General features: G+C 70.1%; 50 protein-coding genes (1 of these 50 only partly in view). 15 read left to right on the forward strand and 35 right to left on the reverse strand.

Features of this window, described 5'->3' with window-relative positions:
* The first annotated feature begins 38 nt into the window (after window positions 1-38).
* From KF708C_RS24810 to KF708C_RS24825, 5 genes are all read left to right on the forward strand, one after another.
* Window positions 39-734: an HAD-IA family hydrolase gene (locus KF708C_RS24810; protein ID WP_059413601.1), complete on the forward strand. Its 696-nt coding sequence runs from the start codon at window positions 39-41 to the stop codon at window positions 732-734.
* 94 nt (window positions 735-828) lie between these two features.
* Entirely contained in the window at window positions 829-1,125 is a 297-nt protein-coding gene (locus tag KF708C_RS35900; RefSeq protein WP_156173938.1) for a hypothetical protein, read from the forward strand.
* Entirely contained in the window at window positions 1,080-2,162 is a 1,083-nt protein-coding gene (locus KF708C_RS24815) for an enolase C-terminal domain-like protein (protein ID WP_059413602.1), read from the forward strand. Before KF708C_RS35900 ends, KF708C_RS24815 begins: the two co-directional genes overlap by 46 nt.
* 85 nt (window positions 2,163-2,247) lie before the next feature.
* Entirely contained in the window at window positions 2,248-3,318 is a 1,071-nt protein-coding gene (locus KF708C_RS24820) for a carbon-nitrogen hydrolase family protein (RefSeq protein WP_059413603.1), read from the forward strand.
* A 145-nt stretch (window positions 3,319-3,463) separates the two neighbouring features.
* The gene (locus KF708C_RS24825; RefSeq protein WP_059413604.1) at window positions 3,464-5,146 is read left to right on the forward strand and encodes an L-lactate permease; all 1,683 of its coding nucleotides are present in this window, start codon (window positions 3,464-3,466) and stop codon (window positions 5,144-5,146) included.
* Between the two features lie 43 nt (window positions 5,147-5,189).
* Here KF708C_RS24825 and KF708C_RS24830 read toward each other — a convergent pair whose 3' ends face one another.
* The 3 genes from KF708C_RS24830 to KF708C_RS24840 all read right to left on the reverse strand — a co-directional run bounded on the left by KF708C_RS24830 (window position 5,190) and on the right by KF708C_RS24840 (window position 10,649).
* Window positions 5,190-6,080 carry a LysR substrate-binding domain-containing protein gene (locus KF708C_RS24830; protein WP_043367777.1) on the reverse strand — a complete coding sequence of 297 codons (891 nt, stop codon included), beginning with the start codon at window positions 6,078-6,080 and terminating at the stop codon, window positions 5,190-5,192.
* 112 nt (window positions 6,081-6,192) lie between these two features.
* Window positions 6,193-9,240 (reverse strand): FAD-binding and (Fe-S)-binding domain-containing protein, encoded by a 3,048-nt coding sequence (locus tag KF708C_RS24835; protein ID WP_059413605.1) that lies wholly within the window; start codon window positions 9,238-9,240, stop codon window positions 6,193-6,195.
* Window positions 9,241-9,434: 194 nt separating this feature from the next.
* Window positions 9,435-10,649: a pyridoxal-phosphate-dependent aminotransferase family protein gene (locus KF708C_RS24840; protein WP_059413606.1), complete on the reverse strand. Its 1,215-nt coding sequence runs from the start codon at window positions 10,647-10,649 to the stop codon at window positions 9,435-9,437.
* 225 nt (window positions 10,650-10,874) lie between these two features.
* Here KF708C_RS24840 and KF708C_RS24845 point away from each other — a divergent pair, with 225 nt between their 5' ends.
* The 4 genes from KF708C_RS24845 to KF708C_RS24860 all read left to right on the forward strand — a co-directional run bounded on the left by KF708C_RS24845 (window position 10,875) and on the right by KF708C_RS24860 (window position 16,263).
* Entirely contained in the window at window positions 10,875-11,594 is a 720-nt protein-coding gene (locus tag KF708C_RS24845) for a GntR family transcriptional regulator (RefSeq protein ID WP_059413607.1), read from the forward strand.
* A 75-nt stretch (window positions 11,595-11,669) separates the two neighbouring features.
* The gene (locus tag KF708C_RS24850; RefSeq protein ID WP_059413608.1) at window positions 11,670-12,869 is read left to right on the forward strand and encodes an efflux RND transporter periplasmic adaptor subunit; all 1,200 of its coding nucleotides are present in this window, start codon (window positions 11,670-11,672) and stop codon (window positions 12,867-12,869) included.
* Window positions 12,863-14,956, forward strand: a complete 2,094-nt coding sequence (locus tag KF708C_RS24855) for a MacB family efflux pump subunit (protein ID WP_156173939.1) — start codon at window positions 12,863-12,865, stop codon at window positions 14,954-14,956. The genes KF708C_RS24850 and KF708C_RS24855 overlap by 7 nt, the downstream gene beginning before the upstream one ends.
* A gap of 20 nt (window positions 14,957-14,976) precedes the next feature.
* A complete protein-coding gene (locus tag KF708C_RS24860; protein WP_059413609.1) occupies window positions 14,977-16,263 on the forward strand; it encodes a TolC family protein in 1,287 nt (428 codons plus the stop codon).
* 44 nt (window positions 16,264-16,307) lie between these two features.
* Here the strand turns inward: KF708C_RS24860 and KF708C_RS24865 are convergent, their stop codons facing one another.
* Window positions 16,308-17,303, reverse strand: coding sequence for a 2-dehydropantoate 2-reductase (locus tag KF708C_RS24865; RefSeq protein WP_020200585.1), 996 nt, complete (start codon window positions 17,301-17,303; stop codon window positions 16,308-16,310).
* Between the two features lie 89 nt (window positions 17,304-17,392).
* A complete protein-coding gene (locus tag KF708C_RS24870; protein WP_059413610.1) occupies window positions 17,393-17,932 on the reverse strand; it encodes a hypothetical protein in 540 nt (179 codons plus the stop codon).
* 415 nt (window positions 17,933-18,347) lie between these two features.
* On the opposite strand from KF708C_RS24870, the gene KF708C_RS24875 reads away from it, so the two are divergent.
* Complete coding sequence (locus KF708C_RS24875) at window positions 18,348-19,415, forward strand: porin (RefSeq protein ID WP_059413611.1); 1,068 nt, start codon at window positions 18,348-18,350, stop codon at window positions 19,413-19,415.
* A gap of 494 nt (window positions 19,416-19,909) precedes the next feature.
* Here KF708C_RS24875 and KF708C_RS24880 read toward each other — a convergent pair whose 3' ends face one another.
* From KF708C_RS24880 to KF708C_RS24955, 16 genes are all read right to left on the reverse strand, one after another.
* The gene (locus tag KF708C_RS24880) at window positions 19,910-21,337 is read right to left on the reverse strand and encodes an FAD-binding oxidoreductase (protein ID WP_059413612.1); all 1,428 of its coding nucleotides are present in this window, start codon (window positions 21,335-21,337) and stop codon (window positions 19,910-19,912) included.
* Window positions 21,338-21,350: 13 nt separating this feature from the next.
* Window positions 21,351-22,301: a 2-hydroxyacid dehydrogenase gene (locus tag KF708C_RS24885; protein WP_059413613.1), complete on the reverse strand. Its 951-nt coding sequence runs from the start codon at window positions 22,299-22,301 to the stop codon at window positions 21,351-21,353.
* Window positions 22,298-22,960 (reverse strand): RraA family protein, encoded by a 663-nt coding sequence (locus KF708C_RS24890; RefSeq protein WP_020200591.1) that lies wholly within the window; start codon window positions 22,958-22,960, stop codon window positions 22,298-22,300. Before KF708C_RS24890 ends, KF708C_RS24885 begins: the two co-directional genes overlap by 4 nt.
* Window positions 22,961-23,003: 43 nt before the next feature.
* Complete coding sequence (locus tag KF708C_RS24895; RefSeq protein ID WP_029043095.1) at window positions 23,004-23,972, reverse strand: Bug family tripartite tricarboxylate transporter substrate binding protein; 969 nt, start codon at window positions 23,970-23,972, stop codon at window positions 23,004-23,006.
* 34 nt (window positions 23,973-24,006) lie between these two features.
* Complete coding sequence (locus KF708C_RS24900; protein WP_020200593.1) at window positions 24,007-25,125, reverse strand: Ldh family oxidoreductase; 1,119 nt, start codon at window positions 25,123-25,125, stop codon at window positions 24,007-24,009.
* Window positions 25,126-25,170: 45 nt separating this feature from the next.
* Window positions 25,171-26,127 (reverse strand): tripartite tricarboxylate transporter substrate binding protein, encoded by a 957-nt coding sequence (locus tag KF708C_RS24905; protein WP_029043096.1) that lies wholly within the window; start codon window positions 26,125-26,127, stop codon window positions 25,171-25,173.
* Window positions 26,128-26,230: 103 nt separating this feature from the next.
* Window positions 26,231-27,271 carry an NAD-dependent epimerase/dehydratase family protein gene (locus KF708C_RS24910; RefSeq protein ID WP_020200595.1) on the reverse strand — a complete coding sequence of 347 codons (1,041 nt, stop codon included), beginning with the start codon at window positions 27,269-27,271 and terminating at the stop codon, window positions 26,231-26,233.
* Window positions 27,272-27,277: 6 nt separating this feature from the next.
* Window positions 27,278-28,756, reverse strand: a complete 1,479-nt coding sequence (locus tag KF708C_RS24915) for an aldehyde dehydrogenase (RefSeq protein WP_020200596.1) — start codon at window positions 28,754-28,756, stop codon at window positions 27,278-27,280.
* Window positions 28,757-28,906: 150 nt separating this feature from the next.
* Window positions 28,907-29,716: an N-acyl homoserine lactonase family protein gene (locus tag KF708C_RS24920; RefSeq protein WP_043365013.1), complete on the reverse strand. Its 810-nt coding sequence runs from the start codon at window positions 29,714-29,716 to the stop codon at window positions 28,907-28,909.
* A 58-nt stretch (window positions 29,717-29,774) separates the two neighbouring features.
* Window positions 29,775-30,488: an ABC transporter ATP-binding protein gene (locus KF708C_RS24925; RefSeq protein ID WP_020200599.1), complete on the reverse strand. Its 714-nt coding sequence runs from the start codon at window positions 30,486-30,488 to the stop codon at window positions 29,775-29,777.
* Entirely contained in the window at window positions 30,475-31,254 is a 780-nt protein-coding gene (locus KF708C_RS24930; protein ID WP_059413614.1) for an ABC transporter ATP-binding protein, read from the reverse strand. The genes KF708C_RS24925 and KF708C_RS24930 overlap by 14 nt, the downstream gene beginning before the upstream one ends.
* Window positions 31,251-32,252 (reverse strand): branched-chain amino acid ABC transporter permease, encoded by a 1,002-nt coding sequence (locus KF708C_RS24935; protein ID WP_020200601.1) that lies wholly within the window; start codon window positions 32,250-32,252, stop codon window positions 31,251-31,253. Before KF708C_RS24935 ends, KF708C_RS24930 begins: the two co-directional genes overlap by 4 nt.
* A 1-nt stretch (window position 32,253) precedes the next feature.
* Window positions 32,254-33,123, reverse strand: coding sequence for a branched-chain amino acid ABC transporter permease (locus tag KF708C_RS24940; RefSeq protein ID WP_059413615.1), 870 nt, complete (start codon window positions 33,121-33,123; stop codon window positions 32,254-32,256).
* Window positions 33,124-33,145: 22 nt separating this feature from the next.
* The gene (locus KF708C_RS24945) at window positions 33,146-34,297 is read right to left on the reverse strand and encodes an ABC transporter substrate-binding protein (RefSeq protein ID WP_059413616.1); all 1,152 of its coding nucleotides are present in this window, start codon (window positions 34,295-34,297) and stop codon (window positions 33,146-33,148) included.
* Window positions 34,298-34,369: 72 nt separating this feature from the next.
* Window positions 34,370-35,227 carry an alpha/beta fold hydrolase gene (locus KF708C_RS24950; RefSeq protein ID WP_059413617.1) on the reverse strand — a complete coding sequence of 286 codons (858 nt, stop codon included), beginning with the start codon at window positions 35,225-35,227 and terminating at the stop codon, window positions 34,370-34,372.
* Window positions 35,224-35,649 carry a hypothetical protein gene (locus KF708C_RS24955; protein WP_231586573.1) on the reverse strand — a complete coding sequence of 142 codons (426 nt, stop codon included), beginning with the start codon at window positions 35,647-35,649 and terminating at the stop codon, window positions 35,224-35,226. The genes KF708C_RS24950 and KF708C_RS24955 overlap by 4 nt, the downstream gene beginning before the upstream one ends.
* A 146-nt stretch (window positions 35,650-35,795) precedes the next feature.
* Here KF708C_RS24955 and KF708C_RS24960 point away from each other — a divergent pair, with 146 nt between their 5' ends.
* Complete coding sequence (locus KF708C_RS24960; protein WP_059413619.1) at window positions 35,796-36,737, forward strand: LysR family transcriptional regulator; 942 nt, start codon at window positions 35,796-35,798, stop codon at window positions 36,735-36,737.
* 93 nt (window positions 36,738-36,830) lie between these two features.
* Window positions 36,831-37,655 carry an IclR family transcriptional regulator gene (locus KF708C_RS24965; protein WP_059413620.1) on the forward strand — a complete coding sequence of 275 codons (825 nt, stop codon included), beginning with the start codon at window positions 36,831-36,833 and terminating at the stop codon, window positions 37,653-37,655.
* Window positions 37,656-37,666: 11 nt separating this feature from the next.
* Here the strand turns inward: KF708C_RS24965 and KF708C_RS24970 are convergent, their stop codons facing one another.
* The 5 genes from KF708C_RS24970 to KF708C_RS24990 form a co-directional block, all read right to left on the reverse strand.
* On the reverse strand, window positions 37,667-38,386 hold the full coding sequence (locus KF708C_RS24970; RefSeq protein ID WP_059413621.1) for an SDR family NAD(P)-dependent oxidoreductase: 720 nt from the start codon (window positions 38,384-38,386) through the stop codon (window positions 37,667-37,669).
* A 98-nt stretch (window positions 38,387-38,484) separates the two neighbouring features.
* Window positions 38,485-39,486, reverse strand: coding sequence for a tripartite tricarboxylate transporter substrate binding protein (locus KF708C_RS24975; RefSeq protein ID WP_370552852.1), 1,002 nt, complete (start codon window positions 39,484-39,486; stop codon window positions 38,485-38,487).
* Between the two features lie 142 nt (window positions 39,487-39,628).
* On the reverse strand, window positions 39,629-40,156 hold the full coding sequence (locus tag KF708C_RS24980; RefSeq protein ID WP_059413623.1) for a 2,4'-dihydroxyacetophenone dioxygenase family protein: 528 nt from the start codon (window positions 40,154-40,156) through the stop codon (window positions 39,629-39,631).
* 200 nt (window positions 40,157-40,356) lie between these two features.
* Window positions 40,357-42,021: a DUF262 domain-containing protein gene (locus tag KF708C_RS24985; RefSeq protein ID WP_020200611.1), complete on the reverse strand. Its 1,665-nt coding sequence runs from the start codon at window positions 42,019-42,021 to the stop codon at window positions 40,357-40,359.
* A gap of 147 nt (window positions 42,022-42,168) precedes the next feature.
* The gene (locus KF708C_RS24990; protein WP_059413624.1) at window positions 42,169-43,071 is read right to left on the reverse strand and encodes a LysR family transcriptional regulator; all 903 of its coding nucleotides are present in this window, start codon (window positions 43,069-43,071) and stop codon (window positions 42,169-42,171) included.
* A gap of 165 nt (window positions 43,072-43,236) precedes the next feature.
* Between KF708C_RS24990 and KF708C_RS24995 the strand changes: the two genes are divergently transcribed.
* The 3 genes from KF708C_RS24995 (at window position 43,237) to KF708C_RS25005 (ending at window position 47,123) form a co-directional block, all read left to right on the forward strand.
* The gene (locus tag KF708C_RS24995) at window positions 43,237-44,466 is read left to right on the forward strand and encodes a CaiB/BaiF CoA transferase family protein (protein ID WP_059413880.1); all 1,230 of its coding nucleotides are present in this window, start codon (window positions 43,237-43,239) and stop codon (window positions 44,464-44,466) included.
* Window positions 44,459-45,598: an acyl-CoA dehydrogenase family protein gene (locus tag KF708C_RS25000; RefSeq protein ID WP_020200614.1), complete on the forward strand. Its 1,140-nt coding sequence runs from the start codon at window positions 44,459-44,461 to the stop codon at window positions 45,596-45,598. The genes KF708C_RS24995 and KF708C_RS25000 overlap by 8 nt, the downstream gene beginning before the upstream one ends.
* A gap of 70 nt (window positions 45,599-45,668) precedes the next feature.
* On the forward strand, window positions 45,669-47,123 hold the full coding sequence (locus tag KF708C_RS25005) for a purine-cytosine permease family protein (protein ID WP_059413625.1): 1,455 nt from the start codon (window positions 45,669-45,671) through the stop codon (window positions 47,121-47,123).
* Between the two features lie 9 nt (window positions 47,124-47,132).
* On the opposite strand, the gene KF708C_RS25010 is transcribed toward KF708C_RS25005, so the two are convergent.
* The 9 genes from KF708C_RS25010 to KF708C_RS25050 all read right to left on the reverse strand — a co-directional run.
* On the reverse strand, window positions 47,133-47,906 hold the full coding sequence (locus tag KF708C_RS25010; RefSeq protein WP_059413626.1) for a TetR/AcrR family transcriptional regulator: 774 nt from the start codon (window positions 47,904-47,906) through the stop codon (window positions 47,133-47,135).
* Between the two features lie 204 nt (window positions 47,907-48,110).
* On the reverse strand, window positions 48,111-49,367 hold the full coding sequence (locus tag KF708C_RS25015; protein ID WP_059413627.1) for an MFS transporter: 1,257 nt from the start codon (window positions 49,365-49,367) through the stop codon (window positions 48,111-48,113).
* 76 nt (window positions 49,368-49,443) lie between these two features.
* Complete coding sequence (locus KF708C_RS25020) at window positions 49,444-50,199, reverse strand: maleate cis-trans isomerase family protein (RefSeq protein WP_020200618.1); 756 nt, start codon at window positions 50,197-50,199, stop codon at window positions 49,444-49,446.
* A 41-nt stretch (window positions 50,200-50,240) separates the two neighbouring features.
* A complete protein-coding gene (locus KF708C_RS25025; protein ID WP_059413628.1) occupies window positions 50,241-50,708 on the reverse strand; it encodes an acyl-CoA thioesterase in 468 nt (155 codons plus the stop codon).
* Entirely contained in the window at window positions 50,705-51,880 is a 1,176-nt protein-coding gene (locus KF708C_RS25030) for an FAD-dependent monooxygenase (protein ID WP_059413882.1), read from the reverse strand. The genes KF708C_RS25025 and KF708C_RS25030 overlap by 4 nt, the downstream gene beginning before the upstream one ends.
* Window positions 51,881-51,891: 11 nt before the next feature.
* Window positions 51,892-52,752: a VOC family protein gene (locus tag KF708C_RS25035; RefSeq protein WP_059413629.1), complete on the reverse strand. Its 861-nt coding sequence runs from the start codon at window positions 52,750-52,752 to the stop codon at window positions 51,892-51,894.
* Between the two features lies 1 nt (window position 52,753).
* A complete protein-coding gene (locus tag KF708C_RS25040; protein ID WP_059413630.1) occupies window positions 52,754-54,475 on the reverse strand; it encodes an AMP-binding protein in 1,722 nt (573 codons plus the stop codon).
* Window positions 54,476-54,547: 72 nt separating this feature from the next.
* Window positions 54,548-55,735, reverse strand: a complete 1,188-nt coding sequence (locus KF708C_RS25045; RefSeq protein ID WP_059413884.1) for a hypothetical protein — start codon at window positions 55,733-55,735, stop codon at window positions 54,548-54,550.
* Window positions 55,736-55,910: 175 nt separating this feature from the next.
* A protein-coding gene (locus KF708C_RS25050; RefSeq protein ID WP_059413631.1) for a porin crosses the window boundary here: on the reverse strand, window positions 55,911-56,202 show its final stretch. Its footprint extends 869 nt past the window's final position; 292 of the gene's 1,161 nt are visible here — the last part of the coding sequence; its start codon lies off the right edge, out of view; its stop codon occupies window positions 55,911-55,913.

Here is a 56,202-nt window from a genome sequence, read left to right on the forward strand (position 1 = left end):
GGATGCCGCGGCCCACTAGGCCACCGCGGCCACACACGATGCAGGCACAGGCAACCACCGGCGCCGCGCCGCAGGGCGCCGCCGTCTTCGACCTCGACGGCACGCTGATCGACGCCGCGGCGGACATCGCCGCGGCGCTCGCGCCCGCGCTGGCGGCGCGCGGCCTCGCGCCGCTGACGCTGGCCGAGGCCACGTCGCTGCTCGGCGACGGCCTGCGCGTGTTCGCGCGCCGCGCCTTCGTGCTGCGCGCGGCGGAAATCACGCGCACGGAAGAGAACCGCTTCGTCGAGCGCTACCTGCGCACGCCGATCGACCAGACCCGCCTCTACCCGGGCGTGGAAGCCACGCTGCACCGGCTGCGCGGGGAGGGATGGAAGCTGGCCGTGTGCACCAACAAGGTCGAGGCCGCGGCGGTGGACATCCTCGCGCAGCTCGGCATCCTGCCGCTGTTCGAGGCGGTCTGCGGCGGCGACACCGTGCCGGCCTGCAAGCCGGCCCCGGTCCACCTGGCGGAAACCATCCGGCGCGCCGGCCTGCGCGCCGTGCCCGCCGTGATGATCGGCGACAACCCGGCCGACGTGCTGGCGGCCGCGGCCTGCGGCATTCCGGCGGTCTTCGCGCAATGGGGATATGGGCGCCTCGGCGCGCTGCAGGGCACGTGCGCGGTTGCCGCCCGCTTCGAAGACCTGCCCGCGCTGCTCCGCGCCGCCCGGGCGCCGCGTCCGGCTGCTTGAGCCCGTTTGCGCCTGCCTGCACCTACCTGCGCGCACTGCACGCACCGCACGGAAAGTTGACGCCCATTTTTGTTGGCCGTTAATTGCGATTTAAATGACGATCGGCGACCACCGATCCGCCATCAATCAGCCATCAATCGACCGCCGATCAGCCCTGCATCAGTCATTAAAAAAAGCCATTGAAAGGCCATTAAAAAACCATCGAAAGACCCATCAATTTTTCGTGAAATACTTTCACGGCATCACCCGGCTCGAAACTCGTTTGCCCGAAGCATACTTTCATGGCTTCGAACAAAAGGCGCGCTCCATCAGCGCCACCGAGTCCATCAACGAGCAGAGTGAGACATGTCAGATTCCCCGCAAATCAGCGGCTTCCAGGTCCGCCCGGTAGTCGTGCCGCTCAACCCGCCGCTGCGCACCGCCAGCGGCGTCATGGCCAAGGCCCCGCTGGTGCTGGTCGATATCTCGACCAATGCCGGCGTGACCGGCAGCGCCTACATCTTCACGTACACGCCGGTGGTCCTGCAGGGCGTGGTCGAGGTGCTCAAGAACCTGCTGCCGCAGCTTGAATCCGCCGCGCTGGCGCCGCGCGAGAACCTGGCGGAGCTGCGCCGCAAGCTGGTGCTGATCGGCACGCCGGGCCTGCTCGACATGGCGCTGGCGGCCATCGACATGGCGCTGTGGGACGCGCATGCGCGCTTCCTGAACGCGCCGCTGTCGCGCGTGCTTGGCGGCACGCCGTCGCGCACGCTGGCCTACGCCAGCTTCGGCATGGAGCGCGCCGAGGATGCGCGGCCGCTGATCGCGCAGGCGCTCGACGCGGGTTTTCGCGCGATCAAGATCAAGATCGGCTACCCGACGCTGGCGGAAGACCTGGCGGCGGTGCGCGCGGCCCGCGCGCTGACCGGCGAGCGCGCCAGCCTGATGATCGACTACAACCAGTCGCTTTCCGTGCCCGAGGCGATCCGCCGCTGCCAGGCGCTCGACGACGAAGGCCTGGCGTGGATCGAGGAACCCACGCGCTGCGACGATTTCGCCGGCCACGCGCGCATCGCCGAGGCGGTCAGGACGCCGCTGCAGCTCGGCGAAAACCTCTACGGGCCGCGCGAGGTCCGTCGCAGCATCGGCGAGCGCTGCTCCGACCTGATGATGCTCGACCTGATGAAGGTCGGCGGCATCTCGGGCTGGATGGACGCGGCCGGCATCTGCGCCGCGGCCGGCGTGCCGGTGTCGAACCACTTCTTCCAGGAAGCCAGCGCGCACCTGCTCGGCGTCACCCCGACCGCCCACTACCTCGAATACTTCGGCATCGCCGACGCCGTGCTCGCCGACACCCTCGAGGTAGTCGACGGCCATGCCGTGCCGAGCCAGCGCCCGGGCATCGGCATCACCTGGAACGAAGCGGCCGTGCGGCGCTTCGCCGCCTGATCCCGCGCGGCTTGGCCCCATACCTTCGCCTGCCAGTCAGGCGGCTCTTTGCCGGAAACGGCTTTCCTACCGGAGACAACCTCAAATGAAAACCTACCCGAAATTCAAGGCCGCGGCCTGCCATGCCGCGCCCGTCTACTTCGACACGCCGGCCACGGTGGAAAAGGCCTGCGCCTGGATCGCCGAGGCCGCGCGCAACGGCGCCGAGCTGATCGCCTTCCCGGAAGCGTTCATTTCCTCGTTCCCGGTCTGGTCCGGCGTCTGGGCGCCGGTCGACGTGCATGAGTTCTTCGTCAAGCTGGCGTCGTCGGCGGTCGAGGTGAACGGCCCCGAGATCCGCCAGATCCGCGACTGCGCCCGGCGCCACGGCGTGTTCGTGTCGCTCGGCATCAACGAAGGCACGCCGACCAGCCCGGCCTGCATCTGGGACACCAACATCCTGATCGGCGACGACGGCGCGATCCTCAACGCGCACCGCAAGCTGGTCCCGACCTACTGGGAAAAGCTGACCTGGACCCCGGGCGACGGCAACGGCCTGCGCGTGTCGGACACCCGCATCGGCCGCATCGGCGCGCTGGTGTGCGGCGAGAACACCAACGCGCTGGCGCGCTTCACGCTGCTGGCGCAGGGCGAGAACGTGCACGTGTCGTCGTTCTCGCCGCGCTGGCCGACCAACCCGCCGGGCGAAGCCGGCTACGACCTGGAGGCGGCGATCCGCCTGCGCGCCGGCGCCCATGCCTTCGAGGGCAAGCTGTTCAACATCGTGGCCTCGGGCTTCCTGCCGCCGGAGGCCATCGACATGATCAGCCGCGACAACCTGCGCGCGCGCCAGCTGCTGGAGGAATCGCCCAAGAGCGTGTCGATGATCCTCGGCCCGGACGGCCAGCCCATCAGCGAAGTGATCCGCGACGAGGAAGGCATCGTCTACGCGGACATCGACCTCGCCAAGTGCGTGGTGCCCAAGCAGTTCCAGGACGTGGTCGGCTACTACAACCGCTTCGACGTGTTCCAGCTGAAGGTCAACCGCCGCGCGCTCGCCCCGGTCGAGTTCTCGTCCCATGCCGAGGAGCGCACGCTGGGCGCAGACGAGGACGACCTCGACGACGTCATCAACAACGCCTCGCTGCGCGCCGCGCCGGCGCGCCACAACGCCTGATTTTCCGATCCCCTGATCCGCGCCGGCCGGTCCGTTCATGAGCCGGCCGGCGCCACGGCGCAGCACCCGCTGCGCCACCCCCCGGCAAAGTATCGAAGCCATATCGATTCAGCCACACACATAAAAAATCCGAAGGAGACAAAACATGCCTTGGAGTCAAATCTATGACCCCTTGGGGAATCCCCTATTCTCGACGCTGGTGGCCGCCATCCCCGTCGTGGTCCTGCTGGCGGCGCTGGCGTTCTTCCACATCCAGGCGCACCTGGCCGCGGGCCTGGCGCTGATCGCGGGCGGCATCGTCGCCTGCACGGTGTTCGGCATGCCAGCCAGCGTGGCCGGCAAGGCGGCCGCCTACGGCATCGCCTCGGGGCTGTTCCCGATCGGCTGGATCGTGCTCAACATCATCTTCCTGCACCGGCTCACCACGCAGAACGGCTATTTCAAGGCGCTCCAGCAGTCCATCTCGGGCGTCACCGAGGACAAGCGCATCCAGTTGCTGCTGGTGGCCTTCTGCTTCGGCGCGTTCTTCGAAGGCGCCGCCGGCTTCGGCACGCCGGTCGCGGTGACGGGCGCGATCCTGATCGGCTTCGGCTTCTCGCCGCTGGCCGCGTCGGGTCTCGCGCTGATCGCCAACACCGCGCCGGTCGCGTTCGGCGCGCTCGGCTCGCCGGTGCTGGCGCTGGCCTCCGTGACCGGACTGGACCTGCTGCAGCTCTCGGCCATGATCGGGCGCCAGTTGCCGTTCTTCTCGGTGCTGGTGCCGTTCTGGCTGATCTGGGCCTTCGCCGGCTACCGCGGCATGAAGGAGATCTGGCCCGCCATCCTGGTGGCCGGCGTCAGCTTCGCGGTGCCGCAGTACGTGGTGTCGAACTTCCACGGCCCGTGGCTGGTCGACGTCATCTCGTCGCTGGTGTCGATGGGCAGCCTCACGCTGTTCATGCGGGTATGGCGGCCGCGCACGATCTGGACCTCGACCAAGCTCAAGAAGCACCATGACGACTCGCACGTGGAGAACCACGACGCGCCGGCCACGGCGGCGGCCACGGCCGGCACGGCGGCGGGCACCGTCTCCGCGGCCAGGGCGTGGATGCCGTGGATCATCCTCACGGTGTCGGTCTTCCTGTGGGGCGTGCCGCAGGTCAAGAAGGCGCTCGATGCGCTGTGGGCGTGGAAGTACAGCATTCCCGGCCTCGACAAGATGGTGCTGAAGATGCCGCCGGTGGTGGCCGCCCCGGTCGCGGAATCGGCCACGTTCGCGTTCAACATCCTGTCGATGGCCGGCACCGGCATTCTCATCGCGTCGCTTGTCGGCGGCCTGCTGATGGGCTACTCGCTGCCGCGGCTGTTCCGGGAATACCTGCGCACCATCCACCTGGTGCGCTATTCGCTGCTGACCATCTGCGCGATGTTCGGCGTGGGCTACCTGACCAAGTATTCCGGGCTCGATGCCACGCTGGGCCTGGCGTTCGCGCACACCGGCGTGCTCTACCCGCTGTTCGGCACCATGCTCGGCTGGCTCGGCGTGGCGCTGACCGGCTCCGACACCGCGGCCAACGTGCTGTTCGGCGGCTTGCAGAAGACCACCGCCGAGCAGCTTGGCCTGTCGCCGTATCTGATGGCGGCGGCCAACAGCTCGGGCGGCGTGATGGGCAAGATGATCGACGCGCAGTCAATCGTGGTGGCGTCCACGGCGACCAAGTGGTACGGGCACGAAGGCGACATCCTGCGCTACGTGTTCTTCCATTCGCTGGCGCTGGCGGTGCTGGTCGGCCTGTTCATCACGCTGCAGGCCTACGTTCCGCCGTTCGTCCACATGGTGATCCACTGACGCGGCAAAGCCGCCCCGCCGCAGCGATGCGGCGGGGCTTCGTCTATTCCAGCGGCTTGCCGAGGATCTCCGTCATCCAGCGCACGAAGGTCATGACGTCGCCGTCGTCCTCGCAGTCCGGCGGATAGATGATGTAGTAGGCGTAGATCGAGCGCACCTCGATCTCGAACAGCGGCACCAGCACGCCGGAACTGAGCCAGCTCTGCGCCATGCGCCGGCGCGCCAGCGCCACGCCCTGGCCGTTCACGGCGGCTTCCAGCATCAGCCCCAGGTCGACGAACTGCACGCCGGTGGCGGGCTCCGGCCAGTCCAGCCCGGCCGCCACCAGCCACGGGCGCCACGGTTCCAGCGGGCAGCGCAGCAGGCGCGCGGCGGACAGCGCGGCCGGCGACGCGAACGGCCCGACCTCGCGCAGATAGGCCGGGCTGCACACCGGGAAGACCGGCTCGTCCAGGATCTTGACCGCTTCCAGCCCGGGGTAGTTGCCGTTGCCGAAGCGGATCTCGACGTCCGCGTTCTCGGACTTCAGGCCCACCAGCGGCACGGAGAGCTGCAGGATCAGTTCGATGTCGGGATGGTCGGCCTGGAAGGTGGCCAGATGCGGCACCAGCACCTGCCGCGCGAAGGTCGGCGGCGCGGCCACGCGCAGTTGCCGGACCTCGCCGGCGAAGCGGGGCCGCGCGCCATAGTGGCTGAGCGCGGACAGCGCTTCCTTGACGACTTCGAGATATTCCGATCCCCTGGCCGTCAGGGTGAAGCCGCCTTGCGCGGAGTTGAACAGCTCGATGCCCATGATGTCTTCGAGCTGGCGGATGCGGTGGCTGATCGCGCTCGGCGTCACGCACAGCTCCTGCGCGGCCAGGGTCCCGCTGCGCAGCCGCGCCACCGCCTCGAACGCCATCAGGCACTGCAATGGGGGAACTCTGTAAGCCATGCGCGATACTCTTTTTCGACGGCCCGATGCCTCGGCCGGGTCTCCGGCATCGATGATACAGGATCGCTATCGGGCGCAAGGCGGCGCAAACCCGCGCCGCCTTGCCGCGCGCTCAGCCGCCGCCGAGCATGGCCTCGGCGCCGAAATCGAGCGCCGCCGCCAGCACGCAGGCCACATGCACTGCGTCGGCGCCGGCGCCGTCGTGGATCTGGTGGCGGCAGCTCGTGCCGTCGGCCACCACGATGGTGCCGGCCCCGGCCTGGCGCACCGCCGGCAGCAGCGACAGCTCCGCCATCGCCCGGGAGGCCTCGTAGTGCTCGGCTTCATAGCCGAAGCTGCCGGCCATGCCGCAGCAGGACGACTCGACCACGTCGAGCTGCAGCCCCGGGATCCACTTGAGCACGGCCTGCACCGGCCGGAACGCATCGAACGCCTTCTGGTGGCAGTGGCCGTGCACGAGCGCCTTGCCGCCGGGCAGCGCCTTGAGCTTGAGCTCGCAGCGCCCGGCCTGCTGCTCGCGCACGAGGAATTCCTCGAACAGCAGGGCCGAGTCCGCCAGCTTGCGCGCCTCGTCGCCAAACCCGTAGTTCAGGAACTCGTCGCGCAGCGACAGCAGGCACGACGGCTCCAGCCCGACCACCGGCACGCCGGCGTCGACGTAGGGCTTGAGCGCGTCGAGCGCGCGCCTGGCCTCGGCGCGGGCTTCGTCGACGAGGCCAGCCGCGAGGAAGGTGCGGCCGCAGCACAGCGGCTTGCCGCCGGGCTGCGCGCTGTAGTGCACGTCGTAGCCGGCGGCGCGCAGCACCATCTCCGCCGCGCGCGCGTTGCCCGGCTCCATGTAGTTGTTGAAGGTGTCCACGAACAGCAGCACCGAGCGGGGCCCGAGCGGCCCGCCGGCGGCCTTGCGGCTGCCGTCGAGGAAGGCGCTGCCGAAGCGCGGCAGCGAGCGCTCGCCGGCAAAGCCGAGCCAGCGCTTGACCAGCGGCGACAGCAGCGGCACGCGGTCCAGCGCGTTGACCAGCGGCGCCAGCAGGCTGGCCGCCGGCGCGTAGCGCGGCATGTACGCCACCATGCGCTCGCGCAGGCCGATGCCGTGGCGCCGGGTCCAGGCCGCGCGCGCCTCGATCTTGATCTTGGCCATGTCGACGCCGGTCGGGCAGTCGCGCTTGCAGCCCTTGCACGACACGCACAGGTCGAGCACCTCCTTGACCTCGGCGCTGGCCAGGCCGTCGTCGCCGAGCTGGCCGGACAGCGCCAGGCGCAGCGTGTTGGCGCGCCCGCGCGTGACGTGCTTCTCGTCCTTGGTGACGCGGTAGCTCGGGCACATGGTGCCGGCGTCGAACTTGCGGCAGTGGCCGTTGTTGTTGCACATCTCCACCGCCTTGGCCAGCCCGTGCGCGGGGTCGCCGCCGGTGCCCGGCGCGGTCTCGATGCCGGTGAGCGGGTCGCGCAGCACGTTCCAGCCGGACCAGTCCAGGCTGGGGGTCAGGTCGAGGGCGCGGTACGCGGGCGGGAAGCGGAAGTTGGCGCTGTCGTCCATGCGCGGCGGCTGCACGATGCGGTCCGGGCTGAAGCGGTTGCCCGGATCGAACAGCGCCTTGATGTCGCGGAAGGCCTGGTGGATCTTCGGCCCGTACTGCCACGCCACCCATTCGCCGCGGCACAGGCCGTCGCCGTGCTCGCCGGAGAACGCGCCCTTGTACTTGCGCACGAGTTCGGCGGCCTCCTCGGCGATCGCCCGCATCCTGGCGGCGCCGTCGCGGCGCATGTCCAGGATCGGGCGCACGTGCAGCGTGCCCACGCTGGCGTGCGCGTACCAGGTGCCTTCGGTGCCGTTGCGGTGGAAGACCTCGGTCAGCTGGCTGGTGTATTCGGCGAGGTGCTCCAGCGGCACCGCGCAGTCCTCGATGAAGGAGACCGGCTTGCCGTCGCCCTTCATGCTCATCATGATGTTCAGGCCCGCCTTGCGCACGTCCCACAGCGCCTTCTGCGCGCCCGCGTCGGCCATGCGCACGACCGCGTCGGGCAGGCCGAGGTCGCCCATCAGCGAGACGAGGTCGTCGAGCCTGCGCAGCAGCGCGTTGTGCTCGTCGCCGGCAAATTCCACCAGCAGGATCGCCTCCGGGTTGCCGACCAGCGCCCGCTCGATGACCGGCCGGAAGGCCGGATTGCTCATCGACAGGCCGATCATGGTGCGGTCCACCAGTTCCACCGCCACCGGCCCCAGCTTGACGATGTGCCGGGTCATGTCCATCGCCTGGTAGAACGTGGGGAAGTTCACCACGCCCAGCACCTTGTGCGCCGGCAGCGGCGACAGCTTGAGCGTGAGCTGGCGGCTGTAGGCGAGCGTACCCTCGGAGCCGACCAGCACGTGGGCGAGGTTGGGCAGGCCGTCGTCGCTGTAGGCGCGCGGGTTCTGGCAATCGAAGATGTCGATGTTGTAGCCGCCCACGCGGCGCAGCACGCGGGGCATGCGCTCGGCGATCTCGGCGCGCTCGCGCATGGCGATCTCGCGCAGGCCGGCGTAGATCTGCGCGGCGCGCCCGTCCTGCGGCGCGCGCGCGACCGGGCCGAAGCGCAACTGGGTGTCGTCGGGCAGGATGGCGTCGATGGCCAGCACGTTGTGGACCATGTTGCCGTACTCGATCGAGCGCGAGCCGCACGAGTTGTTGCCGGCCATGCCGCCGATGGTGCACTGCGCCCCGGTGGAAACGTCCACCGGAAACCACAAGCCGTGCGGCTTGAGCCACGCATTGAGATGGTCCAGCACGATGCCCGGCTCCACCGTGACGGTGCGCGCGGCGGCGTCGAAGTCCACCACGTCGTTGAGCCACTTGCTGTTGTCGATCACCAGCGCCTCGCCCACGGTCTGGCCGCACTGGCTGGTGCCGGCGCCGCGCGCCAGCAGCGGCGCGCCGGCGTCGCGCGCGATGTTCAGCGCGAGCGCGAGGTCGGCCTGGTCGCGCGGCACCACCACGCCGAACGGCAGGATCTGGTAGATGGAAGCGTCGGTGGCATAACGCGCGCGGCTGGCGCGGTCGAACAGGACGTCTCCCCGGAGTTCCTTGCGCAGGCGGCGCGCCAGCGGACTGCCGGAGCCCACGGCCGACGGCACGAGGTGGACGGGCTTGACTAAGGGAGGCAGGTATTCGGTTTTCATGATCGTTCCTGGGCCCGGCGCCGTGCGGCGCGGGCCCGGCGCAGCCATGCCGCGCGGAATCCCAGCGCCCGGCTGCGCGGTTGTCTCCTGTAGGAATGCGCGTGCGCCGCGGCGGCGGCGATACTGCCGGCACGGCCGGCCACGTGCGCGCGCTCTTGTCGCGGGCGGGCAGCGCTGCCCGCCCGCCGTCCCGGTCAGCCCTTGGCGAGCGCCGGCACGGTCTGGCCGGCGAGATAGTCGAGCGCCGCGGCCACGCCGCTGCCTTCGAGCTTCACGCCGGCGATCTTCAGGCCCATCTCGCAGCCGGACAGCGCCGCCATCAGCGTCAGGTCGTTGCAGTCGCCCAGATGCCCGATGCGGAACATCAGCCCGCGCAGCTTGCCCAGGCCCGCGCCGAGCGAGATGTCGAAGCGCTCGTAGGTGACGCGCCGTACCATGTCGGCGTCCACGCCGGGCGGCATCATCACGCCGGTCAGCACCGGGCTGTAGACCTCCGGGTCCACGCACTGGATCTCCAGGCCCCACGCGCGCACCGCGCGGCGCGCGGCTTCGCCGAGCCGCTGGTGGCGCGCGAAGACGTTGTCGAGGCCCTCGGCCAGGATCATGTCGATAGCCTCGGACAGGCCGTACAGCAGGTTGGTGTTCGGCGTGTACGGCCAGTAGCCGGTCTTGTTCATCTCCAGGATCTCCGCCCAGCCGAAGAACGCCTTGGGCAGCTTCGATTGCCTGCTGGCTTCGATGGCCTTCGGCGACAGCGCGTTGAAGCTGATGCCGGGCGGCAGCATCAGGCCCTTCTGCGAGCCGGAGATGGTCACGTCCACGCCCCACTCGTCATGGCGGTAGTCGGCCGAAGCCAGGCTGCTGATGGTGTCGACCATGAGCAGCGCGGGGTGGCGCGCGGCGTCGATCGCCTGGCGCACGGCCGCGATGTTCGAGGTCACGCCGGTGGAGGTTTCGTTGTGGACCACGCACACAGCCTTGATCTCGTGGCCGCTGTCCGCTTCCAGGCGCGCCTGGATCATCTGCGCGTTCACGCCGCGCCGCCAGCCCTCGATGCCGGGCAGGCCCAGGAACTCGGGTTGCAGGCCGAGGTTGCGCGCCATCTTGTCCCACAGCGTGGCGAAGTGGCCGGTCTCGTACATCAGCACCTTGTCGCCGGGGCTGAGCGTGTTGGTCAGCGCCGCTTCCCACGCGCCGGTGCCGGAGGCGGGATAGATGATGACCGGGTGCCGGGTCTTGAAGATGGTCTTGATGCCTTCGAGCACCTTCAGGCCAAGCGCGCCGAATTCCGGCCCGCGGTGATCGATGGTCGGATAACTGATGGCGCGCAGGATGCGGTCGGGCACGGGGCTGGGGCCGGGAATCTGCAGGTAGTGGCGGCCGGCGGGATGGAAGTCCAGCTTGAGCATTGCGTTCTCCTCTCTGATGGAATCGCTCTGGTAAATCGCTCCGATGAAGCGAAATGAATTTTGAATACAATCTAGCAGACCCCTCCCTTAAAATCCGGCAACTTCCCTTGAAGTTTTCTCAATCTCGCTTGAACGCGGATTCCGGCCTGTTTCCGGTAGAATTTTTTTCATGAAACCGGAGAACACCGCCATGCCCACGGCATCGTCTTTTTCACCCGCGCAGCCATGCCGCCGCCGAGCAAGCTGACGCGCGCCATCCTGCACGACAGCGTGGTCGCGCACCTGCGCCGGTGCATCGTCGAGGGCGCGCTCGCGCCGGGCCAGAAGCTCAACGAGCGCGAGCTGTGCCAGGTCATCGGCGTGTCCCGCACGCCGCTGCGCGAGGCGCTGAAGGTGCTGTCGGCGGAAGGGCTGGTCGAGCTTTCGCAGAACCGCGGCGCCTCGGTCGCCACCATGTCGGAAGACGAGATCGGCGATGCGTTCGAGCTGCTCGGCGGGCTCGAAGCGTTTGCCGGCGAGCTGGCGTGCGAGCGCATCACCGCCGCCGAACTGGCGGAGATCCGCGCGCTGCACGGCGGCATGCTGGCCTGCCGGGCGCGCAACGACCTCGCCGGCTACTACGACCGCAACCAGCAGATCCACGACCGCATCAACGCGGCGGCGCGCAACGGCGAGCTGAGCCAGGCCTACGCGGCCGTCAACCGGCGGCTGCAGGCGCTGCGGTTCCGCTCGAACCAGCAGGCGCCGAAGTGGGACAGCGCGATCCACGACCACCACGAGATGCTGCTCGCGCTCGAAGCGCGCGATGGCGCGAGGCTGGCGCGGATACTGCGCGACCACCTGCGCAGCAAGCGGGATGCGGTGCTGCCCGGCGCCGTGGCGGCCGGCCCGCTGCCCGCGCCGCGCCACGAAGAGCGCCGGCCCGCTGCCGCGCATCCGGGCTGACATGGCCCGGCCGCCGCCGGCCGCCGCGCTCGCGGTATGATTTGCGGTGCGCAAGAACCGCGTCAAATCCGATCGATGAGAATCCCGTCTGTTGTGCAGCGTCCCGCCACGCTCGTGGTCTTGCTGGCGTGTCTTGGGCTGTTGCTGTGGTGGTGGCTGCTGCGCCCCACCGAGGTGATCGAGACCACACCGGTAGGCCGCGGCGACATCGAATCGAGCGTGACCGCGCTCGGCCTGCTGCAGCCGCGCAGCTACGTCGACGTGGGCGCGCAGGCGTCCGGCGCCATCCGCCGCATCCACGTCCAGCCCGGCGACGCCGTCAAGAAGGGCCAGTTGCTGGTGGAGATCGATCCCGCCGTGCAGCAGTCGCGCGTGGACGCCGACCGCGCCACGCTGGCCAGCCTGCGCGCCCAGCTCGACGAGCAGTACGCCCAGCGCGACCTCGCCCGCCAGCAGTGGGAGCGCCAGCGCCACATGGCGGCCGACGGCTCCACCCGCGACGAAGACGTGCAGTCCGCGCAGGCCGCGCTGCGCGTGGCGCTGGCGCGCATCGACAACCTGCGCGCGCAGATCGACGGTGCCTCGTCCGCGCTCAAGGGCGACGAGGCCCAGCTCGGCTTCACCCGCATCTACGCGCCCATGAGCGGCACCGTGGTCACGCTCGACGCGCGCGAGGGCCAGACCCTCAACGCCACCTACCAGACCCCCAACATCCTGCGCGTCGCCGACCTGTCCGCCATGACGGTCTGGACCGAGGTGTCCGAGGCCGACGTGCGCCGCGTGCGCCCGGGCATGCCGGTGTACTTCACCACGCTGGGCGTGCAGGACGAGCAGGGCAGCGCGCGGCGCTGGCGCGGCCAGGTGCGCCAGATCCTGCCTGCGCCGCCCACGCCGGCCGGCGCCGCGCCCGCCGCCACCACCGCCGGCGCGCCGGCCACGCCCGCCGGCAAGGTGGTGCTCTATACGGTGCTGTTCGACGTGGACAACGCCGACCGCGAACTGATGCCGCAGATGAGCGCGCAGGTGTTCTTCGTGGCCGCCAGCGCGCGCAACGTGCTGGTGGCGCCGCTGCCGGCGCTGCAGGCCGTGAGCGGCCAGCCCGGGCGCTACACCGCGCGCGTGCTCGACGCCCAGGGCAGGATCCTGGTGCGCGAGGTGGCCACCGGCGTGCGCGACCGCCTGAGCGCGGAGGTGCTGTCCGGCCTCAAGGAAGGCGAGCGCCTCGTCACCGGCGTGCGCTACGAGCGCGCCGCCGACGGGAGGTTCCGATGGTAGACCTGCTGGCGGAGGCGCGGCCCGCGGCGGCCGGCGCCCCCGCATCCACCCCCGCATCCACCCCCGCTTCCGCGTCCTCCGCCCCGGCCGGCGCCGCGCCACCGCTGATCGCGCTGCGCGACGTGCGGCGCTCCTACGCGGGCACCGACGGCGGTCCGGCCACCGAGGTGCTGCGCGGCGTCTCGCTCGACATCGGCGCGGGCGAGTTCGTCGCCATCGTCGGCGCCTCGGGCTCAGGCAAGTCCACGCTGATGCATATCCTCGGCTGCCTGGACCGGCCCAGTTCCGGGCAATACCGCTTCGCCGGCCAGGACATCGCGCGCTTCGACGCCGACGAGCTGGCCTGGCTGCGCCGCGAGGCCTTCGGTTTCGTGTTCCAGGGCTACCACCTGATCCGCACGCTCGACGCGCTGCGCAACGTGGAGATGCCGGCGGTCTACGCCGGCGCGGGGGCGGACGCGCGCGAGCACCGCGCGCGCACGCTGCTGGGCCGGCTGGGGCTGGCCGAGCGCGCCGCGCACCGGCCCGCGCAGCTGTCCGGCGGCCAGCAGCAGCGCGTGTCGATCGCGCGCGCGCTGATGAACGGCGGGCACATCATCCTGGCCGACGAGCCCACCGGCGCGCTCGACAGCAAGAGCGGCGCCGAGGTCGTGGCGCTGCTGCGCGAACTGGCCGACGCCGGCCACACCGTGGTCCTCATCACGCACGACCGCGCGGTGGCCGCGCAGGCGCGGCGCATCATCGAGATCCGCGACGGGCAGATCGTGTCCGACACCGGCAATGCCGCGCCGCTCGCGGAAGCCGGCGCCCCGCCCGCCCCGCCTATGCCACCCGTGCCGCCCTCGCTCGACGCGCGCCGCTTCCCCGCCGCGATGGCCGCGGGCGTGGCCCACACCGCGCGCCCCTGGACCGAGATGCGCGAAGCCTACGCGGCGGCATGGAGCGTGATGTGGGCCAACCGCTTCCGCACCGCGCTCACGCTGCTCGGCATCATCATCGGCGTGGCCTCGGTCATCGTGATGCTGGCGGTGGGCGCCGGCACCCAGGAGAAGGTCATCGCCAGGATGGCGAGCTTCGGCACCAACCGCATGTACGTGGTGCCCGGCGGCGACAACGCGCGCGGGCCGGGCGGCGTGCTCACCGAAGCCGACGTGCCGACCGTGCGGCAGGCGCCCCACGTGGCGGCGGCCATGCCGATGCTGCGCGGCAAGGTCACGCTGCGCGCCGGCAACCTGGACAGCTTCGTCAACGTGTGGGCCGTCACCACCGACGCGCAGCGCATCATGAACTGGAAGGCCGCGCGCGGCCTGTTCTTCAGCCAGAACGACGAGCGCAGCCTGGCCACCGTGCTGCTGCTGGGCAAGAAGACGCGCGAGCGCATGTTCGGCGACCAGAGCCCGCTGGGCGCCTACGTGCTGGTCAACAACGTGCCGTTCCAGGTCATCGGCGAGCTGGAGGAAAAAGGCGCCACCTCGGGCGACTCGGACGACGACGACGTGATATTGATGCCCTACTCCACCGGCAGCCGGCGCCTGCTCGGCACCACGCAGTTGTCGTGGATCTCGGTGCTGGTGGACAAGCTGGAGAACGCCGACGACGCCGCGCGCGGCATCACCGAGGCGCTCGAGGCCAGCCACCGCGTGCGCGACTTCCGCGTGTACAACCGCGCGGCCTCGGTCAAGGCGCAGGAAGAAACGCAGCAGACCATGACGATGATGCTCGGGCTGGTGGCGGCGATCTCGCTGCTGGTGGGCGGCATCGGCGTGATGAACATCATGCTGGTGACGGTCAAGGAGCGCACGCGCGAGATCGGCATCCGCATGGCCACCGGCGCGCGCCAGCGCGACATCCAGCGCCAGTTCCTGACCGAGGCCATCACCGTGACGCTGGTCGGCGGCGTGGCCGGCGTGATGGCGGGGCTGGCCGTGGGCGCCGCGCTGATCCACTGGGAGGTGCCGGTGGTCTTCTCGGTGCGCGCCATCCTCGGCGCGTTCGGCTGCGCGCTGGCCACCGGGCTGGTGTTCGGCTTCATGCCGGCGCGCCAGGCCGCGCGGCTGGACCCGGTCGAAGCGCTGGCCAGCGAATGAGGCGCCCGATGCGATTTCCCATGCCCGCCCCGCGGCGTTCTGCCCCGCGCCCTTCTCTTGCGCGCGCGCCGGCCTGGCTGCTGGCGCTGGCGCTGGCCGGCTGCGCCGGCGCGCCGCCCGGCGACGTGCCGCCGCTGGACGTGCCCGCCGCGTGGCGCCATGACGCGGGCGCCGCCGGCGACCCCGCCGGCCCCGGCTGGTGGCGGCGCTTCGGCAGCGGCGAGCTGGCCGCGCTGATCGAGCAGGCGCGCGGCGGCAGCTTCGACCTCGCCGCGGCCGCCGCGCGCGTGCGCCAGGCGCAGGCCCAGGCCCGCATCGCCGGCGCGCCGCTGCTGCCGGAGGTGAGCCTGAGCGCCACCGCGCAGCGGCTGCGCGAGCCGCAGGCCAGCGTCACCGGCTACTACACGGCCGAGCTGTTCGCCACCTACGAGATCGATCTGTGGGGCGGCAACGCCGCCGCGCGCGACTCGGCGCTGGCCACGCTGCAAGGCACCGCCACGCCGCTGGAGCTGGCGCAGCAGCGCGGGCTGGTCGCCACCCAGCGGCAGGACCTGGAGCAGCGCCGGCAGGAAGCGCGCGGCAGCCTGACCGCGCTGGCGATCCTGCTGGGCCGCCCGGCGCCGGGCTTCGACATCGCCGCCAGCACGCTCGACGGCATCGCCATGCCCACCGTCGCCGCCGGCGTGCCGGCCGGCCTGATCGTGCACCGGCCCGACCTCGCCCAGGCCGAGCGCGCGCTCGCCGCGGCCGACGCCGACATCGTGGCCGCGCGCGCCGCCATGCTGCCCTCGCTGACCCTGACCGCGGGCGCCGGCGTGGGCGCGGACCGGCTGCGCGACCTGCTCGACACCTCGCTGTACAGCCTCGCCGCCGGCCTCGCCGCGCCGATCTTCAACGCCGGCCGCCTGGCCGCCGGGCGCGACTTCGCCATCGCCCGGCGCGAGGAACTGCTGGCCGCCTACCGCGGCGCCATCGTCAACGCCTTCGGCGACGTGGAAAACGCGCTCAACGCCGTCGACGGGCTGACGCGCCAGCGCGACGCGCAGGCCGAGGCGCTGGCGCAGGCGCGGGAAGCCGCGCGGCTGGCCGAGTCGCGCTACCGCGCCGGCGCCGAGACGCTGCTGACCGTGCTCGACGCCCAGCGCACGCTCTACGCCGCGCAGGACAACGCGGTGCAACTGCACCTGGCGCAGCTGCAGGCCAGCGTGGGGCTGTTCCGCGCGCTCGGAGGGGGATGGGAAGATGGCGCCGCCGCCGGCGGTGGCAACCTGCTGTCGCGGGACGCGCGGCCGGGGCCGCGCGGCTGACCGAAGCGGCGCCCGCGCGGCGGACGGCGGGCGGCGGGCGACGTTCAGGCCCGCGGATACAGTCCCAGCCGCTGCGCCTGTACCCGGGCCAGGCCCAGCAGCGCATTGGTGAACGGCGTCGGCACGGCCGTGATCTGGCCCAGTTCGCGCACGGCGGCCACCAGCGCGTCGAGCTCGACCGGCCTGCCGGCCTCCACGTCCTGCAGCATCGAGGTCTTCATCGCGCCGAGCCGCAGCGTGACCGCGAGGCGGTCGGCCGGCGCCTGGTCGATCGTGATGCCGCAGCGCTCGCCGATGGCCTTGGCCTCCAGCATCACGGCGGTGACGAAATCGCGCACCAGCTCGTCGCCGAGGATGCGGTCCGAGGTGGCGCCGGTCAGCGCGCTGATCGGGTTCATGGTCATGTTGCCCCACAGCTTGTACCAGACATCCTGCTGGATGCGGTCCGACGCCTTCGCGTCGAACCCGGCGCCGGCGAACATCGCTGCCAGCGCCCTGACGCGCTCGCTCGGCTGCCCGCTCGCCTCGCCCAGGATCAGGCCGCGGCCCTGGCGGTTGCGCACCACGCCCGGCGCGTCCAGCATGCAGCTCGCGTGCACCACGCAGCCGACGGTCTGCCGCGCCGGAATGGCCGCCGCGATCGCGCCGTCCGGGTCGACCGAGGCCAGCCGCTTGCCGGCGAACGCCGGGCCCAGGCCATCGCAGAACCACCACGGCACGCCGTTCATCGCGGTCAGGACGGTCGTGTCCGGACCCAGCAGCGGCGCGATGCGGCCGGCCACGGACGCCAGCGCCGGCGCCTTCACCGCGACCACGACGAGATCCTGCGGGCCGAGCGCCGCCGGATCGTCGCTGGCGCGCACCGCCACCGCGCGGGGCTCGGCCTCCTGGCCCTCGCCCTCCACCAGCCGCAGCCCGTGGCTGGCCAGCGCATCGAGCGTGGCGCCGCGCGCGACGACGCTGACCTGCGCCCCCGCCTCGGCCAGCTTCACGCCGATCCAACCGCCGATCGCGCCGGCGCCGTAGATACAAACCTTCATCTGTCACTCCTTGTTGCCGGGACCGGTCCGGTCCAACACGACGGAACGCGCCCCCTGGGGCGCCGGCCATCGCCATCACTTGCCGTGGATCACCTGCTGTGGTCGTGGCGGTCCCCGCCCATCGGGTCGACGATGATCATGGTGCGGTCGAGCACGCCGCGGTCGTCGAAGTAGATGCTGAAATGCGCCTGCAGATAGCCGTTCGTGTACATCCGGTACGACCATGCCTCGCGCTTCATCAGCGGGTAATACTCCACCGGCTCGCGCGGCATGCCGAAGCGCTCGACCACGTCCTGCTTGGTCCAGACGCCGGGCTTGGCTTCGTAGATCTCCTTCTCGGTCAGCATCTGGCGGAAGTTCGTCAGCCTGCCGCCGGCGTCGAAGTCCGCCGCGTAGACCTCGTGCCCGAGCGGCTGCCGCGAGTAGATCCAGCGGCTGGTGCCGCCGGCAAGCCGGTAGGTCTCCGTGGGCGCGCCGAACGTATCGCGCACGGCACTTTCCGGGCTGCCGATCATCTTCTGCGCGGTCTGGACGGGTTCCAGCGACGCGCAGGCGGACAGCGCGGCCGCCGCCGCCAGCGCGGCGATCCATCGGGTGATTCGATATGTTCGATATGTTCGATATGACATGAGCACTCTCCAGCGTCGATGCAGGCCGGTCCCGGGAACGGAAACCGGCTCCGATGCGTCAGCATAGCCCCCTTGATCGTCCACCTCGCCGGGGGTGCCCGCGCACCGGATCCTCGCCGCGCCTCCGGCAAACCCGCATCATGAAATCCGGGATCATTATTGTACTTTGCGATTATCCGATAATTCCGACTCTCCGGTTTATCTATTGCAGGACAATGTTGTAGAAAATCACTAGACATGACACTCCGTGCCGCTTTCCGAAATCGGCACCGCAAACCCCGCTTCGCCCCGTATCCCGCCTGTGGCAAGGACCAGCGCCAGTTGTCATGCTGGCGCAATCCAGGCGTAATGCGTGCCCCAATAGACTCCGGTTTCTATTTTTTTATTTCGATAAATGACAAGCCGGAGAACAAAAATGAGGAAGACAAAATCCGCCCGCATCAAGCTGGCGGCGCTGCTGTGCACCGCGGCGGGCACCGCGCTGGCGCAATCGGGCGTCACGCTGTACGGCGTGGCCGACGTCGGCGTCGAATACCTGTCCAACGCGGCCGCCAAGGGCAGCAAGGGCAGCGCGTACCGGCTCTCGTCCGGCAACATGTCCACCTCGCGCTGGGGCCTGCGCGGCGTCGAAGACCTCGGCGGCGGCCTGAAGGCGGTGTTCGACCTGGAAAGCGGCTTCAACCTCGACGACGGCGGGCAAGGCGGCAACCGGCTGTTCGACCGCAGCGCGGTGGTCGGCCTGGCCGGCGATTTCGGACAGGTCACGCTCGGGCGGCAGACCACCCCGCTGTACGACACCACCATCCGGCTCGACCCGATGGGCTTCGCGCCGCGCTACTCGCTGTTCCGCAGCGACGCGGTGCTGGCCGGGCGCGCCGACAACGCCATCAAATACCGCCGCAGCGTCTCCGGCCTCACGGTCACGGCGCTGTACAGCTTCGGCCGCACCGGCGCCGGCGAAGTGCCCGGCGACAACAAGGTCGACCGCAGCCTTGGCGGCAGCCTGTACTACGAGAACGACACCTTCGCCGCCGGCCTCGTCTACGACGAATACCAGGGCACCTCCGTCGCCGCCCGCAACCAGAAAGACCGCCGCGTGGCGCTCGGCGCCAGCTACGCATTCGGCCCGCTCAGCCCCTACGCCGGCTACCGCTGGCTCAACGGCGACGTGGGCGGCGAAGTCCGCTCCAACCTCTACTGGCTCGGCCTGCGCTACAAGGCCACGCCCGCGCTCTCGTTCTCCGGCGCGGCCTACTACACGGACTTCAGGAACAGCAACGCCGACCCGATGATGTTCGCCGCCTCGGCCAGCTACGTCCTCTCCAAGCGCACCGACGTCTACTTCAACGCCGCCTTCGCGCGCAACAAGAACGGCTCCGAACTCGGCCTGAACGGCTTCAACGCCACCACCGGCGCGCCCAACAGCGTCATCCCGGGCAGGAACCAGACCGGCGTGGTCGCCGGCGTGCGGCATCGTTTCTGAGGCGCCAACGCATATCGACGCTCTCCGCCTGAAACGGGAGCCTTGCGCCCACCGCGTTCCGACGCGGTGGGTTTTTTTGTTTCGCAGTGACGCGGTAACGCAGATCGTCGAACTGTGCCAAGGTGCCATACGGGGGCGCAGCGTTCCACGGAATGGTCTGTGATTTCCGAGACGCTGCCCCGGCAATCCGGAAACGGGATACTCGCCGAAAATTCCGAGTTGGCACAGGTCTTCACGCTGCCGTGGTCAGCTCCTGGACCACATGGCCTTCGGCGACCGCTTCGCATTGCGCGATGGCGAATCCGATCCCAGGCGGGTTCGAGGGCGAATGGACGCGTTCCGAAGCATGTTCACCCCGCCGGCGTAGACCCGCCCTGCGGTTACACCCGCCATCCACGACGCATTCACCTCCTCCCGGTCCTGTGCCGCCACCACAGGACCATGACAGTCAGCAGGACAATGCAAAGCGACGATGCCACAAACGCGGCATCGCCCTAACCAAACACCTTCCCCGGATTCATGATCCCCAGCGGATCCAGCGCCTGCTTGACCCTGCGCATCAATGCCAGTTCCAGCGGATCCTTGCAGCGGACCAGTTCGTCCACCCTGGCCTGACCGATGCCCTGCTCGGCGCTGATCGATCCGGCGTGGCGGCGCACGCTGTCGTGCACGAAGCGCAGGATGCCGTCCGCGCTGGCCAACAGTTCGGCGTCGCTGCTGGCGGCCGTGCGGATCACGTTGTAGTGCAGGTTGCCGTCGCCGAGGTGGCCGAAGGTGACGCAGCGCGCGCCGGGATGGCGCTCGCGCAGGCGAGCGCCGGTTTCCTCGACGAAACCGGCGATGCGCGAGGTCGGCACCGAGATGTCGTGCTTCACGCATTTGCCGTGCTCGGCCAGCGCCAGCGTGATGCTCTCGCGCAGGTGCCAGAAGGCGTCGGCCTGGGCCAGGCTGCCGGCGATGGCGGCGTCGCCGATCTCGCCGGCGTCGAGTGCTTCGCCCAGCAGGCGTTCGAGGCGGCCGCGCGCGTGCTCGCCGCCGTCGCCGCCGTCGCCGCCTTCATCGCTGTCGGAGGTTTCGAGCAGCACGTACCAGGGCGCGCCCGCGGGCAGCGGCAGGCGTTGCCGCGGGAATACGCGCGTCACCAGTTCGAGCGCGTCGCCAGACATCAGTTCGAAGCCGGTCAGCGCCGCGCCGGCGCGCGCGCGGCTGCGCGCCAGCAGCGCGACGGCGGCGGCGATCGAGTCGGTGGCGGCCAGCGCCGTGCCTTGCGCCGCCGGCAACGGGAAGAGCTTGAGCGTGGCCGCGGTGATGATGCCGAGCGTGCCTTCGCTGCCGATGTAGAGATCGCGCAGGTCGTAGCCGGCGTTGTCCTTGCGCAGCCCGCGCAGGCCATGCCAGATCTCGCCTTCGGCGGTGACAACCTCGATGCCGAGCGCCAGTTCGCGCGCGTTGCCGTAGCGCAGCACCTGGGTGCCGCCGGCGTTGCTGGCGAGGTTGCCGCCGATCATGCAGCTGCCTTCGGCGCCCAGCGACAGCGGGAACAGCCGGCCGGCCGCGTGCGCGGCGGCCTGCACCGCCTGCAGCACGCAGCCGGCTTCGACAGTGATGGTGTCGTTGGCGGTGTCGATCTCGCGCACGCGGTCGAGGCGGCCCAGCAGGACCACCACCGCGCGGCCGCTGGCATCGGGCGTGGCGCCGCCGCACTGGCCGGTGTTGCCGCCCTGCGGCACCACCGGCGCGCCGTGCCGCGCGCACAGGCGGACCACGGCCGCCACTTCCTCGGTGCTGCCCGGGCGCACCACGGCGAGCGCGCTGCCGCGATAGAGCTTGCGCCAGTCGGTCAGGTACGGCGCGGCGTCGGCGCCAGTCAATACATGGTACTGGCCCAGCAGGGCTTGCAGGGCATCTAGCAGGACAGGCATGAATCTGGTTTCCTCAATCGCGGATCGGCGTAATCAGCCCGCGCCCTTGCAGGTAGGACGCGGCGTTGTCGATCACGAGCTGCGCCATGTCGCGGCGCGTTTCGTGCGTGGCGCTGCCGACGTGGGGCATCAGCACCACGCTGTCCAGCGCCTTGAGCGCGTCGGGCACCGCCGGCTCGCGCTCCAGCACGTCGAGGCCGGCGCCGCCCAGCCGTCCAGCCGCCAGCGCCGCCACCATCGCGTCCTGGTCGATCACGGTGCCGCGCGCGATATTGACGAGGATGCCTTGGGGCCCAAGCGCCTCGATAATTTGCGCAGACACCAGGTGATGCGTGGCGGGGCCGCCGACGCAGGCCACCACGAGGAAATCGGCCCAGTCGGCCAGCGCCGCCAGCGAAGGCTCGAAGCGGTAAGGACTGCCGGCCCTGGGACCGCGGTTGTGATAGGCGACCTGCATGTCGAAGCCCTGCCCGCGCCGCGCGATGGCCTCGCCGATGCGGCCCATGCCGAGGATGCCCAGCCGCTTGCCGCCGACGCGCGTGGACAGCGGGAACGCGCCGATGGTGCGCCATTGGCCGCCGCGCACATAGCGGTCGCCTTCGGCGATGCGCCGCGCGGTGGCGATCAGCAGGCCCCAGGCCAGGTCGGCCACGCAGCCGTCGAGCACGTCCGGCGTGTAGCTGACCTGGATGCCGCGGGCGCGCGCGGCGCCGAGGTCGATGGTTTCGTAGCCCACGCCCCAACTGCAGATCGCTTCCAGTTCGGGCATGAGCGCCATCATCTGCGCGCTGCAGCCGTAGCGCACCGAGGTCACCGCCACCCGCGCGCCGGCGCCGCGCGCCGCCAGGCAGGCCAGCGGCTCGCTCTCCCGCCACAACGGGAGGACCTCGTAGCGCTCGCGCAGGCAGGCGTCGGCCCATTCGCCGAGCGGCGCGATCTGCACGATGAAGGGCTTGCGGCTCATTTGAGCGGGATGTAGTTGGCCGCGGCGGCGGCTTCGGCGAAGGTCTTGCCCTCCCGGATGCCGCGCTCGACCGCGAGGTCGACTTCGAGCGCCTGCTCGGCGGCGGCAAGCGCGCGTTCGATGTCGGCGGCGGGCACCACCACGATGCCGGTATCGTCGCCGATCACCAGGTCGCCTTCGCTGACCGGCACGCCGCCGATGGTCACGGTGCCGCCCAGCTGCTGCAGCTTCAGGCGCGTCTTGCCGGTCAGCGGCGTGACCCAGCGGCTGGCCAGCCACAGGCCGGCGGCCTCGATCTCGTCGGTGTCGCGGCAGGCGCCGTCGATGACCACGGCGGTGGCGCCGCGCGCCACGGCGGCGGTGGAGGCGATGCCGCCGAAAGTGGAGATCGGCGCGCCGCCCACGTCGATCATCAGCACCTTGCCGGGGCCGCTTGCCGCGACCAGCTTGCCGACCGCGAAATCGGCGCGGTCGAAATCGCCGAGCTGGCCCCAGCTATGGCGCGCCGTGGCGGCAAAGCCGGCGATGCGCCCGCCGCCGCTGCGGCGCGCGATGCCCTGCACCACGCCGGCGATGCCGAGGGTGTCGAGCGCGTCCGACCAGGTGCTGCTGCCGATGCGGCCGCAGCGCGCGAGGAGGTCTTGCTGTGCTTGCGTCATGATGTTGTCCCTGTGTGCGTGAAAAAAGAGAGCCGCCGCCGCGTCAGTCGATCTGCGCGCCGGACAGGCGCACGGCTTCGGCCCAGTGCTTCGCCTCGCCCTGCACGAAGGCCTGGAACTGGGCCGGCGGCGTGTTGTTGACCTCGCCGCCCATCTCCACCAGCTTCTGCGTCACCTCCGGCGTGGCGACGATCCGCGCCACGTCCTGGTAGATCTTGTCGCGCAGCGCCGGCGAGAGGCTGGCCGGCGCGAACAGGCCGAACCACGTGGCCGCCGAGAAATCCGGCATGCCGGCCTGGGCGAAGGTGGGCACGTCGGCGATGGCGCCGATGCGCTCCGGGTTGGCCAGCGCGATCGCCTTGAGCTTGCCGGACTTGATGTGCGGCAGCGCGGCCGACAGCGTGACGAAGGCCATCTTGACCTGCCCGCCGAGCAGGTCGGTCAGCATGGGTGCGTCGCCGCGGTAGGGGATGTGCACCATCTGCAGCTTGTTGCGCCCCTTGAACAGCTCGCCGGTCAGGTGCTGCGGCGTGCCGTTGCCGGTGGAGGCGAAGCTCAGGCCCGGATTGGCGCGCGCGTAGGCGATCAGCTCGGGCAGCGTCTTGACCGGCAGCGACGGCGTGACCACCAGCACCAGCGGGATGGTGGAAGTCAGCGTGATCGGGGCGAAATCCTTGACCGGATCGTAGTTGAGCTTCTTGTACAGGCTCGCGCTGATCGTGTGCGCCGCGGTGGTCAGGTACAGCGTGTAGCCGTCGCCGGGCGAGCGCGCCACCAGCTCGGCGCCGAGCAGCGTGCCCGCGCCGGGCCGGTTGTTGACCACCACCGGCTGGCCCCAGGCGTTCGAGAGTTTCTCCGCCAGCAGCCGCGCGATCACGTCGGTCGCGCCACCGGCCGGATACGGCACCACCAGGCTGACCGGCTTGGCCGGAAAGGTGTCGGCCATCGCCGGCATGCCGAAAAGCGCGCCGGCCAGCAGCCATGCGCACGCCATCCATCGCCTCGGTTTCATCGTCTGTCTCCTTGAGTTTTTGTAGGTTGTGCCGCTACCGCGCCGCGCGCGGATCCGGGTCCCGCAGCACGTACTGCGCCCCGCAGCGCGCGCAGATCTCGCGCACGTGGGCGTCGAGCCGCGCGGGCACCGGGATGCCGTGCGCCAGCCGGTGCCGCCGCGTCTGTTCCTCGGGGTCGCCCGCCACCAGCACGGGCTGGGCGGGATCGGCGCTCGGGGTCTCGTGCATGACGTCGATGGCGGCGTCGAGGTCGGCCTCGAACTCGCCCTCCTCGCGGAAGCTGCGCGGATCGATGGCCATGAAGAAGTGGCCGATGTTGTCGGGGTCGCCCGGCTTCTGCGTGCGCTGGCGCAGCGGCGAGAACGAGCCGCCCGTCAGCGTGCCGCCGAGGATGTGGACCATCATCGCCAGGCCGTAGCCCTTGTGGCTGCCGTGCTCCAGCGAGCCGCCCAGCGGCGTGAGGCCGCCGTCCGGCCGCTTGAACACGTAGTCCATGCCGAGGTGCGGATCGGCCACCGGCGCGCCGTCCGCATCGACCACCCAGCCTTGCGGCAAGGGCTTGTCGTTGAGGTGATAGACCTTGACCTTGTTGGCGGCCACGGTGGTGGTCGACATGTCGAGCACGAAGGGCGGATGGCGCCCGGCCGGCGCGGCGAACGCAAGCGGATTGGTGCCCAGCACCGGCACCGTGGCGCGCGGCGGCACCAGGCTGATGCCGCGCGTGGCCGTGCAGACGAAGCCGAGCAGCCCGCGCGCGGCGGCCATGCGGGCATAGACGCCGGCCGCGCCGAAATGATGGGAGTTGCGCACGCCCACCACGGCCACGCCATGCAACAGCGCCTTGTCGGCGGCCAGCTCCATCGCCATCGCCGCGACCGGGTGGCCGAGCCCGGCGCCGCCGTCGACCAGCGCGGTGCAGCCGGCGTCGCGCACCACCCGCGGCCGCGCCTGCAGTTGCAGCATGCCGGACTGGCGCATCTCTTCGTACATCATCAGCATCGAGACGCCGTGCGAATCAACGCCGAACAGGTCGGTCTCGACCATCAGCCCGGCGGTCACGCCGGCGAGGTCGTCGGCCATGCCCCAGGCATGGAGGACATTGAGGATCTGCCGGCGAACCACGTCCGCCGGGACATGCAGGATTTCGGTCATGGGCGCGAGTCGCCTTGTCGGTTGGTGGAGGTCACGCGAAGCCGTTCATTCGATCCAGTGATGGGCCGCCCACATGCGCCGAAATCCCGCCTCGGCGCCGTCCAGGCGTTGCTTCCACTCGGGGCCGGGCAAGTAGTCCATCTCGGTAAACTGGGTCTTCATCATCTGCTGGAACGCGGGGTCCAGCGCCACCTGCCGGAGCGCGGCGCCAAGCTGCTTCTCCACCGCGGACGGCAGCCCCCTGGGCGCGACCACGCCGCGCTCGGACGCGAACACCAGATCGACGCCCTGCTCGCGGAACGACGGCACCGCCGGCGCGAGCTTCGAGCGCCCGGCCGAGGCCTGCGCCAGGATGCGCACGGTGCGGCCGTCGTAGGGCAGCGCCTCGCCCAGGTTCATGCCGGCGATGACGGTGTGCCCGCCCATCAGCGCGTTGCGCATCGGGCCGGCGCCGTTGAACGGCACGTGGTTGAGCTGCGTGCCGGTGAGGCCCTCGAACATCACCATCGCCAGGTGGTCGTCGGTGCCGGAGCCGGTCGAGCCGTAGCTGATCGCGCCGGGGTCCTTCTTCGCCGCGGCGATCAGCTCGGCGAGCGTCTTGTAGGGGCTGTCGCGGCTCACGCTGAACGCGCTGGGGTCGCGCACCAGCGTGGCGAGGTAGGTGAAGTCGCCGGCGCCGAAACCGGCGTTGCGCTCGATCGGCAATGTCACCAGGCCGGGCATGTTGGTCATGCCGAGCGTGTAGCCGTCCGGCCGCGCGCGCGCCACGTAGGCCAGCCCGATGCCGCCGGCCGCGCCCGGCTTGTTGACCACCACCACGGAAGCGCCCAGCGCCTTGCCGAGAAAGCTGGCCAGCGCGCGGGCAGTCAGGTCGGTGCCGCCGCCAGCGGCGAACCCCACCACCAGCTCGATGGGCTTGTCCGGCCAGGCCCGGGCCGGCGCCGCGCACAGCAGCGCGCATAGCGACAGCACCACGCCGCCGAGTCGTGAACGTAGCTGCATCTCGTCTTGTCTCCTTTGCTCATGACGCGCATGCCGGTACATGGCCGGCATGCGTCGGTCGTGCTGCCGCGCCCCGCAGCACGCGGCTGAATGCTCAGCGCATTCAGCGCGCCTCCTGCGCCTCGCGCCAGGCCAGCAGGCGGTTCACGCCTTCGCGCATGCGCACGGTCGGCTGCCAGCCGATCAGCCGGCCGGCGAGGTCGTGCGGGATGTGGAAGGCGCCGCCCGAGGTCAGCCGCACGGTGCCGGGCGGGTCGGGGCGGATCTCGGGCTTGAGGTCGCTCTTGCAGAATTCCAGCACCAGCCGCACCAGCTCGCCGGTAGTGACCGGCTCGGGGCCGGACACGTTGACGGCCACGTCGGTGGCGCCGCTCTCGAACGCGGCCAGGTTGGCGCGCGCCACGTCGGAGACGTGCACGAAGTGCTTGGTGTCGGTGCCGTCGCCGGGCAGCACCGGCGGCTCGCCGGCGCGCACGCGGTCGTAGGTCTGCATGATGTACAGCGAATTGGCCGCGCGGTAGTGCTGGCGCTCGCCGTACACCGTGGAGTAGCGCAGCACCACGTAGTCGAGCTGGTGCTTCTGGTAGAACTGGCGGCACAGCTGCTCGCCCATGATCTTGGAGGCGCCGTACAGGATCGCCGCGGGCGGCGCGCCGGTCGAATGGAACGGGCCGCCCTCCTCCAGCGCGCCCTGGATGCCGGTGCCGTAGCCGTAGACCGCGTTGGACGAGGCGAACACCACCTTCTTCACCTTGTTCACGCGGCACGCCTCGAGCATGTTCTGCGCGCCGCGCACGTTGACGTCCACCGCCTGCCACGGCGTCTGCGCGAAGCCGAGCGTCATGTAGGCCGCCAGGTGCAGCACGCCGTCCACGCCCTCGGTGGCGGCCAGCAGGTCGGGCAGGCGCATCAGGTCGGCCCTGACGATCTTCACGCGCGGGTTGTCCTGCAGGTGCGCGATGGCGTCGAGCGTGCCGAAGGCGAAGTTGTCGAGCAGCAGCACTTCGCCGACGCCGGCCTCGAGCAGCAGGTCGGCGGTGTGCGAGCCCACCAGGCTGGCGGCGCCGGCGATCAGGATGCGCGCGCCGCGCAGCGGCAGGGCGGCGTCTTTCGTTGTGCTGATTGTATTGGTCGTGTTGGTCATCTCGTTTTACAGTCCCAGCGGTTTTTCGTGCAGTCCCCAGTACACGCTCTTGACCTGGCTATACAGGCGCAGACCGTGCAATCCCTTTTCGCGGCCGATGCCGCTGTCCTTGAAGCCGCCGAACGGCGTGGCGATGTGCGATTGCTTGTAGGTGTTGATCCAGACCGAGCCGGCTTCCAGCTCGCGCGCCACGCGCCACGCGCGGGCGTAGTCGCCGGTCCACATGCCGGCGCCCAGGCCGAACGCGGTGCCGTTGCCCTGCTCGATCACGTCGGCCTCGTCGTCGAACGGCAGCGCCACCAGCACCGGGCCGAAGATCTCTTCCTGGCACACGCGCGCGCGGTTGGACAGCCCCTCGATCACGGTCGGCTGGTAGAACCAGCCGTGGCGCAGCGCGGCGTCGGCGGGAATCGCGCCGCCGGCCAGCACCTTGCCGCCTTCCTGGCGCGCCAGGTCGACGTAGCCCGCCACCTTGTCGCGGTGCGCGCGCGAAACCAGCGGGCCCATCTGCGTGGCCGGGTCGTCGGGCAGGCCGACGCGCACGGCCAGCGCGCGCGCGACCAGCGCGTCCATGAAGCGCCGGTAGACCGATTTCTGCACGAACAGGCGCGAGCCCGCCACGCAGCTCTGGCCGGCCGAGCCGAAGATGCCCGAGACCACGCCCGCGACCGCCTTGTCGAGATCCGCGTCCTCGAACACGATGTGCGGCGACTTGCCGCCCAGCTCCAGCCCTACCGGAATCAGGCGCTGCCCGGCGATCGCGCCGATGACGCGGCCGGTCTCGGTGCCGCCGGTAAACGACACCATGCGCACGCCCGGATGCCTGACCAGCGCCGCGCCGACGTCCTCGCCGTAGCCCGGCAGCACCGTCAGCAGCCCCTCGGGCAGGCCGGCCTCGGCGCAGATGCGCGCGAGCTCCAGCGCCAGCTGCGGCGTTTCCTCGGACGGCTTGACCAGCACCGCGTTGCCGGCGGCCAGCGCGGGCGCGGCCTTCTGCGCCTCGTTCATGATCGGCGAGTTCCACGGCGTGATGGTGGCCACCACGCCGAACGGCTCGGCCAGCGCCATCGAGAAATACTCGCCGCGCGGCGCTGTCATCTCGTTCTGCCAGGTCTCGCACACGGCGGCGTAGTAGCGGAAGTTGCCGGCCGCCATGTCGACCATGTTCAGGCATTCCTTCCACGGCTTGCCGCTGTCGAGCATCTGCAGGCGCGCGAGCGGCTCGCGCTCTGCCGCCAGGCGGCGCCCGATCTCGTACAGCGTGGTGGCGCGCTGGTCGGGCCGCAGCTTGCGCCACGGCCGCGTGCGGAACGCTTCCCAGGCGATGGCGACGGCTTCGTCCACGTCCTTGGGCAAGGCCCGCGTGACGATGCCGGCGATGCTGCCGTCGGCCGGGTTGATCGAGGTGATGACGGTGCTGTCGTCGCCCTGGCTGGTGCGCCATCCGGCGCCGAGGCGAAAGGGTCTGATGGTGGATGCGTCCATGATGTGTCGGAGGAAAAAGTTTGGATGTCCGGCTCCCGCCGCGTGCGGGAGGATGCGCGGGACGGCGGTGCCATCATCGCGCACGGCATTCATAGGGACAAATTGATATTCATCGGGATTTATTAGCTGGCACCAATGAATGCGGAACGCCTAGGCAATGGCGGCCGGCGGCAGGTGCAGGCAGGCCACGTCCACCGGCACGCCGGCCACGCGCGGATAGCGCCGCAGCACCAGCGGGTCGTGCCCCGGCACGATGTGGTCCGGCGACGCGGCAGCGGCCGCCAGCGTGGCATGGCCGGCCAGCATGGCGGCCACGTTCAGCACGATCGGGAACGGGTTGCGGCGCTCCATGTTGGCGTAGTAGTGCGCCGCGTCGGAGGCCAGCACCACCCAGCCGCGCGCGGTATGCACGCGCACCGCCTGCAGCCCCCTGGTATGGCCGCCGATGTGCATCAGCTCCACGCCGGGCGCGAGCGTGGCGTTGCCGTCGTGAAAGCGCACGCGCTCCTCGTAGACGCGGCGCACGAGATCGCACACGTCCTCCACCGCGTAGGCGCGCCGCATCGTCGGCTCGCACATGCAGCGGCCGGTGGCGTACTCGACCTCGGCATCCTGGATGTGGAAGGTGGCGTTGGGCAGCTTGTCGAGGTTGCCGGCGTGGTCCCAGTGCAGGTGCGTGATCACCACGTCGCGGATGGCCGACGGGTCCACGTCGAGATGGCGCAGCGCCTCGATCGGGCAATGCTCCAGCGCGCGCTGGCGGCTGCTGGCGCTGCGCTCGCCGAAGCCGGTATCGACCAGGATCGCGGTCTGGCCGTGGCGCACCAGCCAGACGAAGAAGTCCATCGACACCGCCGCGTCGTGCTCGTCCCGGAAGATGAAGTTGTCGCCGGTGCGCCGCGCCATGCTGGCGAAGCGCAGCGCGTAGATCTCGTATTCGGGCAAGGGTTGCTGTTGCATCGTCTGGTCGTCTCCTGTGTTTGTTCGTGTTTGCGTGTTCCGGTGTTCGCATGCGCCGCTACACGCCGAGATAGGCCTTCTGCACGAAATCGTCGGCCAGCAGTTCCGCGCCGGTGCCGGCGCGCACCACCTCGCCCTGCTCCAGCACGTAGGCGTGGTGCGACAGCTTCAGCGCCAGGCGCGCGTTCTGCTCCACCAGGATGATCGAGGTGCCGCTCTCGCGGTTGATCGACTCCACCGCCGCGGCGATCTCGGCGATCACCTTCGGCGCCAGGCCCAGCGAGGGTTCGTCCAGCATCAGCAGGCGCGGCTGCGCCATCATGGCGCGGCCGATGGCCACCATCTGCTGCTCGCCGCCCGACAGCGAGCCGGCCAGCTGCCGGCGGCGCTCGGCCACGCGCGGGAACAGCGCGTACACCTGGTCGATGGTGCGGCGGCGCAGCGTGGCCGAGCGCACGGTGTGCGCGCCGACCTCCAGGTTCTCCAGCACCGTCATGCGCGCGAACAGCCGCCGGCCCTCGGGCGACAGCGCGATGCCGCGCTCCACGCGCGCCGCGGCGGAATGCGCGGCGATGTCCTGGCCGGCCCACGACAGCTTGCCGCGGCTGAGCGCCTTCAGGCCCATCAGCGCCTTGAGCGTGGTGGTCTTGCCGGCGCCGTTGGAACCCACCAGCGCCACGATCTCGCCCTCGCCCACGGTGAAGGACACGTCGCGCACGGCCTCCAGCGGGCCGTACTGCACCGCGAGGTTGCGCGCTTCAAGAATGGGCATAGTCGGGGGCTCCCAGGTAGGCTTCGATCACGGCGGGATTGGCGCGGATGGCCGCGGGCGTGCCCTCGGCCACCTTCCTGCCCTGCACTAGCACCACGATGCGCTGGCACAGCTCCATCACCAGCGCCATGTGGTGCTCCACCAGCAGCAGCGCCAGCCCGCGCTGCTCGCGCAGCACCCGCAGCAGGCGCCCGAACTCGGCGCACTCCTCGCCGTTGAGACCGGCGGCGGGCTCGTCGAGCAGCAGCAGCGACGGCCGCGTGGCGATGCCGATGGCCACGCCCAGCTTCTTCTGATGGCCGTAGGCAAGTCCTCCCGCCGGCACGTCGCGGTACGGCCCCAGCCCGGTCAGCTCGAGGATCTCGCCGACCTCGCGCGCGATGCGCGCCAGCCCCGCGCGCCGGCCCGCGCTGGGCAGCGCCTGCGTCCACACCGAGCCGGGCAGCGTGGAGATGGCGCCGCGGTAGATGTTCTCCGCCACCGTGGCGCGCGGGTAGACCGACGCCGACTGGAACGTGCGCGCCAGCCCGTGCCTGACCACGCGGCTGGGACGCTGGCCGGTGATGTCGCGGCCGTGGAACGTCACGGTGCCGCCGGACGGCGCGATGCTGCCGCTGATGAGGTTGAAGGCGGTGCTCTTGCCCGCGCCGTTGGGACCGATCAGGCCGACGATCTCGTTCGCGGCCACGCTGAAGCTCAGCCCGGAGACGGCCTTCAGGCCGCCGAAGGTCTTGTCGAGTTGCTCGACCTTGAGGATCTCGTTCATTGCCGTGCTCCGCGCCTGCGCTGCGCCAGTCCCGCGAGGCCCTGGGGAAGGAAGCGCAGCATCAGGATCAGCGCCACGCCGTAGAAGATGTTCTGGCTCTCCACCGCGCCGCGGAACAGCTCGGGCAGCGGCGTCATCACCAGCGCGCCGACCACCGGCCCCAGGATGAAGCTGCGTCCGCCCACCACCAGCATGATGATGACCGCGGTCGACAACGCGACGTTGAACGACTCCGGCGAGATGTAGCCCAGGTAGTGCGCCGTCAGCGCGCCGCCCAGCCCGGCCAGCGCGCTGCCGGCGGTGAAGGCGAACAACTGCGTGCCGCGCACGCTGACGCCGCTGGCCTCGGCCAGCGCGGCGTTCTCGCCCACCGCGTCGATGGCGTGGCCGGCCGGCGAGCGGAACAGCACCCACAGGAACGCCACGCACGCGGCGGCCACCGCGGCGGCCAGGCAATAGAACGCGCTCTTGCTCTCGAAGGCAAAGCCGAACAGCGCCGCCGGTGGGATGCCGGTGATGCCGTTGGCGCCGCCGGTCACGCTTTCCCACTCCAGCAAACCCAGCCGCACCAGCTCGCCAAAGGCGAAGGTGATCAGCACGAAGTAGACGCCGGTGAGCCGCAGGATGATCGCGCCCAGCAGGAAGGCAACCGCGCCCGCCGCCAGCATGGCCACTGCCGCGCCGGCGACGAACGGCATGCCCCCGCGCATCACCAGCAGCGCCGCGGCGTAGGCGCCCAGCCCGACGAAGGCGCCGTGGCACAGCGACACCTGGCCGGCGCGCGTCAGCAGCGACAAGCCGCTGACGATGACGACGTTGATGCACACCAGGATGGCCAGGTGCAGGTAGAACGGCTGGTCGAACACCAGCGGCGCCGCCAGCAGCACGGCCGCGGCCAGCGCCAGCCCCGCGCGCGCGCCCGGCTTGCGCTGCCCGCCCGGCAACGCCACGTCCTGCAGCGCGCCGGCCGGCGGAAGAACGATCTTGTGGTCCGGCATATCAGGTCTCCGCGCGTCCGAGCAGGCCGGCCGGCCTGATCACCAGCACCACCATCACCAGGGCGAAGATCAGGATGTCGGCGGTGCTGCTCTTGAGAAAGGTGCTGCCGAAGCTCTCCGCCACGCCGAGCAGCAGGCTGGCCAGCGCCGCGCCGGGAATGCTGCCCAGCCCGCCCAGGATGACCACGATGAAGGCCTTGAGCAGCGGCGTCGCGCCGATGAACGGCGACACCGAGAACAGCGGCGCCATCAGCGCCCCCGCAATCGCCGCCAGCCCCACGCCGATGCCGAAGCCCAGCGGGTACATGAACTTCGCGCGCACGCCCTGCGCGGTGGCGATCTCCATGTCCTGCACCACCGCGCGCAGCGCGCGGCCGGTGCGCGTGTGGCCGAGGAACACGTAGAGCACCAGCAGCACCGCGGCCGAGAATCCCACCACGTACAGGCGCGACATCGGCAGGGTCACGCCGCCCAGCGACACCGCGCCCTCGGCCACCGAGGGCATGAACTGCGGATCGGGGCCGAACACCATCAGTGCCACGGCCTGCAGGATCATCGCCAGGCCGATGGTGGCGATCATGCCGTTGAGCTCGTCGTGGCGGAACGGCTTGAGCACCAGCCACTCCACCAGCCAGCCGAACACGACCGCCAGCGCGAAGGCCACGCCGACCGCCGCGAGGAACGGCATGTGCCAGTCCGACACCAGCACGTAGGCCGCGAAGGCGCCGAGCATGTAGAACTCGCTGTGGGCGAAATTGACGATGCGCATCACGCCGAACACCAGCGTGAAGCCCACCGCCATCAGCAGGTACAGCAGGCCGATGATGAGGCCGTTGCTGAGCGCCTGCGCCACCAGGGTGGAGGTATCCATGTCCGTCTCCGTGCCGGCGCGCCTACTGGCACGCCTTCAGGTTGCAGCGGGCGCGCACCACTTCCTGCCCGTCCTTCACCTCGGAGATGAAGTACGGCGCGTCGATCTGGTGGCTGGCGCCGTACACGTCCTGCCCGGTCCAGTTCAGCACGCCGAGGATGCCCCGGTAGTCCCGGATCTGCTCCAGCGCCACGCGCACCTTGTCGGTGTCGGCGACGGTGCCGGCCTTCTGCATGGCCTGGAACAGCATGTGGGTGCCGTCGTAGAAGGCCGGGCTGAAGCCGTTCATGTTCTTCTTGTACTTGGCGGCGTAGCGCTCGCCGTAGGCCTTCACCGCGGTGTTGGCCGGGTCCACCGGCGCGTTGACCATCATTCCCTCGGCCGCCGCCTTGCCGGCGACCGCGACGATCTCCGGCGTGGACGGTCCGCCGCTGCGGATGATCAGGCCCTTGAAGCCGAGCTCGCGCGCCTGCCGCACGATCAGGCCGGCGGTGGCCGGCGAGTTGCCGTCGAGCTCGATGGCGTCCACGCCGGCGCCGATGATGCGCGTGAGCAGCGGCACCATGTCCACGCGCTGGCGGTCGAAGAACTCCTTCGACGACAGCGTGGCGCCGGCCGCGCCGTAGGCCTTTTCCAGGTCGCGGGCGATCTGCTGGCCGGTCTCGTCGTTGGGAAACAGCGCGCCGATCTTCTTCAGGTTGCGGCTTTTCACCAGCCACGTGATCTGCGGCAGCGAGGTTTCCTCGGTGGTCAGGTTGGGGCGGAAGGTGAACGGCTTGTCGGCGCCGATGGCCTTGGTGGTGAAGCCCAGCGTCATCACGATGACCTTGTTGCGCTCGGTGATCGGCGCCACCGCCAGCGCCGGCGCCGAGCCGACCGGGCCGATGATGTATTTCACCTTGTCGTCCGACACCAGCCTGTTGGTGACGGTCACGGCGTCGCTGGACTGGTACTTGTCGTCGTAGGGAATCACCTGCACCTTGTAGCGCTTGCCGGCCACGTCGAGGCCGCCCTTGGCGTTGACATCGTCCGCGGCCAGCTCCGCGCCGTACAGCAGCGCCTGGCCCCACGCCGCGCCGGCGCCGGACAAGGTCACCACGGCGCCGATCTTCAGCGTCTCCTGCGCGTGCAGCGCGCACGGCGCCAGCAACGCCGCCGACAGCAGCATCGTCATTCTTGCGTTCATTCTTGTCTCCGTCTTGTTTTTTTGAAACCGTCGCGCCGTGCCGGCGCGGGTCGGGACACATCAGCCCGGCTGCGCCGCGATCTGCGCCAGCACCGGCAGGATGTAGCGGCGGAACTGCTCCGGGTTCTCGCTCATGGGAAAGTGGCCGACCTCCTTCATCTCGACCACCCGCGCGCCGTCGATGCCGCGCGCGGTGCGGCGCGTATCGTCCGGCGAGCACGAGAAGTCGTATTCGCCGGTCAGCAGGTAGAGCGGCGTGGCGCGCGCGTCGATGTTGCCCAGCTTGCCGCGCAGGTCGGCATCGACGCGATAGAAATAGAGGTCGCCGCGAAACACGCCGGGGCCGCTCTGCATGTACTGCCACAGCGTCTCGTGGCGATAGCGCGCCGGGCTCTGCGGCGCCACCAGCCCCGACACCAGCGCCGCGCACACCTCGCCGCCGTGCACGTCGCCGCGATGCAGCCAGGCGGTGTCGTACCAGGGCTGCTGGAAATCGGCCGCCTCCAGCCCGATCAGCGCGCGGAATTCCGCGCCGTGCGCATGCGCCAGCTGCAGCACGATGCGCCCGCCGATCGAGCAGCCCATCACCACGGGTTGTTCCAGCCCGAGCGCCGCGCAGAACGCGCGGATGGTTTCCACGTAGCGCTCCGTGGTCAGCTGGTATTCGCCGTCCTGCGCGCCCTCGGGCGGATAGGACTTGCCGTGCCACGGCATGTCGAAGGCGATCACACGGTACTGGCTGGTCACGGCCTCGTCGCACAGCAGGTGGCGGAACTGGCGCGAATCCGCGCCCGCCGTGTGCAGGCACACCAGCGGAATGCCGCTGCCGCATTCCTCGAAGTAGACGCGGCAGTCCTGGCCGCCGATCTCCACGTGCAGGTAGCGGCCGACCATCGGCTCGATGAAGGCGGCGCTCATGGCAACGCTCCCCGGCGCGGCAGCGCGAGCAGGTCCTTGACGTATTGCAGGTGCGCCAGCAGCGGCTGCATGCTGCCCTCGAACTGCATGCTGCCGCGCTTGGTCAGCGCGAACAGGTCGTGCCAGCCCGCCTCGGGCACCGGCTCCCACAGCTTGCGCCACGCCTGCGCGGTGCCCCGGACCGAAAAGCGGGTCGAGCACAGCAGCGGAATGCTGCGGGTGCACTCGACCACCGCGCCGCGCTCGATGCGCAGCAGCACGGGCGCCGCTCCGATATGCACGAGGACGTCCGCCGTGAGCGTCCTGCCGCGCCGCACCAACTCCGCATGCGCGGCGGCGCCGCGCATGGCCTGCTCGAAGCGCAGGCACAATGCGGCTTCGCCGGCCGCCTCGTTCGTATCGCTTGTCTCTGCTGTCTCCACTGTCTCCGGCACCTCGGCTCCTTGGAAGAGTTGTGTCCGATACCCGCGTGGCCGCGATCGCCGCCGCCGCTCACCGCAGGTATCGACCCATCATGGAGCAGAAGATTGATAGGAACAAATTGGAATTTCCTTGCTACTATTAGCCGATGGCAATCAATATAAAATACCGCCCGATCAAGGCATTTCTGCTGGCGGTGGAGACAGGCTCGTTCACGCACGCGGCCGACCGGCTCGGCGTGACGCAACCATCGTTCACGGCGCTGATCCGCGATCTCGAAGACGTGCTGGAGGTCCGGCTGTTCGAGCGCACCACGCGCAAGATCGAGCTGACCACGGCGGGCCGCGAATTCCTCGCGCGCGTGCGCCGTCCGCTGACCGATCTCGAAGAGGCTTACCGCAGCGTGTCGGAACTGGCCGCGGTCAAGCGCGGCTCCATCGTGCTCGGCGCGCTGCCGTCCACCTCGCTGACGCTGATCCCGCCGGCGCTCGCCGCGCTCAGCGCGGCGCGGCCCTCGCTCGGCGTGCGCGTGCTCGAAGCGCACAACGACGAGCTGCTCGAGATGCTGCGCACCAACCAGATCGAGTTCGCGCTGGCCACCATGCTGGAGCCGACCAGCGACCTGACCTTCCAGCCGCTGCTGGCCGACAGCTTCTACGCCGTCTTCCCCGCGCAGCACGCGCTGTCGCGGCGCCCCGCGGTGTACTGGCGCGATCTGGAACAATACGACCTCATCCTGCTTTCGCAGGGATCGAGCGTGCGCCAGCAGTTCGACCGCGCCGTGTCCGCGTCGGCCGCCGCCTCGACCACGCACTCGCGCTACGACGTCACCCACATGACCACCGCCACCGGCCTGGTGCGGCGCGGCGTGGGCATTACCGTGCTGCCGCGGCTGGCGCTGCCCGAACTCAACATGGACGGCCTGCAGAGCAAGCCGCTGCAGGAAGCCTCGGCCCGCCGCACCATCGGCCTGCTGCACCGGCGCGACCGCTCGCTGTCGCCGGCGGCGGAAGCCTTCGCCAGCCAGTTGCGCGCGGTCATCGCCGACGTGGAGAAGACGCTGCCGCCGCTGGAAGCGGTCTCGCGCTGAGAAGCACCGCCAGACACCATCGCCGGCAGTACCCCCGGCCACCGCGATCGGCGATAATTTGCTTCCCTCCGGCCTTCCCCACGCCCTCGCTTCATGACCGATTCCACCACGCATGAAACCGCGCCCGTCGCCAAGGTGGCGGGCACGGCCGCGTTCTCCAAGTTCATGCACGTGCTGCAACTGGTGGCCGACGCGGAGGGGCCGGCCAGCATGGCCGCGCTGGTGAAGCAAAGCGGCTATCCCAAGCCCACGGTCTACCGCATCGTGGCGGCGCTGGTGGCCGAAGGCATGCTGCGCGAGGACGGGCGCGATGGCGCGCTGGTGCTCGGCCCGCGGCTGATGCAGCTGGCCAGCCGCAGTTGGTCGCGCTCGGACCTGCGCCTGGCCGCGGTGGAAGCGCTGAAGACGCTGCGCGACGTGACCGGCGAGACGGTGCACCTCGCCGTGCCCAACGGCAACACCATGATCTACATCGAGAAGCTGGAAAGCCTGGCGGCGGTGCGCATGGCCTCGCGCATCGGCGCGGCGGTGGCGCTGCATTCGACCGCGGTCGGCAAGGCCTACCTGTCGATGCTGGCGCCCGGGGAGCGGGACGCGATCCTGGCGCAGTTGCCGATGCCGCGCTACCAGCCCAACACCATGACGCAAGCCGATGCGCTGCGCCGGCAACTGGACACCTTCCGCGCGCAGGGCTGGTCGGTGGACGACGAGGAAAACGAGGCCGGCATCTATTGCTTCGGCGCGCCGGTCCTCGACACGCGCGGCCAGCCGGTGGCGGCGGTCAGCGTCAGCACGCTGCGCTTCATGCAGAAGGACGATCCGCTCGCCGCCTACGTCGAGCCGCTGCTGGCGGCCTGCCGCGAGATCGGCAGGCGCATCGCGGAGAGTCCGGCGCTGTCGTCGTCGCGCGATCTGTAGTGCGTCGCGCCTTATGCCACGAGGTAGCCGCCGTCGACCGGCAGGATCACGCCAGTGACGAAGCGCGCGGCCGGCGCGCACAGGAAGGCCACCGCGTCCGCCACGTCGTCGGGCTCGCCCCAGCGCGCCAGCGGCGTGCGCTGCAGGATCGGGCCCGCGCGCGCCGGGTCGTCCTGCAAGGCCTGCGTCAGCGGCGTGGCGATCCAGCCCGGCGCCACCGCGTTGACGCGGATGCCGTCGGCCGCGTAGGCCAGCGCCAGCGACTTGGTCAGCTGCGCCACCCCGCCCTTGCTGGCGGCGTAGCCCGGCACCAGCGCGCCGCCGAAGAAGCTCAACATCGACGCCGTGTTGACGATCACCCCGCGCCGCGCCGCCAGCCGCGAGCGCGCGGCGCCGCATACGCGCATGGTGCCGGTCAGGTTGACGTCGAGCACCTGCGCGAACACGTCCACGTCGTGCTCGTCGCCGCGGCGGATGATGCCGGCGCAGTTCACCACGATGTCGAGCGCGTCGAAGCCGGACACCAGCGCGTCCACGGCCTGCGTGTCGGTCACGTCCACCAGCCTGACCGCGACGCCGGCGTCGAGCGAGCCGTCGCCGGCGTCGATGCCGGTGGCGGTGACGTGGGCGCCGAGCCGCGCGAGGCGGTTGGCCACCGCGGCGCCGATGCCCTGGGTGGCGCCCGAGACAAGCGCGCGCTTGCCGCGAAAGAGGTCGGTCTGGAAAGTCATGGTGGCGGGAAAATCCTGCGAAGCGGAAATGGGGAAGAACAGGGAAGAACGGGGAAGGATGAAGACCGCGCGCCCGGCCAGCGCGCGCGGCCGCGCCGTCAGTGGCCGAGGCCGACCTTGGCGATCAGCGACTTGAAGTAGGCGTTGTCCTTCGCCATCGCGTTGCGGAACTCGTCCTGGTCCGCATAGGCGAAGCCCAGGTTCTGCTTGTCCATCGTCTCGCGCAGCGCGGGCTCCGCCGCGGTCCTGGCGGCCGCCGTGCGCAGCACCGCCACCACCTCGGGCGGCGTGCCGCGCGGCACGCCGATGCCGCGCCAGGTGCCGATCGACAGGTCGATGTTGCGCTCCTTGAGCGTCGGCACCGACTCGAAGCCCTTGACGCGCTGGTCCGCCATCACCGCCAATGTCTTGAGCTTGCCGGCCGCCACGTAGACCGACACCTCGGCCGGGCTGACCGTGACCGCGTCGATATGCCCGCCCAGCAGCGCCAGCACGGCCGGGTTGCCGCCCTGGAACGGGATGTGGTTGAACCTGGTGCCGGTCTTGTCCTCCAGCGCGGCGGCGGCCAGGTGCCAGATCGAGCCGTTGCCGGCATTGCCCACGCACATGGCGCCCGGATCCTTGCGCGCGGCCTCCAGGAACGCCTCCACCGTGGTGTACGGCGAATCGCTGCGCACCGTGATGGCCGACGGATCGGCGTTGAGCCGCGCGATCGGCACGAAGTTCTCGTAGGTCAGCTTGGTCAGGCCCAGGTGCGGCACGATGGTCAGGTCCGCCGTGAGCAGCGAGAGCTTGTAGCCGTCCGGGTGCGCGTTGGCCACGTCGGCCCAGCCGATCGCGCCGCTGGCGCCCGGCTTGTTGACCACCACGATGCTCTGCGGCAGGTGCTTGCGCGACGACTCCGCGAACGCGCGCGCCAGCGCGTCGGTGCCGCCGCCGGCCTGGAACGGCACCACCAGTTCCATGCCATGCGTGGGGAACGGGGTTGCCTGCGCGGTGGCCTGCGCCATCGCCGGCGCGCTGGCGACGGCGAGCAACGCGCCCGCCACGGCCAGCATGGCGCGCACGCGCATCGGGGCAAAACGGGGCTGCCTTGTCATGTTGTCTCCTCTTGTGGTCTTGTCTTGTCGCGTCTTGCTGTTGGCTGCCGCGACTGCGCATCTGGCGCGGCTTCTCCGGCCGGCTCGCTGGCCAGCTCATACTTTCCGGCGCCATGCGCCGCGCGGCACTCAGTGGATGAACTCAGCGGATGAACTGGTCCACGTACTCCGCGCCCAGGCCTACCGCCGCGAAATGCGCCTTGCACATCTCGATCTTGGTGAACACGTCCTCGTAGCCCATGCCCTTGCCCCACGGATCGGTGTAGTACATGACGCCGTTGACCTGGAAGTAGGTGATCATCTCCTCCACGTCGGGCGGCACGTACAGCGTATGGGTCTCGCCCGGCGGCTCGAAGACGTAGCTGCCCTCGGTGGCCTCCCAGTCATGCTCGAGATACCGCCAGCGACCCTTGAGCACGAAGCCGTGCACGGCCTGCGGATGACGGTGCCGGCTCAGCACGCCGGACTTGCGCACGCGCAGCAGGTTCATCCAGTAGCCCTGGCTGGCGTTCAGGCACAGCGGCCGGAACCACACGTTCTCCGCCTGCGGCACCCACAGCCGCTCGTCCGTGGGAATGGCGTGCGGCACCACGATCTCGGGCAGCGCGTGCGGCGGATTGGGATACTGGTAGGGCGTGAGGGGTTCGGTGTCGGAGGTATCTAGTGGCATCGGGGGTCCATGAGTCCATATTATGGAATTGAAACTTATAATATGGACTCATTGTAGGAAGACTCGCGGCGCGACGAACCCCGGGGTTTCCCTGAAGCGGTGGCGCGGACCGCCCTAGCCCCCGCGGACGGTCCCTGCGCCGCGACGGTATGCGAGACGCTCCGGGCGCCGTCCCGCGCCCGCCGATGCGAATGGCAAGGTCAGACCAGCAGCCAACTGAACTTGTCGGCGATCAGCGCCTTGCGGGCCTCGATGAAATCCTCGTACCGCTCCAGTTGCCAGAGCGCCGGATCGGCGGGAATCAGGTGGAGCGCGAGATAGTCCGGCGACTTGTCGGCGAACCACTCCGCGGCAAGCGCGTCGCCCTTGCCGCCCGCGCCATTCTCGGCCCGCGTCAGCAGCATGCAATTGGCCAACTGGTTGCGCGCGGCGTCGCGGTACTTCATGACCTGCCGGCCGCTCTGCTCGTTGACGACCTTGACCGCTCTCAGGCGGCTCTGCGCGAACACGTGGTCGACTTGCGGCAGGTTGTTGTCGTAGGCCGGCGCATAGGTGAACGCCGGGTACCACAAATTGAGAATGAGGTGGATGGTCTTGGAGCCATAGCCCATCTCGAAGAAACGCTCGCGGGTCAGCTCCAGGCTCCTGTTCTGCGAGCGGATCACGCCGTAGCCCTCTTCCGCGTCGAAGCGCCCCAGTTCCCGGAAGCGCTTGACCAGCGCATCCACGATGCGGTCCGACTGGCCGCTGAACGCGCCGGCCAGCAGCGTGCGCACGAGGAACACGTCCATGTGCCGCGCCTCCTTCCAGGCCTGCGGAAAATGATGGCGGACGTAGATCAGCGGAATCAGCGCGATGTAGGAAGGCAGCGCCTTGTCGCCCTGGATGTACGTCTTGCTGCGGACGAAGTCGGCCACCGCGCGAATGGAGTCGGACAACGACTCCCAGTCCGCCTCGATCGCCTCGCGCACGCCCGGCTTCCTGAACTTCGACACCTCGTACTGCGCGCCCTGGTCCAGCAGCACGAGACAGGTCTTCAGGACGAAATCGCGGTCGAAGGCAAAGCCGTAGCGGTTCAGGTCGTCCAGCAGTTCCTCCATGCGGTTGTCCGCCACGTCCCAGGTCGCGTTCAGCAGCGAGAACAGCAGGTCCGACTTCTCCAGCTTGGTGCCGCCGGAGTTGGCGCGGATGAAGACCTCGACCACGTCGTCCTCGGTATAGAGCGTGGGATTGTCGATGCTGTCCAGCTCCTGGTACGTGATCGACTCGTCCATCTTGAAGGTGCGGTCCACGAGGTCGAGGTTGTTGTCGATCCGGTCCTCCTCCTCGGCCGTCAGCTCGCGGCCCGCGCTGGCCTCGATCTCCCGGAGCAGGTCGCGCTTGCGGCGGCTGGTCATGACCAGGTCCTTGAACTTCACCCACGGAAAGGCCGACTCCCTGGCCACGCGGAAGGCGAAGCGGAACTTGATGTCGTCGGGCAGCGTCGCGGTCCCGCTGAGCACGTCGAAGCAAAGCTCCCTGCCGGCAAAGCTGCCGCACAGGCCGATGTACAGGCTCTGCAGCCGCTGCTGCCCGTCGAGGACCAGGCACTTTCTCTTCTCGTCCTCGGGCACGAAGAACGTGCTCAGCTTGAGCGAATCGGTCCAGTTGTCGATGAACTTGCGGCGGCGGATGCCGCTGGTGGTCTTCCACACCAGCAGCGTACTGATCGGGTATTCGCGCAGGATCGAGTCGAACAGGCGGCAGATCTGCTCCTCTCCCCATACGAACGGGCGCTGGATGTTCGGCAGCCAGAAGCCGCCGTCCTCGTCCGGGTTGTTGAGGTAGCCGACGATCTTGCGGATGGTTTCTTTTTGGTTTTTCATGTTTTCGGGACGTTGTTTTCCAGCCTGCCTCCCACGCGCGGAGGCCGCCGCCTGCTCTACGGCAGGCGGGAAAATTTCTTTAGCCGCCATCCCCGCGGCGGCCCGTGCGCAAGAGGGGCCGACAGGTTCGACACAGGTTCACGGGGCTCACGACGCCGCCATCGCCTCCCGCACCGCGTCGCGCGCGCACCCGGCCAGCAGTTCCGATGCCGCGCTGCGCTGCGCGCCCGCCAGGCGCGCGATCACCAGCGGCTGGCGCAGCGTCTGCTCGCGGATCGGCCGCTGCGCCACGCCGCCGGCCACGGTGGCGGGCGGCGCCTGCGTGATCAGCAGCGCCACGCCCAGCCCGTTGGCCACCATGCCGCGCGCCAGTTCCAGCGAGGCGACACGGTAGCGCACTTCCGGGTGCAACCCATATTGCCAGAACGGCGCCATCAGGAATTCGCGGCTGTGCGGCAGGTCCACCAGGATCAGCGGCTCGCGCGCCAGCGCGTGCAATGACACGCCGCCGCGCCCCCTGGCCAGCTTCGATGCCGCCGGCACCAGCCCGTAGGGTGGCAGTTCGGCCAGGCATTCGCGGTCGATCTCGGCAGGCAGGCCCACGTCATAGGTCAGCGCGAACTCGATATAGCCGCTGCGCAGGCCCTCCTCCATCTGCGCGAGGTCGCCTTCCACGAAGCGCACGGTCAGCGCCGGGTAGCGCTCGCGCGCCAGGCGCAGCAGCACCGGCAGGTAGACCGGCGCCAACGTGCTGAACACGCCGATCTGCACCTCGCCGGCGGCGCCGTCGCCGGGCCCGCCGGCCTCGAACGCGGTGGCCGCGCGCAGGATCTCGCGCGCTTCGGCCAGCTTGCGCACGCCGAAGCGCGTGAGCGTCATCCTGGCGCCGGCGTCGCGCGCGAACAACGCCGCGCCGAACAGCGTTTCCAGCTCGCGGATGGCCACCGAGACCGACGGCTGGGACACGTTGAGCTGCCGCGCCGCGGCCGTGGTGCTGCCGGTGTCGGCCGCCGCGGCGAAGTAGCGCAGCAGGCGCAAGGAGACACGCATCAAGAAATCTTATAGGTCATAGTGGATTTCAATATTTTACTTGATAGCCACGGATGCACAGAATCCACTGATCCGGGTGTCCCAGGCCGGCGCCCGCAACAAGACCAGGAGGAACGACAAGTGCAAGCCGCCTATCCAGTGCCCCATCCCGACGCGCCGCCCGGCATGCTGGCCGGCATCCGCGTGATCGATTTCTCGCGTGTGCTGGCCGGCCCGTACTGCACCGCGCTGCTGGCCGACCTCGGCGCCGAGGTCATCAAGGTCGAGCCGCCCGGCGGCGACGACTACCGCGCGATCGGCCCGTTCGCCGATGGCGAGAGCGGCCTGTTCCGCGCCATGAACCGCAACAAGCAGAGCATCGTCATCGACCTCAAGACCGAAGCCGGGCTGGCGCTGGCGCGCTCGCTGTGCGCGCGCGCCGACGTGGTGGTCGAGAATTTCCGCCCCGGCGTGGCGGACAAGCTCGGCATCGGCTACGCCACGCTGCAGGCGGACAATCCGGGGCTGGTGTACGCCAGCGTGTCGGGCTTCGGCCAGACCGGCCCGGAATCGCACCGCCCGGCTTACGACATCATCCTGCAGGCCATGTGCGGCCTGATGGACGCCACCGGCGCGCCGGACGGCCCACCCACGGTGCTGGGCGAGGCGGTCTCCGACGTGGTGAGCGGCCTCTTTGCCTCGTGGGGCATCCTCGCTGCGCTGCTGGCGCGGCAGCGCAGCGGCAAGGGCACGCACGTGGACGTCTCCATGTTCGATGCCACGCTCGGCCTGAGCGCCACGCTGGTGGCCCGCTACGCCGCCACCGGCGAGGCGCCGCGGCGCGTGGGCAACCGCCATCCCTCGTCCGCGCCGTTCGGCGCCTTCCGCGCGGCGGACGGCTTCTACGTGGTGGCGGTGCTGAACAACAAGCTGTTCCAGGCGCTGGCCGGCGCCATCGGCCAGCCCGCGCTGGCGGCCGATCCGCGCTTCGCCAACGATCCGGCGCGCTGCGCCCACGAGGCCGACCTGCGCGCCTGCATCGAGCACTGGTCCGCCACGCGCACGGTCGCGCAGGTCAACCGCGTGCTGGGCGCGGCCGGCATCCCGGTGGCGCCGATCCGCAACGTCAGGCAGGCGCTGGAAAGCGAGCTCGCCGCGCACCGCGGCCTGCTCGCCGAGGTGGCCGGCAAGCACGGCAGCCTCGCCCGCGTGCCCACCCAGCCGGTGAAGTTCTCCGGCCAGCACGCCGCGCCGTTGCGCCCCGCGCCCGCGCTCGGCCAGGATACCGACACCATCCTGCGCGCGCTCGGCCTGGGCCCGCTGCAGGTCCAGGCGCTGCGCGCCGGCGGCGCGCTCGGCCCGGACACCGCCCTCGCCCCACACGACAAACCCGAACTGGAGAACCATCATGCTTGAACGACTGGGCGTGCAGCCGGCCGACCTGGAAATGTCCGACGCCATCGGCCGCTTTGCGCGCGCCGAGCTGGCGCCGAACGCCGCCGAGGTCGACCGCGACGAAATCCCCGCCACGCGCTACGTGCCGCAACTGGCCGAACTCGGCGTGATGGGCATGAACCTGCCCGAGCGCTGGGGCGGCATCGGTGCCACGCCAGTGGCGCTGATCCTCGCGCTGGCGGAGATCGCCAGGGCCTGCGCGTCCACCTCGTCCATGGTCGGCGCGCACTATCTGGCCACGGACTCCATCCTGATCGGCGGCGACGACGAGCTGCGCGCGCGCTACCTGCCGGACGCCGCCGCCGGCACCCGGCTCGGCGCCTTCGCGCTGACCGAGCCGCGTGCCGGCTCCAATCCAGCCGACATGGCCACGCGCGCCACGCGCGAGGGCGACGGCTACCGCCTGCGCGGCGTGAAGCACTTCATCTCCAACGCCAACGCGGCGGACTTCATCGTGATCTACGCCAAGACCGACCCCTCGGCCGGCACGCGCGGCATCAGCGCCTTCGTGGTGGACCGCCGCAGCGCCGGCGTGGAAGTGGCCCCGGCGGAAAAGCTGATGGGCATCCGCGGCGCGCCCGCGCATGAGGTGGCGCTCGACTGCTTCGTGCCCGCCGCCAACCGCCTGGGCGCCGAGGGCAGCGGCTTCCGCACGGCGATGAAGGTGCTCGACAACAGCCGGCTCGACGTGGCCGCCACCAGCCTGGGCATTGCCGAGGCCGCGCTCGAAGCCGCCACCGGCTGGGCCCGGCAGCGCCACGTGGGCGGCGAGCCGCTGGCGCGCAAGCAGGGCCTGCAATGGATGGTCGCCGACATGCGCACGCGCCTGGAAGCGGCGTGGCTGCTGACGCTGCAGGCCGCGGTGCGGCGCGGGGCGGGCCAGCCATTTACCGACCACGCCTCGATGGCCAAGCTCTACGCCTCCGAGATGGTCGGCTTCGTTACCGATGCCGCGCTGCAGATCCACGGCGGCTACGGCTTCACGCGCGAGATGCCGCTGGAGCGCCTGGTGCGCGACGCGCGCATCCTGCGCATCTATGAAGGCTCGTCGGAAATCCAGCGCCTCGTGATCGCGCGCGCGGCATTCGCCTGAGCTGACCTTCCATGACGCGACCGCCGGTGGCAACGCCGCACGGCGGCGCATTCCCGTGCAGGAGACACACATGACAGCAGACCAGAACGCGCGCACTCGCGCCGCACACACGTCCGCACCCACACTGATGGAGCGCCGCTCGATCGACTATATCCCCGACGCCGAACGCCACGGCAGCCTGTCCAGCCAGTTCACGTTGTGGCTCGGCGCCAACCTGCAGGTCACGGCGGTGGTAACCGGCGCGCTGGCGGTGGTGCTGGGCGGCGACGTGTTCTGGTCCCTCGTCGGGCTGTTCGCGGGCCAGCTCGCCGGCGGCACGGTGATGGCGCTGCATGGCGCGCAGGGCCCGCGGCTCGGCCTGCCGCAGATGATCTCCAGCCGCGTGCAGTTCGGCGTGTACGGCGCCATCCTGCCGCTGGCGCTCGCATGCGTGATGTACGTCGGCTTCTCCGCCGGCGGCATGGTGCTGGCCGGGCAGGCGCTGGGCCAGTTGCTGCGCATCGCCAACGGCAGCGCCATCCTGCTCTTCGCGGCGCTGGTGGTGATGCTGGCGGCGCTGGGCTACCGCACCATCCATGCGATGGGACGCATCTCCAGCCTCGTCGGCGTGCTGGCATTCCTGTACCTGTTCGCCAGCCTGCTGCACGGCAACGACATCGGCGCGCTGCTGCAGCGGCGGCATTTCACGATGGCCTCTTTCCTGCTCGCGATGTCGCTGTCCGCTTCCTGGCAGATCGCCTACGGCCCCTACGTGGCCGACTATTCGCGCTATCTGCCGCGCGCCACACCGGCACTCGGAACCTTCCTCGCCGTCGGCGTGGGCTCGGTGGCGGGCGCGCAGATCTCCATGACGTTCGGGGTGTTCGCCGCCGCGCTGGCCGGCGACCGCTTCGCCGGGCACGAAGTGGCGTTCATCGTCGGCCTGGGCGCCAGCGGCGCGGTCGCCGCCCTGCTCTATTTCACGATTGCGCTGGGCAAGCTCACCATCACCACGCTCAACGCCTACGGCAGCGTGATGTCCGTGGCTGCCATCCTGACCGGCTTCAGCGGCCGGCGCGCCATCTCCGGGCGGGCGCGGCTATGCTGCATCCTGTTGATGGTGGGCCTCTCGACCGCGCTGGCGCTGGCCGGCGAGCGCGCCTTCCTCAGGGAGTTCTCGGCCTTCCTGCTGTTCCTGCTCGCGTTCTTCACGCCGTGGAGCGCGATCAACCTGGTCGACTACTATTTCGTCACGCGCGAGCGCTACGACGTGCCCGCCCTGTTCGACCCGGACGGGCGCTACGGGCGCTGGAACCTGGCCGGCATCGCCATCTACGCGCTTGGCGTGCTGGTGCAGTTGCCGTTCATCGCCACGCCGTTCTATACCGGCGCGCTGGTGGCGCCGCTGGGCGGCGTGGACATCTCGTGGATCATCGGGCTGGCCGTGCCGGCGGCGCTGTACTACGTGGCTTGCCGGGCCGGCATGGCGCCGGCCGCGCTGATCCTGCCCGACGAACTGGGCAGCGCAGAGCGCGCCGGCGGCTGAACGGCGCCCTCAGGCCGCCCGGGCCCGCGGCTTGCGCGCCGGCCGGGGCTCCCGCTGCCATGCCGCGATGCCGTCCAGCGTGATGCGCAGCCCTTCCTCGAACGCCGTGTCGGAAGACAGCCGCGAAAACGCCTTGCTGACGTAGCGCGCGCCGGGATATTGCAGCGCGGAGACCGAGCCGAGCTTCTTTTCGATGAACGCCTGGTGATGGGCCGGCAACTGGCGCGAGGCTTCGGCCATGCTGGCGGAGACCAGGTATTGCGCGAGCAGGTGGTAGGCCAGCGCGACCTGCTCGGCGGTGAAGCCGCCCTGCATGAACGCGGAGGTCATGCGGTTGAAGAATTCCATGCCGTAATCGATCTCGCCCGGCTCGACGTCCTGGAACAGGCGGAAGCGGTTGTGCGAGGCCACGTAGATGCTGACGCCGGGATTTTCCACCGCCACCTCGAAGCTCAGGCGCGCGATGGCTTCCACGTCGGCGCGCCAGTCGCCGGTCAGCGAGGGGATGCGCGTGAGCCGCTGGCGGTAGTAGTCGTTCAGCACGCCCGACACCAGCTGGTCCCGGCCGCCCAGGTAATAGTGGATCAGGCCCGGCGCCACGCCGAAGTCCTTCGCCAACTGGACCATCGAGATCTGGTCCAGCGGCACCGACTTGGTGAGCTGGATCGCGTGCTGGAGGATCGCCACGCGGCTGAGCATCGGCTCCGCGCCGATGGCGGAGTCCGCCTTGGACGGGCGGCCGCGGCGGCGCGGCGGGTTCGGTGCCTCCGGTGCGCCGGGCACGTTCGGCGCATTCGGCGCATTCCTCGCGGTCGGCGTCTTGTGGTCAGGCTCGGCGGCGGGCTTACGGGCAGCAGTACGGGCGGCGGGCATGGGAATCGGCAGCTCAGTGGATGCGCGGTGAACGCGCAGTGGACGTCCTCGGACGCCGGGCGCGGCGAAATTGCGCCCCTGCTAATTCTACCCGCCCGCCCCGGCGATGGCGAGTCAGGCGCCGGCTGGCTCCGGCACCGCCGCAGCGTGACCGCCCGGGCGCAGGTAGCGGCCCAGCGACAACGTCAGCACGCCGGCCGCCAGCAGCATGCACGGCAGCGCCAGCAGCGGCACGTCGTAGCTGCCGTGCCGGTCGAACCACGCGCCCAGGCCCACCGGCCCGATGACCGCGCCGAAGCCATAGCCGGAGAACGCGATGCCGAACAGCGCGCCGAACGCGCGCAGCCCGAAGTAGGAACGCACCAGATAGGAGATGAGATCGCCCTCCGCGCCGATGGTCAGGCCGATCAGCGTGGTGGCCAGCAGCAGCATCTGGTAGTCGTGCGACGCGCGCAGCAGGAAGATGCCCAGCGCGCCGCCGACGAAGAACACGCAGGCCACGAACGGCGCGTGGATGCGGTCGATCAGGATGCCGGTCAGGATGCGGCCCGCCAGCAGGCCCACGCCCACCATCGACGCGCTGCGCGCGGCATCGGCCGGGCTGAAGCCGCGGTCGGCGAACATCGCCGGCAGGTGCGGCCCGAGCGACAGCGTGGCCGACGAGGCCAGCACGAAGACCGCCCAGATCGCCCACAGGCGGTAGCTGCGCAGCGCCTGGCCGAACGATACGCCCTCGCCGGCCGGCGCCTTCGCCGTGCCCCTGCCGGGCGCCCTGCGCTCGCGCAGCAGCGCGCAGGCCGCCAGCGACAGCACGACGGAGCCGATGCCCAGCACCACATAGGCCGTGCGCCAGCCGAAGCCCGTCACCAGGTACTGCGCGGCCGCCGGCATCAGCACGGTGCCCGCGCCCAGCCCGCACATGGCGATGCCCAGCGCCAGCCCCAGGCGCCGGTCGAACCATTGCGGCAGCACCGCCAGATAGCCCAGCACCGAGGTGGCCGCGCCGAACACGCCCACCACGGCGGACAAGCCGATCCACAACGCCTTGCTGCCGTTCTGCAGCGCCATGCAGGCGGTGGCGGCGCCGAACACCAGCGCCGACACCGCGATCACGCGGCGGATGCCGAAGCGGTCCATCAGCGTGCCCACCAGCGGGCTGACCACCGCCAGCCCGAACATCGACGCCGCGTACGACAGCGACGCCTCGGAGCGGCCCCAGCCGAACTCGGTGGCCAGCGGCCGCACGAACACGCCGGCGGTGGCGTTGAACAGGGGCGCGTAGCCGGCCAGCATGCCGAGCGCGGCGCCGAAGATCACGGCGATATAGGTCCATCGGCCGGGGGCGCCGGCCGGTTGGCGGGAATGCTGCATGGTGCTTGTCTCCGTTTCGGGTGAAGCCGCCTCTGCGGGCGGCTGCGATGAGGTGATGCCGATGAAACCGTGGCCGTTATGCGAGGCCCGTTCTGCTGCCAAGGTAGGCGCCCGCATTCGGCGCCACCGCTTCGATGCCGAGCCGGCGCATCATCTGGCGCGCCGTGCAGACCGCCGTGGACGTGACCGGGATGCCGAGCGCGCGCTGCGCGGGCTCGATCGCCGGCAGCGACGGCATCTGCACGCAGGCGGAGAGCACCACCGTATCCACGCCGGCGGTGTCGAGCCGCTTGACGTCCTCCAGCAGTTGCATGGGGTCGCGCTCGCCGACCGCGAGGTTGTCGAGAATCGAGAAGTTCAGCACGTCCTTGACCTCGATGCCCTCGCTCTCCACGTACTCCACCACCGTGCGCGTGAGCGCGTCGCTATATGGCGCCAGCAGCGAGATGCGGCGCGCGCCGAAGTCCTTGAGCTCCTCCACCAGCGCGCCGGCGGAGGTCATGATGGCCGGCTGGTACGGCACGTCCTCGAGCGCGGCGAGCAGGTCTTCGACCACGCGGCGGTGATAGCCCTTGCCCATGCACATGGTGGCCACCAGGCACGCGGTGCTCATGACGTCCACGCGCGCGTCGGCCAGCTCCAGCGCGCAGCGGCCCATGTCCTGGTTCATCCGCGCCAGCTCCTCCGCCACCACGCGGTGCATGCGCACGCGGCTGGCGTGGAACGAGAAGCGCTCGGGAAGCGCCTGCATGCGGCCGGCGAAGATGGCCGGCACCTCGCGCTCCATCGTGATGTTGGAGCTGGGAACGATCTGTCCGATTCTGTATTGCATGATGTCGTGAATGTGATGCGCGCTTATGCACGCTTATGCGCCTACGCGCTTTCTGCCGCGTGGCCCGCGATGCGCTGGAAGGCGGCGAGCGCCGCGCGCAGCGAATCCGGGATCGGCGTGCCCACGCGCTCGTCCAGCCGCACGCAGATCGGCGAGAACATGGCGTCGAACACGGGCGTGCCGTCCGGCCGGCGCGCCACGCAGCGGATGTCGTAGGAGCGCGTGCGGATGGCCTCCACCCAGCACTCGATGTCGATCACGTCGTCCGGCCACAGCGTGCCGATGAACTCGAAGCGCATGCCCTTGCACGGCGTGCCCACGCCATGCACGGCACCGAGCCGCCCGGCGCCGCCGGCGAGGTGGTCGGAGAACAGGCCGACCGCGCCGAGCAGGTAGTCGGTGAAGCGGCCGGTGTAGACCACGCCGGCCGGATCGCAGTCGCCCCAGCGGACCACGCGGCGCACCACGAAGGGCTGTTCGCCGAGCACGTACTCGGTGGCGCGCATCATGGCTGCGTCGCGGCGGACCCGCCCATGCCACCCACGCCACCCACCCCGCCCGCGGCCAGCTCGGCCATCAGGTTGGGATACTGCTCGCGCAGGCGGTTGAGGTCCACGCGGCCGGTGCGCGTCATGAAGCGAAACACGAACTCGTGCGGCGTGGGCAGATCCATCCATTCGCGGATGCGCTCGTACCAGTTGTACGAGGCTTCCGACGCGCTGATCAGCTTGGCCTTCTCCGGGCGGCGCACCGCGTCGTAGCGCCGCAGCGCCGCCGGCACGTCGCCGGGGAACGCGACCACGGCGTCGGCCAGCGCGATGGCGTCCTCCATCGCGATGCGCGTGCCCGAGCCGATCGAGAAATGCGCGCTGGTCAGCGCGTCGCCGATCAGCACCTGGTTGCCGCAGTGCCAGGTCTGGTTGACGATCACCGGGAACTGGCGCCACACCGAATTGTTGGACACCAGCCTGTAGCCGCCCAGCTCGGCGGCGAAGATCCGCTCGAACAGCGCCTGGCGCGCCTCCTGCGGCATGGCCTCCATGCCGAAGTCGGTCCAGGTCTGGTGATCGCACTCGGCCACGAAGGTGCTCATGGTGTCGGAGTACGGGTAATAGTGCGCGATGAAATAACCGCCCTCGTATTTGCGGAACACCAGCGCCGGGTTGGCGAACGCCTTCTCCACGCCGTACCACGCGAAATGGTTGGTCAGGTTGCGCCGCGTGGTGCCGAAGCCCGCCTCGTTGGCCGCGCGCAGCAGCGAATTCACGCCGTCGGCGCCCACCACGAGGTCGGCATCGAGCGCGGAGAAATCCGTGATGCGCGTGTGGTAGGCAATGCGCACGCCCAGCTCGCGCGCGCGCGCCTGCAGGATCGCCAGCAGCCGGATGCGCGGAATCGCGCCGCCGCCCGCGCCCGGGCGCTTCATGGTGATGGGGTGCTCGTGGCTGACGATGGAATGCCGGTCGCTGAAGCGCATGGCCCCGGCCAGCGCGTCCACCACCGTGGGCGACGCCACCCGCAGGCTGGACAGGCCGGTGTCCGCCAGCACCACGCCGAAGCCGAAGGTGGCATCCTCCGGGTTCTGCTCGTAGATGTCGATCTCCACCGCCGCCAGGCGCTCCTTGAGCAGGATGGCAAGAAACAGCCCCGACGGGCCGCCGCCGATGATCGCGACCTTCATCACGCCCTTCATCACGCATCCTCCGGCGAAATCAGCAAGGCATCCATGTCGAACTGCTCGATGCGCCCCGCCAGGCCGCCGGTCAGCGCGCCATACCAGACCGCCGGCTTGAAGCCGAGCGCCTTGCGCCGCAGCGCGATGCGCGGGTTGCCATCGATGCGCACATAGCCATTGCCCAGCGCCGTGGTGGCGTAGCCCTCGGTGCCGCGCGCCACGTCGATCAGCGCGGCGAACTCCGGCACGTCCAGCACGTAGACCGAAGCCTTGCCGCCCGGCTGCGGCGCGGCGCCGATACGCGCGGCCTTGCGCTGCCACACGGGCTCGATGGAGCCGAAGCCCGCGCCCTCTTCCTCCAGCTCGATGGCGGCGTCGATGGTGAGCTGCGCGTCGCGCGCGTCCGCCGCGCTGAACGGGCGCACCTGCCAGGTGATCTCGATCGGGTAGCCGTTGGGGTCGTTGAAGTAGATCGACTCGATGACCTCGTGGCGGATCTGGTAGCGCAGCGCAATGCCCACCGCCTCCACGCGCTGGCGCCATTGCAGCAGCTCGGTCTCGTCGCGCACGCGCCAGGCGGTGTGGGTGGCGCGGTCCTGGTAGTGCTCGCGCACGGTCAGCCAGTCCGGCCGCTCGGTGCCGATGTAGTAGAAGAAGGCGATGGTGCTGCCGTTGCCGCTGTCGAAGAAGAAGTGCAGGAAATCGGCATGGTTGTCCGGGCCCCAGCCCTTCGCCGAGATCGCGTGCACCAGCGGCAGGCCGAGCAGGTCGCGGTAGAAGTGCACGGTCTCGCCCAGCTTCCAGGTCGGGCGCGCGGTGTGGTGCACGCCATGCAGTTGCACGGACGGCGCCGCGCCAAGGTTTTTCGCTTCTGTCATGTCACTTCCCTTCGGTTGTGGTGCTGATGGTGGTGCTTGTGGTGCCGCTGGCCGCCTCGGCCGCCAGCATTCCGACGATCCGCTCGCGCAGCAGCGCCTTGCTCAACTTGCCCGAGGCCGTGAGCGGAAACTCGCGGACGACTTCCAGCCGCTCCGGCCACTTGAACTTGGCCAGTCCGGCCTCCTGCAGGTACGCCGTGAGCTGCGCCAGCGAGAGGTCCGTGGCCGGCGGCTTGGGGATGACGAAGGCGCAGACGCGCTCGCCGTACACGCGGTCGGGCATGCCCACCACGGCGCAGGCCAGCACCAGCGGGTGCAGGTTGATGACGTTCTCCAGTTCCTCGGCGTTGATCTTCTCGCCGCCGCGGTCCACCACGTCCTTGATGCGTCCGCAGAAGAAGTAATAGCGCTTGCCCTCGACCTCGCGCGACGACATCAGGTCGCCCGAGCGGTAGAAGCCGTCCGCGGTGAAGCGCGTGACGTCCTCCTGCTCCGACTTGTAGTAGCCGCGGATGGTGTACGGGCCGCGAAACAGCGCCTCGCCCACTTCGCCGTCGGCCACCGGGTCCTCGGTGCCGGGGTGGACGATCCTGACCTCGTCGTGGGCGCAGACCGGGCTGCCGACGGAGGTATCGCGGATTTCCTGCGGATCGTCGCGGCGCGCGAACATGATCACGCCCTCGGTCATGCCGAAGATGTGGTGCGCCGGCGAGCCGGTCAGCCGCGTCAGGCCAGCGGCATTCTTCGGCGCGACGAAATTCCGGCGCGCGCGGCCCGCCGCGTCCGCGCGGGCCAGCTCCGGCGCAATGCGCGTGAGGATCGGGCCGGCCACGCCGAACCACGTCGGCTGGTAGTTGCGCACCAGCGCCTGCAGGCTTTCTTCGCCGATGTCGGGCGTCACGGTGACGGTGGCGCCAATCAGCAGGAACGGCCCGAAGAAGCAGCCCATGTTCAGGTTGTGCATGTACGGCGTGGGGAAGAACAGCACGTCCTGCGCCGTGTAGCCGTTGCAGGCGGCCACGGCCCGCATGTTGTAGAGATACTCGTTGTGAAAGCGCGGGATGATCTTGGGCACGCCGGTGGTGCCGCCCGAGAGCTGGAACACGGCGGCCTGGAACGGGTCATGCGTGACGTCCGCCAGCATGGCGCGGGCGCGTTCCAGCGGCATGCCGTCGATCAGGTCCGCCAGCAGCACGGCGCGCCCGCGGCGCTCGCCGCGCGCCTGGAGGATGTAGGCCAGGCTCGGCACCTCGGCCTGCATCTCCTCGGCAAAGGCCACGTCGTCGAACTTCGGGTCGTCGCCCTGCACGAAGTGCAGGCGCGCCGCGCACAGGTTGCCCAGGTAGCCGATCTCCAGCTTGCGGAACGCCTGCAGCGAGCACAGCGGGATGATGCCCGCCTTGAGGCAGCCGAAGAAAGCCAGCAGCAGCTCGTTGCAGTTGCCGCACTGGAACACCGCGCGGTCCAGCGGCTTCATGCCCAGCGCCAGCAGCGCCGCGCCGAGGCGGTCGGTGCGCTCGTCCAGCTCGCCATAGGTGATGTCGCCCTCCGGGCCGGCCAGCGCCACGCGGCCGGCATGCTGCCGGAACGACGCCTGGAAGCCGCCGGTGAGCGTCTCCTGCGTCAGCACGCCCTCGGCGACGTAGCGCCGCAGGCGCTGCTCGTCCGGGTATCTCACGCCCGCCAGGGGCTCGGCGGGGCGCACGGTTGAAATCTGCTGCATGTTTTGTCTACCTCGTCTGTTTTTTTCACGGGCCGCCGGCGAGGGCGCGCCGCGTTGTCCGCATTGTTGCGCCTACACCATCGTTTCGCGCAACCACGCCACGATGTGCCGGCCCGCGATCTGCTGGCCCGGTTCCTCGTCGCGGCCCAGCGCCATGCCGTGGTGGTTGCCGCGCACGCGGATGTGGCGCTTGTGCTCGCTGGGGATCTGCCGGTAAATCGCCTCGATGTCCGCCGGGAAGGTGCACTGGTCGCCCGTGTATTCCAGCAGCAACGTGGGCTGGTGGACCGCGCCGAGCGTCTTGTCCAGCGCCGCGTTGGACGCCAGCCCGGACCACGTCGACAGCCACGACTCGGGCGTCACCACGCGCGCGAAGCCCACGCTGCCCCAGTTGGAGACGAACGGGTCCTTGCCCCACAGCGAGCCGGTCTTGCGGTCGGACGGATCGAGCGAGATGTCCCACGAGCGCAGGTCCGCATCGGTGCGCCAGACCTCGAACACCGGGGCATGCGCGGCGACGCGGCGGTCTTCGTCCGCGCCGCTGCCCGCCTTGAGGCGCTGCCGCGCCTCGTGCTTGGCGCGCAGCATCTGCCGCGCGCGCGCGTCGATGCGCGCCACGCGCTCGGCCTGCGCCTGCCGGTAGCGCTGCGCGAACGCCGGCGCATACTGCCCGCGCCCGCTGGCGGCATCGAAGCCGTTGGCCGCGGAGAACGGATCGAGCGACGGGTCCGTCCGCATGGGATCGTCCTCGTCGACGACCGAAGGGTCGAGCCCGCTCATCAGCAGCTTGCCCTGCCCCGGGTGCGGCGACACCAGGATGATGCCGTCGGCCTCCGGCATGTGCAGCTCGCCCAGGTTGGTCGGGCGGCCGCCCGGCGTGCGGGCGATGCGCAGCTCGCGCGGCGTCAGCGCCTGCTGGTTGTAGAAGGTGTAGAGCCCGGCGCCGCCCGAGTTGCCGAGCAGGACGATGCGCGCGTAGCCCAGCTCGCGCAGGTGCGACATGCCCGCCGCCACGTCGAACAGCGCGATCTCGTGCTCCAGCCGCAGGTCGTTGCCGATGGAGCGCGGCCCCTGCACCCAGCACGCGCAGCCGGCGTCCAGGATGAACGGCACGAGGTAATGCGTGATCGCCATCTCGCGCGGATGCATCAGGCAGACCACGGTCTTCTCCGCGCCCGTCACCGTGAACAGGAAACCCAGCGTGCGCTGGCCGTCCGCGGTGCCGAGCGCGTAAGGCACCATCTGATAAGGGCGCGTCATCAGCCTTGCGTCCCACGACGCGCCCCGCATGCCCGCAGTCACCTGCGCCTTGCCGTTGTCCGTCACGACGTCTCCTTTCGTTTCTTCTCGTTTAAATTCCACCATCTCAATAATCTAGACTTAATTTGATATGCTGTCAATTAATAACGCGCCACTGGCCGGCGAACCGCATGCCTCAGAACTTGTGGCGGATGCCCAGCGCAACGCCCAGCATCGCGTTCCTGCCGTTGGCCAGCGCATAGCTGTTGCCCAGCGACAGGCTGTTGGCAAACCCGATCGACGCGGAATCCAGCATCAGCCCGGCATTGCGCGCATAGGCCGTGGTCACGTAGACATCGGTGCGCTTGGACAGGTTGTAGTCCGCGATCAGCGAGACCTGCCACGGATTGGCCACCTGGCTGCTGCCGTACAGGTTCTTGAGATTGTCGTAGTCGTACTCCACGGTCAGCCCGAAAGCCGGCGTGACC

The sequence above is a fragment of the Cupriavidus basilensis genome, from assembly GCF_000876015.1.
Lineage (GTDB): Bacteria > Pseudomonadota > Gammaproteobacteria > Burkholderiales > Burkholderiaceae > Cupriavidus > Cupriavidus basilensis_B.

Excerpts from the sequence above, each read along its gene's own strand:
- KF708C_RS24810 (WP_059413601.1), top strand. The coding sequence starts at position 39 with ATGCAGGCACAGGCAACCACCGGCGCCGCGCCGCAGGGCGCCGCCGTC.
- KF708C_RS35900 (WP_156173938.1), top strand. The coding sequence starts at position 829 with ATGACGATCGGCGACCACCGATCCGCCATCAATCAGCCATCAATCGAC.
- KF708C_RS24815 (WP_059413602.1), top strand. The coding sequence starts at position 1,080 with ATGTCAGATTCCCCGCAAATCAGCGGCTTCCAGGTCCGCCCGGTAGTC.
- KF708C_RS24820 (WP_059413603.1), top strand. The coding sequence starts at position 2,248 with ATGAAAACCTACCCGAAATTCAAGGCCGCGGCCTGCCATGCCGCGCCC.
- KF708C_RS24825 (WP_059413604.1), top strand. The coding sequence starts at position 3,464 with ATGCCTTGGAGTCAAATCTATGACCCCTTGGGGAATCCCCTATTCTCG.
- KF708C_RS24830 (WP_043367777.1), bottom strand. The coding sequence starts at position 6,080 with ATGGCTTACAGAGTTCCCCCATTGCAGTGCCTGATGGCGTTCGAGGCG.
- KF708C_RS24835 (WP_059413605.1), bottom strand. The coding sequence starts at position 9,240 with ATGAAAACCGAATACCTGCCTCCCTTAGTCAAGCCCGTCCACCTCGTG.
- KF708C_RS24840 (WP_059413606.1), bottom strand. The coding sequence starts at position 10,649 with ATGCTCAAGCTGGACTTCCATCCCGCCGGCCGCCACTACCTGCAGATT.
- KF708C_RS24845 (WP_059413607.1), top strand. The coding sequence starts at position 10,875 with ATGCCGCCGCCGAGCAAGCTGACGCGCGCCATCCTGCACGACAGCGTG.
- KF708C_RS24850 (WP_059413608.1), top strand. The coding sequence starts at position 11,670 with ATGAGAATCCCGTCTGTTGTGCAGCGTCCCGCCACGCTCGTGGTCTTG.
- KF708C_RS24855 (WP_156173939.1), top strand. The coding sequence starts at position 12,863 with ATGGTAGACCTGCTGGCGGAGGCGCGGCCCGCGGCGGCCGGCGCCCCC.
- KF708C_RS24860 (WP_059413609.1), top strand. The coding sequence starts at position 14,977 with ATGCCCGCCCCGCGGCGTTCTGCCCCGCGCCCTTCTCTTGCGCGCGCG.
- KF708C_RS24865 (WP_020200585.1), bottom strand. The coding sequence starts at position 17,303 with ATGAAGGTTTGTATCTACGGCGCCGGCGCGATCGGCGGTTGGATCGGC.
- KF708C_RS24870 (WP_059413610.1), bottom strand. The coding sequence starts at position 17,932 with ATGTCATATCGAACATATCGAACATATCGAATCACCCGATGGATCGCC.
- KF708C_RS24875 (WP_059413611.1), top strand. The coding sequence starts at position 18,348 with ATGAGGAAGACAAAATCCGCCCGCATCAAGCTGGCGGCGCTGCTGTGC.
- KF708C_RS24880 (WP_059413612.1), bottom strand. The coding sequence starts at position 21,337 with ATGCCTGTCCTGCTAGATGCCCTGCAAGCCCTGCTGGGCCAGTACCAT.
- KF708C_RS24885 (WP_059413613.1), bottom strand. The coding sequence starts at position 22,301 with ATGAGCCGCAAGCCCTTCATCGTGCAGATCGCGCCGCTCGGCGAATGG.
- KF708C_RS24890 (WP_020200591.1), bottom strand. The coding sequence starts at position 22,960 with ATGACGCAAGCACAGCAAGACCTCCTCGCGCGCTGCGGCCGCATCGGC.
- KF708C_RS24895 (WP_029043095.1), bottom strand. The coding sequence starts at position 23,972 with ATGAAACCGAGGCGATGGATGGCGTGCGCATGGCTGCTGGCCGGCGCG.
- KF708C_RS24900 (WP_020200593.1), bottom strand. The coding sequence starts at position 25,125 with ATGACCGAAATCCTGCATGTCCCGGCGGACGTGGTTCGCCGGCAGATC.
- KF708C_RS24905 (WP_029043096.1), bottom strand. The coding sequence starts at position 26,127 with ATGCAGCTACGTTCACGACTCGGCGGCGTGGTGCTGTCGCTATGCGCG.
- KF708C_RS24910 (WP_020200595.1), bottom strand. The coding sequence starts at position 27,271 with ATGACCAACACGACCAATACAATCAGCACAACGAAAGACGCCGCCCTG.
- KF708C_RS24915 (WP_020200596.1), bottom strand. The coding sequence starts at position 28,756 with ATGGACGCATCCACCATCAGACCCTTTCGCCTCGGCGCCGGATGGCGC.
- KF708C_RS24920 (WP_043365013.1), bottom strand. The coding sequence starts at position 29,716 with ATGCAACAGCAACCCTTGCCCGAATACGAGATCTACGCGCTGCGCTTC.
- KF708C_RS24925 (WP_020200599.1), bottom strand. The coding sequence starts at position 30,488 with ATGCCCATTCTTGAAGCGCGCAACCTCGCGGTGCAGTACGGCCCGCTG.
- KF708C_RS24930 (WP_059413614.1), bottom strand. The coding sequence starts at position 31,254 with ATGAACGAGATCCTCAAGGTCGAGCAACTCGACAAGACCTTCGGCGGC.
- KF708C_RS24935 (WP_020200601.1), bottom strand. The coding sequence starts at position 32,252 with ATGCCGGACCACAAGATCGTTCTTCCGCCGGCCGGCGCGCTGCAGGAC.
- KF708C_RS24940 (WP_059413615.1), bottom strand. The coding sequence starts at position 33,123 with ATGGATACCTCCACCCTGGTGGCGCAGGCGCTCAGCAACGGCCTCATC.
- KF708C_RS24945 (WP_059413616.1), bottom strand. The coding sequence starts at position 34,297 with ATGACGATGCTGCTGTCGGCGGCGTTGCTGGCGCCGTGCGCGCTGCAC.
- KF708C_RS24950 (WP_059413617.1), bottom strand. The coding sequence starts at position 35,227 with ATGAGCGCCGCCTTCATCGAGCCGATGGTCGGCCGCTACCTGCACGTG.
- KF708C_RS24960 (WP_059413619.1), top strand. The coding sequence starts at position 35,796 with ATGGCAATCAATATAAAATACCGCCCGATCAAGGCATTTCTGCTGGCG.
- KF708C_RS24965 (WP_059413620.1), top strand. The coding sequence starts at position 36,831 with ATGACCGATTCCACCACGCATGAAACCGCGCCCGTCGCCAAGGTGGCG.
- KF708C_RS24970 (WP_059413621.1), bottom strand. The coding sequence starts at position 38,386 with ATGACTTTCCAGACCGACCTCTTTCGCGGCAAGCGCGCGCTTGTCTCG.
- KF708C_RS24975 (WP_370552852.1), bottom strand. The coding sequence starts at position 39,486 with ATGACAAGGCAGCCCCGTTTTGCCCCGATGCGCGTGCGCGCCATGCTG.
- KF708C_RS24980 (WP_059413623.1), bottom strand. The coding sequence starts at position 40,156 with ATGCCACTAGATACCTCCGACACCGAACCCCTCACGCCCTACCAGTAT.
- KF708C_RS24985 (WP_020200611.1), bottom strand. The coding sequence starts at position 42,021 with ATGAAAAACCAAAAAGAAACCATCCGCAAGATCGTCGGCTACCTCAAC.
- KF708C_RS24990 (WP_059413624.1), bottom strand. The coding sequence starts at position 43,071 with ATGCGTGTCTCCTTGCGCCTGCTGCGCTACTTCGCCGCGGCGGCCGAC.
- KF708C_RS24995 (WP_059413880.1), top strand. The coding sequence starts at position 43,237 with ATGCTGGCCGGCATCCGCGTGATCGATTTCTCGCGTGTGCTGGCCGGC.
- KF708C_RS25000 (WP_020200614.1), top strand. The coding sequence starts at position 44,459 with ATGCTTGAACGACTGGGCGTGCAGCCGGCCGACCTGGAAATGTCCGAC.
- KF708C_RS25005 (WP_059413625.1), top strand. The coding sequence starts at position 45,669 with ATGACAGCAGACCAGAACGCGCGCACTCGCGCCGCACACACGTCCGCA.
- KF708C_RS25015 (WP_059413627.1), bottom strand. The coding sequence starts at position 49,367 with ATGCAGCATTCCCGCCAACCGGCCGGCGCCCCCGGCCGATGGACCTAT.
- KF708C_RS25020 (WP_020200618.1), bottom strand. The coding sequence starts at position 50,199 with ATGCAATACAGAATCGGACAGATCGTTCCCAGCTCCAACATCACGATG.
- KF708C_RS25025 (WP_059413628.1), bottom strand. The coding sequence starts at position 50,708 with ATGATGCGCGCCACCGAGTACGTGCTCGGCGAACAGCCCTTCGTGGTG.
- KF708C_RS25030 (WP_059413882.1), bottom strand. The coding sequence starts at position 51,880 with ATGAAGGTCGCGATCATCGGCGGCGGCCCGTCGGGGCTGTTTCTTGCC.
- KF708C_RS25035 (WP_059413629.1), bottom strand. The coding sequence starts at position 52,752 with ATGACAGAAGCGAAAAACCTTGGCGCGGCGCCGTCCGTGCAACTGCAT.
- KF708C_RS25040 (WP_059413630.1), bottom strand. The coding sequence starts at position 54,475 with ATGCAGCAGATTTCAACCGTGCGCCCCGCCGAGCCCCTGGCGGGCGTG.
- KF708C_RS25045 (WP_059413884.1), bottom strand. The coding sequence starts at position 55,735 with ATGACGCGCCCTTATCAGATGGTGCCTTACGCGCTCGGCACCGCGGAC.